The sequence below is a fragment of the Barrientosiimonas humi genome (genome assembly GCF_006716095.1).
GTDB classification, from domain to species: Bacteria; Actinomycetota; Actinomycetes; order Actinomycetales; family Dermatophilaceae; genus Barrientosiimonas; species Barrientosiimonas humi.
The window spans coordinates 169,982-227,310 of the sequence record NZ_VFOK01000002.1; the positions used below are offsets into that span (position 1 = coordinate 169,982).

The following is a 57,329-nucleotide window of genomic DNA, read 5'->3' on the forward strand; positions in this document are numbered from 1 at the left end:
GGCATCGCCTCGATCATCCAGTCGGTCGGTTTCTGGAAGGTCGGCGTGCGGCTGCCGCTGCTGCAGGGCGTGACCTTCACCGCCGTCTCGCCGATGATCGCGATCGGCCTCGCGGCCGGCGGGGGCACCGACGGTCTGCTCGTGATCTACGGCGCGGTCATCGTCGCCGGCCTCGCGACGTTCTTCGCCGCGCCCTACTTCAGCAAGCTGATCCGCTTCTTCCCGCCGGTGGTCACCGGCTCGGTCATCACCATCATCGGCATCGCGCTGCTGCCGGTCGCCGCGGGCGACGCGGTCGGCGGAGCCGGTGACTCGGCCGACCCCTCGAGCGGCAAGAACATGGCGTACGCCCTCGGCACCTTGTTCCTGATCGTCCTGATCCAGCGGGTGTTCAAGGGCTTCATGGCCACCGTCGCGGTGCTCATCGGACTGGTCAGCGGCACCGCGATCGCCTGGCTGCTCGGCGACGCGAAGTTCGACGCGATCGCCACCTCCGACTGGCTGGGCGTCACGACCCCGTTCTACTTCGGCTGGCCGAAGTTCTCCTTCGCGGCGATCGTCTCGATGCTCGTCGTCATGCTCATCACCGCGGTCGAGACCACCGGCGACGTGTTCGCCACCGGCGAGATCGTCAAGAAGCGGGTGGGCCGCGAGGACGTCGCCCGCGCGCTGCGGGCCGACGGGCTGTCGACCACCATCGGCGGCGTCCTGAACTCCTTCCCCTACACCTGTTTCGCCGAGAACGTCGGCCTCGTGCGGCTGACCCGCGTCAAGAGCCGCTGGGTGGTCGCCTCGGCGGGCGTCTTCATGATCGTGCTGGGTCTGATCCCCAAGGCGGGAGCGCTCGTCGCCGGCATCCCCTACCCGGTGCTGGGGGGCGCGGCGCTCGCGATGTTCGCCACGGTCGCCGTCGTCGGCTTCCAGACCCTGTCGCGCGTCGACTTCCACGACCACCGCAACGTCGTCATCGTCGCGACCGCGGTCGGCCTGGCCATCTACGTCACGGTGCAGCCGGGCGTGGCGCAGGCGGTGCCCGACTGGGCCGAGATCCTGTTCGGATCGGGCATCACGCTGGGCAGCCTGACCGCGATCGTCCTCAACTTCGTCTTCCACCACATCGGCAAGGACATCGGTCCGGCCGTCGCGGGCGAGCCGGGCAACCTGATCCGCCTCGACCAGGTCAACCAGATGGAGCGTGAGGAGTTCGTCGCGACCTTCGGCGGGCTGTTCCAGGGGCCCGACTGGGTGGTCGAGCGGGCGTACGACCAGCGCCCGTTCCGCGACACCGGTGACCTGCGGCACGCGTTCCAGGAGGCGCTGTTCGCCGCCGACCCCGCGGAGCAGAACGAGCTGATCGCGGCCTACCCCGACCTCGGCGGACGCCAGGTGCAGGAGGGTGCGAGCGGGCCCGACTCGGCGCAGGAGCAGAGCGTGCACGGCCTGACCTACCTGCCCGAGGAGGAACAGCTGGAGGTCGACCGGCTGACCGACGCCTACCGCGCGCGGTTCGACATGCCGCTGATCACCTGCGTGCGTGACGTGCAGGACGTCAAGGCGCTGGTCGCGCAGGGCTACGAGCGCCTCGACAACGCCCCGGTGCAGGAGCGCCAGACCGCCCTCATCGAGATCGCCAAGATCGCCGGCCACCGCTTCGACGTGCTGGTCGCCGACGCCAACCCGATCCACACCGCGCGGGCCCGGTGAACCCCGTGACCGCGACGCAGCAGGAGCGCATGATGGACAGCATGCAGGCCACCGTGAACGGCCAGGACGCGGACCTCTCCGGGGTCACGTCGCACACCAACGCCCTCGACTGGCTCCGGGGCCAGGGCCTCACCGGGTGCAAGGAGGGGTGCGCCGAGGGCGAGTGCGGCACCTGCGCCGTCATGGTCGCCCGGCCCGACGGCGACGGCGGCACCCTCTGGACCTCGATCAACGCCTGCCTCATCCCGGCGGCCACGCTCGACGGCCAGGAGGTCGTCACCTCCGAGGGCCTCGACCGCGACGGCCAGCTGCACCCGGTGCAGGTCGAGATGGCCCAGCGCGGCGGGTCCCAGTGCGGTTACTGCACACCGGGATTCGTCTGCAGCATGGCCGCGGAGTTCTACCGCCCCGGCCGGGCCGAGAGCGAAGACCACGGCACGGGCGACCACGAGCACGGGCCCAACGGGTTCGACCTGCACGCCCTGTCGGGCAACCTGTGCCGCTGCACCGGATACCGACCGATCCGCGACGCGGCGTACGCCCTCGGCAGCCCCGCCGACGACGACGCCCTGGCCGCGCGCGCCGGCTCGCCCGCGCCGGCCCCGGTCGCCACCCGGCTGGCCGGACCGGACGGCGAGTTCGTACGTCCGACAAGCCTTTCCGAGTGTCTCGACGTGCTCGCGGAGCGCGAGGACGCGCTGCTGGTCGCGGGGTCGACCGACTGGGGCGTCGACGCCAACCTCAAGGCGACGCGGGTGCCGCTGCTGGTCGCGGTCGACCGGCTCGAGGAGCTGCGCCGCGTCGAGGAGACCGACGAGGCGTGGACGCTCGGCGCCGCGCTGACCCTGAGCGAGATCGAGCGGGCGCTCGGCGGCCGAATCCCGTTGCTGGCGCAGATGTTTCCGCAGTTCGCCTCTCGGCTCATCCGCAACGGCGCGACGATCGGCGGCAACCTCGGCACCGGTTCGCCGATCGGCGACACCCCGCCGGCGCTGCTCGCCCTGGACGCCGCACTGGTGCTCGCCTCGCGCGAGGGGGAGCGCGAGGTGCCGCTGGCCGAGTACTTCACCGGATACCGCACCCACGTGCGCCGCAAGGACGAGCTGATCAAGGAGATCCGCATCCCCAAGCCGCTCGCCGGCACCACCGCGTTCCACAAGATCGCGAAGCGCCGGTTCGACGACATCTCTTCTGTCGCGGTCGGTTTCGCGCTCGACATCGACGGCGGTGTGGTGCGCCGGGCCCGCATCGGGCTGGGTGGCGTCGCGGCGACGCCGCTGCGGGCGCGGGACACCGAACGCGCCCTCGAGGGGCGGCCGTGGACCCGCGAGACCGTGGTCAACGCGGCCAAGGTGATGGCCGCCGAAGGAACCCCGATGGACGACCACCGGGCGTCGTCGCGCTACCGCGCGGCGATGCTCGGCACGGCGCTGCGCAAGCTCTATGCCGACGCCCCGTCCAGAGAAGAGGAATCAGCATGAGCTCCCTCTCCCAGCGACCCGACAACCCCGTCGTCGGCGTCGAGCTGCCGCACGAGGCCGCGTCCCTGCACGTGACCGGCGCGGCCCTCTACACCGACGACCTGGTCGACCGCACGCCCGGCGCGCTGCACGCGTGGCCGGTGCAGTCGACGCAGGCGCACGCCCGCATCACCCGGCTCGACGTCGAGCCGGCACGCTCGGCGCCCGGCGTGGTGCGGGTGCTGACCGCCGAGGACGTGCCCGGCGTCAACGACGCCGGCGTGAAGCACGACGAGCCGCTGTTCCCCAGCGAGGTCATGTTCTTCGGCCACGCGATCTGCTGGGTGCTGGCCGAGACCCTCGAGGCGGCCCGCCAGGCCGCGGCGCTGGTCGAGGTCGACTACGAGCCGCTGCCCGCGCTGATCGACGTCAAGGAGGCCATCGACGCCGAGAGCTTCCAGGGCGGCCGGCCCAAGATGGAGCGCGGCGACGTCGACGCCGGCATCGAGCGGGCCGGCCACGTCTTCAGCGGCGAGTTCCAGTTCTCCGGGCAGGAGCACTTCTACCTCGAGACGCACGCCGCGCTCGCGCTGGTCGACGAGAACGGCCAGATCTTCGTGCAGAGCAGCACCCAGCACCCCAGCGAGACGCAGGAGATCGTCGCGCACGTGCTGGGCCTCGCCAGCCACGAGGTGACCGTGCAGTGCCTGCGCATGGGCGGCGGCTTCGGCGGCAAGGAGATGCAGCCGCACGGGTTCGCGGCCATCGCGGCCCTCGGCTCGACGCTGACCGGTCGCCCGGTCCGGTTGCGGCTCAACCGAACTCTCGACATGACCATGTCGGGCAAGCGGCACGGCTTCCACGCCGAGTGGCGGGTCGGCTTCGACGACGAGGGCCGCCTGCAGGCGCTCGACGCGACGCTCACCGCCGACGGCGGCTGGAGCCTCGACCTGTCCGAGCCGGTGCTCGCCCGGGCGCTGTGTCACATCGACAACGCCTACTGGATCCCCGACGTGCGGGTGAACGGACGCATCGCCCAGACCCACAAGACCAGCCAGACCGCGTTCCGCGGGTTCGGCGGGCCGCAGGGCATGCTCGTCATCGAGGACATCCTCGGCCGCTGCGCGCCGATGCTCGGCATCGACGCCGAGACCCTGCGCCGGCGCAACTTCTACGCCGAGGGCCAGCCCACGCCGTACGGCCAGCCGGTGCAGCAGGCCGACCGGCTGCGCCGCACCTGGGACCAGGTGAAGGAGACCGGCGAGTGGACCGCGCGAGTCGCCGAGATCGAGGCGTTCAACGCCGAGCACGACGACGTCAAGCGCGGGCTGGCCATCACGCCGGTGAAGTTCGGGATCTCGTTCAACCTCACCGCCTTCAACCAGGCCGGGGCGCTGGTGCACGTCTACAAGGACGGCTCGGTGCTCATCAACCACGGCGGCACCGAGATGGGCCAGGGGCTGCACACCAAGATGCTGCAGGTCGCGGCCACCTCGCTCGGGGTGCCGCTGCAGACCGTGCGGCTCGCCCCCACCCGCACCGACAAGGTGCCCAACACCTCTGCCACTGCTGCGAGCTCGGGCGCCGACCTCAACGGCGGTGCGGTGAAGAACGCCTGCGAGCAGATCCGCGAGCGGCTCGCCCAGGTCGCCGCCCAGGAGCTCGGCGTGAGCGCCGCCGACATGCGCTTCGACGACGGGCGGGTCTTCGCGATCGGTCAGGAGGACAAGGCCGTCGAGTGGGCCGAGATCGTGCGCCGCGCCTACTTCCAGCGGGTGCAGCTGTGGGCCGCGGGGTTCTACCGCACCGAGGGGCTGCACTGGGACAGCACCGTCATGCAGGGCTCGCCGTTCAAGTACTTCGCGTACGGCTGCGCCGCCACCGAGGTCGAGGTCGACGGGTTCACCGGCGCCTACCGCACCCGCCGCGTCGACATCGTCCACGACGTCGGCGACAGCCTCTCGCCGCTGGTCGACATCGGGCAGGTGGAGGGCGGATTCGTCCAGGGCGCAGGGTGGCTCACGCTCGAGGACCTGCGCTGGGACGAGAGCGACCGACCCACCAGGGGGCGGCTGCTCACCCAGGCCGCGTCGACGTACAAGCTGCCGAGCTTCTCGGAGATGCCCGAGGTCTTCAACGTCGCGCTGCTCGAGCACGCGCACGAGGAAGGCGCCGTCTACGGGTCCAAGGCCGTCGGCGAGCCGCCGCTGATGCTGGCGTTCTCGGTGCGCGAGGCGCTGCGCCAGGCGTGCGCGGCGTTCGGGCCGGCCGGCACCAGCGTCGACCTCGCCTCGCCCGCGACGCCCGAGGCGGTCTTCTGGGCGCTCAGCGAGGCGCGCGAGGGCGGCCACCAGGCGCACCTGCAGCTCGACGACGGCGCGGTCTCCGACGTGCCCGAGCAGCGCCCGGCCGGCGCCACCGGCGCCCAGCCCGAGTCCGAGGCGGTGCTGGAGTCGTCCGGCACCCCGGCGCAGGTGTGACCGTGGACTGGCACCAGGCGATCGGCCGGTTGCGCGAGCAGCGCGAACCGGCGGTGCTCGTGACGCTGTCGGAGGTGCGCGGCCACGCGCCGCGGCACGCCGGCGCGAAGATGGTGGTCTCGCTCGACCGGGTCTGGGACACCATCGGCGGCGGCAACCTCGAGGCCACGGCGGTCGAGCGGGCGCGCGCGATGCTGCGCGACGGCGCCACCGCACCCACCTCGATCTCGTTGCGGCTCAACGACAAGGCGCCCGCGGAGCACGGGCAGCAGTGCTGCGGCGGGGAGGTGACGATCCTGCTCGACCCGCTGCCGGTCGTGCCGGCCGTCGCGATCTTCGGGATGGGCCACGTGGGGTGGGAGCTCGCTCGCGTGCTCGACCGCCACCAGCTCGACCTGCACCTCATCGACTCCCGCGCGGGACAGCTGACCGACGCCCAGCTCACCGTGCTCGACGGGCCGGCTCACGTGCACGCCCACCACGCCCCGGTGCCCGAGCTGGTGCTCGGCCAGGTGCCCGCCGGCACCCACGTGCTGATCATGACCCACGACCACGGCGAGGACGCTGCGCTCTGCGACTCCGCGCTGCGCCACCCGCACCTGGGGTCGGTCGGCCTGATCGGCTCCAGCGCCAAGTGGCAGCGCTTCCGCAAGCGGCTGCTCGCCGAGGGGCACACCGCGGCCGACCTCGAGCGGATCACCACGCCCATCGGGCTGCCCGGTCTCGCCGGCAATGAGCCCGCGGTCATCGCGGTGTCGGTCGCGGCGGCCGTGCTGCAGCAGGTGCAGGCCGAGCAGGCCCGCGAGGTGGAGGTCCGATGACCGTCTACCGAGGGTTCGTCGCCGACACGCCCGACGACCCGTTCACCGGTGCCCCGCTGCGCGCCGAGACCGACGCCGCGCTGCTCGTGCGCGACGGGGTGATCGTCGAACGCGGCTCTGCCGCAACGGTTCTCGCCGACAACGCCGACGAAGACGTCGTCGACCTCGAGGGCGGCGTGCTCATCCCGGGGATGGTCGACACCCACGTCCACCTGCCCCAGGTGCGCGCCATCGGCGGCCTCGGCATGCCGCTGCTCGACTGGCTCGAGCACCGCGCGCTCCCCGAGGAGGCGCGGCTCGCCGACGACGCCTACGCCAAGGGCGTCGCGACCGACTTCCTCGACGGGCTCGCGCGCGCCGGCACCACCAGCGCGCTGGTCTTCGGGGCGCACTTCTCCGGCGCGGTCGACGAGCTGTTCGCCCAGGCCGACGCGAGCGGGCTGCGCATCACCTCGGGCCTCGTGGTGTCCGACCGGATGCTGCGCGACGACCTGCACACGACGCCCGAGCGGGCGTACGCCGAGTCGGTCGAGCTGGCCCGCCGCTGGCACGGCCACGGCCGGCTGCGCTACGCCGTAACGCCACGCTTCGCCCTCTCGACCACGCGCGAGATGCTCGACGCCTGCGAGCAGGTGGTGCGCGACGTCGACGGGGTCTGGTTCACCTCGCACCTCAACGAGAACCCCCGCGAGATCGAGACGGTCAACGAGCTGTTCGGCCCGGGCTACGACGACTACCTCGACTGCTACGACCAGCACGGTCTGCTGGGGGAGCGCTCGGTGCTCGCGCACGACGTGCACCCGACCGACCGCGAGCTGCAGCGGCTGGCCGCCACCGGCACCGTGATCAGCCACTGCCCGACGAGCAACGCCTCGCTCGGCAGCGGCCTGTTCCCGATGCGTCGCCACCTCGACGCCGGCGTACGTCTGGCGCTGGGTTCGGACGTGTGCGCCGGCACCGGATTCTCGCTGCTCAAGGAGGGCCTGCAGGCCTACTTCGCCCAGCAGCTGCTCGCCGGGGTGGGGGTGCCGCTGACCGCTGCGCACCTGCTCTGGCTCGCCACCCGCGCCGGCGCGCTCGGGCTGGGGCTCGGCGACGAGGTGGGCGACCTGTCGGTCGGCAAGGCCTTCGACGCGGTCTGGGTGCGGCCCGCCGAGGGGAGCACCCTCGCCGTCAACCTGCAGCACGCCGTCGACGAACCCGACGCGGTCGCAAGGCTTTTCGCGCTCGGCACCCCGGGCGACGTCGCGCAGGTCTGGGTGGCGGGTTCGCCACTGCTGTGACGTGACCGCCCGCTCGCGGGCCAAGATGTGGTCATGGCAGACGACGCGACGACGCCGCTGTGGCGGGCTGCCCAGGCCTTCCGCGCCGCGACGCTGCTCTATGTCGTGGCGATCCAGGCCACCTCGGTCGACCAGTACTCCCGGCCGGTGCTCAGCTGGGTGCTCGTCGCGCTGCTGATCGTCTGGTCGGGCATTGCGGTGGTGGGGTTCACCCTCACCTCGCGCCGCCGGCAGCTGGTCGTCGCCGACCAGGCGCTGGCCGTCGGGTTCATGCTCAGCTCGTGGCTGGTCGCCGGGCCGGAGGTCTGGCGCACCCACCAGAGCCTGCCGACCACGCTGTGGGTGAGCAACGCCGTGCTGTCGATGGCGATCTGGCGCGGCCCCTGGTGGGGGCTCGGCAGCGGCGTGCTGATGGGTCTGGTGTCGACGCTGGTCACCCGCGAGATCTCCAACCTGTGGGTCGACGCCGCCCTGCCGGTGCTCGCGGCGGTGGGCATCGCGCTGGGCCTGGCCTCCTCGGCCGCCCGCCGCTCCCGCGCCGAGCTGGAGCGGGCCGTGCGCATCCAGGCCGCCACGGCCGAGCGCGAGCGGCTGGCGCGCGAGGTGCACGACAGCGTGCTGCAGGTGCTCGCGCTGATGCGCCGCCGCGGCGCGGGGGCCACCGGCGAGCTGCGCGAGCTGGCCGACCTCGCGGGTGAGCAGGAGCGGGCGCTGCGCACGCTGCTCGCCGACCGCCCGGTCGCGACCGCCGACACCGGGCTGCTCGACCTGCGCCGCGAGCTGCAGCGAGTGGTGCCCGCCGGCGTCGAGGTGTCCGCCCCGGCCGAGGCGGTGCGCGTGCCGCACGGCACCGGCGAGGCGCTGGTGGCCGCCGCGCACACCGCGCTGACCAACGCCGAGTAGCACGCGGGCGAGGACGCCCGCGTCTTCGTGCTGCTGGAGGACCTCGGCGACGACGTCGTGGTCACCGTGCGCGACGACGGCCTCGGCATCACCGACGAGCGGCTCCGTGACGCCGAGCGCGAAGGCAGGATGGGCGTACGCCGGTCGATCGTCGGTCGGCTCGCCGACATCGGCGGGGAGGCCCGGCTGGAGACCGCCCCCGGCGAAGGAACCGAGTGGGAGCTGCGCGCACCGCGCGACCCCGAGGTGAGGAGTGCACCATGACCGACCCCGTCGTCACCGTGATGGTCGTCGACGACCACCCGATGTGGCGCGACGGCGTGAGCCGCGACCTCGCCGAGGCCGGGTTCGACGTCGTGGCGACCGCCGACGGGGTGCGCACCGCGGCCGACCGCGCCGCCGCCACCCAGCCGCAGGTCGTGCTCATGGACATGCAGCTGACCGACGGCAACGGAGCCGAGGCGACGGCGGCGGTGCTCGAGGCTGCCGGCGCGGCCAACGTGCTCGTGCTGTCGGCCTCGTCCGAGCGCGACGACGTGCTCGAGGCGGTTAAGGCGGGCGCGAGCGGCTATCTCGTGAAGTCCGCCTCGGCCGACGAGCTGATCGCCGCCGTGCGCGCCACGGCGGACGGCCAGGCCGTCTTCACCCCGGGTCTGGCCGGGCTCGTGCTCGGCGAATATCGCCGCATGTCAACGGTTCCCGCCGACGACGGCCCGCCGCTGCCGACGCTCACCGAGCGGGAGACCGAGGTGCTGCGGCTGGTCGCCAAGGGGCTCACCGCCCGGCAGATCGGCACCCGCCTCGGGCTCAGCCACCGCACGGTCGAGAACCACGTGCAGTCGACGCTGCGCAAGCTGCAGCTGGCCAACCGGGTCGAGCTCGCCCGCTATGCCATCGAGCAGGGTCTGGACTGATCCACCCGGGCCGGGCCAGGGGTACGCCCCCCTCGCCACCGCGCTGAAGTCCCCACCCGGGACGCGTGGTTCTACTCATGCCCGGCGCGCCCCGCGCCGGAAGTCTCGTGGGCATGAGCACTCCGATCTCTGACCCGAACGTCTTCGACCCCTTCGCGACCCCGCCTGCCGGCGGTCGCCCGCCCACCGGCGGCCCGTCCGCGGGCGGCCCGCCCCACGGTGGCCCGCCCCACGGCGGCCCACCTGCCGGTGGCCCGCCTCCGGCCCCGCCCGAGCCTCGCGTCCCGTGGTGGCAGCGCGACGGCGTCGTCAGTCGCCTCCTCGTCGGCACCGGCGTCGCCGTGACGCTCGTCGGCGTCGTGCTGCTGCTGGTCATCGCCGCGCAGAACGGCTTGCTCGGGCCGCAGGTGCGGGTCGCCGGCGGCGCGTTGCTGTCGGCGGCGCTCGTCGCGGCGGGCGTGCGCGTGATGGACCGGCCGGGCGGCCGCCTCGGCGGCACCGCCCTCATGGGCACCGGCGCGGCCGGGCTCTACCTCGTCATCCTCGCGATGACCACGTTCTACGACTGGCTCCCGACCGTCGCTGGTCTCGCGCTCGCCCTGGGTGTCGTCGTCGGTGGCGCCGTCGCCGCGATGCACTGGCGGGTGCAGATGCTCGCCGTCGTGGTCAACCTCGGCTGCGCGATGCTCGCGCCGGCGCTGACCGGTGGGGCCAACGCCACCCTGGTCGCCTTCCTCGTCGTGTTCGCCCTCGTCGGGGCGGTCCCCGAGCTGCGCCACCAGTGGTCCTGGCTCGCCCCGGTGCGCACGGTGCCCGCGGTCTTCGCCGCGATGGCGGCGATCCCGTCGGGTCGGCTCGCGGCGGCCGAGCTGGTCGCGTCTTCGGTGATCCTGCTGGTCGGTCTCGGCACCGGGCTGGTCGCGGCCCGCACCCGGCCGCACGACGTGCTGGCCCTCGGGACCATGGCGATCGCGTACGTCCCCGCCCTGCTCACCGGCGCGCGTCTCGACCTGCCGCTCGCCGCGGTCTGGTGCGTGGCGATCGCGGTCGGGTCCGTGGCCGCGGGCGTGCTGGCCCGGCCGCTGGCCCGCCCCGCGCAGTCGACCCTGCTGGGGCTGGCCGCGCTGAGCCTGCTCGAGGCGACCTCGCTGCTCACCATCGAGCTCGACTCCGCGCTGCCGGTGCTGCTGCTCGCGATCGTGCTGCTCGCGGCCGACCTGACCCGCCCCGACCTGGTGGCCCAGGTGGGCGGCCAGACGGTCCTGCTCGTGGGCGTGCTGCTGCTCGGCGTGACCGCGCCGGTCGACGTGCTGGCGCTGGAGTCGCGCGCGGTGAGCGACCTGGGCGCAGCGGTCGTGCTGTCCGGTCTGGTCGCCCTCGTCGCGGCGGTGCTCGGTGGGCTGTCGGCCTGGCGGTCGCGCGAGCTCGCGGAGCTGCGCGGCACCATCGTCGGCTTCGACGTCGTGGCCGGTCTCTACGCCGCGTCGGCCGCGTTCATCGCGCTCGGCCTGCAGATCCTGCCCGGCACCGACGGTTTCGCGCTCGGTCACTTCCTCGCCACCGCCGCGTGGACGGCCACCGGCTTCGGCGCCCTGCAGGTGGGGCTGCACCGCCCGGCGTACGCCCGCGTCGCCCTCACCGCCGGCCTCGCCCTCGTCGCCGCGGCGCTCAGCAAGCTGTTCCTCTTCGACCTGGCCGCGCTGAGCGGTCTGGCCCGGGCCGGTGCCTTCCTCGTCGTCGGGGTGGCGCTGCTGGTGGCTGGCACCCGCTACGCGCGCAGCTTCGCCGACCGCGACCAGTCGCACGAGGGGTCGCCCGGGACCGCCTGACCCCGCGAAGGGAGTGCTCACTCGCGGATCAGGCTGCGCGGACCACGCGCACGGGAAGGCCGTCGGGCTCAGGGGGCCCGGCGGCCTTGTCGTGCGCGAAGCCCTTCCTGCCCTACCTACCCCCGCGTAACATGTCGGCAACCCAGTGCGAGGAGACCTCATGACCACGCTGCACCACACGCGACAGGGGAGCGGCGAGCCCGTCGTGCTGATCCACGGGATCGGCCACCACGGACCCGCCTGGGGCGAGGTGACCGACCTGCTGGCACAGACGAACGACGTCGTCGTCGTCGACCTGCCGGGGCACGGCCGCTCGCCCGCGCCGACCAAGCCCCAGTCGTACGCCGTCGACAGCGTGCTCGACCAGCTCGAGGGGCTGTTCGCCGACCTCGGCCTCGGGCGGCCGCACGTCGTCGGCAACTCCCTCGGCGGCTACTTCGCGCTCGGTCTCGCCGGGCGCGGCTCGGTGGCGACGGCGACGGCACTGTCGCCCGCGTCGTTCTGGACCGCGCTGGAGCTGTACGGCATCACCGGGCCGCAGCTGCTGACGATGAAGTTCTCGACCTACAGCCCGGAGCCGGTGCTCAAGCTGTTCGCCGACCGCGAGCCGCTGCGCAAGCTCTCGATGGCCTCGCTCTACGCCCACCCCGAGCGGCTCACGCCGGAGCGGGCGCTCGCCGACAGCCTGAACCTGCGGCGCTCGAAGGGGTTCTGGCCGTTCTTCGTGCGCGCCGCGACGCGGCCGCTGAAGCGCGAGACGCCGAAGGTGCCGGTGACGATCGGCTGGGGCGACAAGGACCGGCTGCTCATCCCCAAGCAGGCCCGCCGCGCCGCCGAGAAGCTGCCGACCGCCCGCATCGAGACGCTGTCCGGCTGCGGCCACGTGCCGATGCTCGACGACCCGCAGGCGGTGGTCGACCTGGTGCGCTCGACGATCACGGCGGTCGAGCGCACGCCGGCTGCGGTCACCGCGTGACGAACAGGTAGACCCGCACCGGCGGGCCGTGGCTGCGCGAGACCACGAAGCTGGTCTCGCGGGTGCCGGGGGCCACCGCGATGGTGGGGTCCTCGCTGAGCACCACGTGCACGGCGTCCGGGGGCGCGTTGCGGGTGCGCCTGGCTTGGTCGTCCTCGGGGTTGGGCCACCAGGTGTCGAAGTAGACGGCGCGGTTGCCCGCCACCAGGTCCGCCGTGACCGCCGGGGCGAGGCCGCCGAAGGCGGTCGTGCCGATGCCGCGGACGACGACGGCGCGGTCGGCGGGGTGGTCGGCGAGCACCGCCCGCACCTGCTGCACGGCGGTGCGGCCCGCCACCACGTCGCGGTTGTCCTCGCCCGACGGGCCGCGCTCGAACAGGCTGGTGGGGATCAGCGCGGCCGCGACCAGACCGAGGACCACCGCAGCAACGGCGACGCGCCCGGCATGACGAGTCCTGTTGCCCAGCAACCGGATTCCTGCCCACCCCGCGACTGCGACGGCCATCAGGGCGGCGGGCAGATAGATGTCGAGGTACATCAGCTGCAGCGGCGCATAGCTGCGTGCGCCGAGCAGGAGCACCGCCACGGCCGGCACCAGAGCCACCAGCGCAGCCGCGGTGAGGGCGTCGCGCTCGCGGCGCGGGCGGCGTACGAGCCGGGGCAGGTGCCGCAGGCACAGCGCGCACCCGACGAGGGCGGTGACCGTGAGCGCCAGCTGCAGCGGCGACGCCGAGACCGGAAGGCCCTGCCGGCCGGGGACCGCCATGCGCGCGAGGTTGTCCAGGGCCAGCCCCCAGCCGACGGTGCCGGTGGCCGGCGGCTCGCGCAGCGTGGCCAGCTGGCTGAGGTTGTTCGGGCGATAGGTCAAGGTGTCGACGAGCGGGGGCAGCCAGCAGACGACGGCGAGGCCAGCGGCGACCCAGCCGGGGCGCTTCCACACCGGCCGGGTGGGCGCCCGGTGATAGCCGGGCACCGGCCAGACCGACCCGCGCGCCAGGCGCCAGCGCACCAGGCCGACGACCGCGAGCACCGCCGTCAGCAGGCCCATCACCGGCAGGCCGACGATGTGCGCCTGAGCGGCATAGCTGGCGACGACGACGTAGACCGGCAGGGCCGCGAGCTGCCCGAGCAGCAGCCGCCAGGCCAGCATGAGCGCGGCCAGCGTGCCGAGGATCGGCGCCCACAGGTTCCACGGGTGCACGAGCAGGTCGCCGAAGTACCGCTCCGTGGCCACGACCAGGACCGCCGCCACGGCGAGGCCCGGAAGCCGCCCGGCGGCCCACGCCGAGTGCAGCACGACGCCGATCAGCACGACGTTCAGCAGCAGCACCCCCAGCAGCAGGCCCCACGGCTGCCAGCCGCTGAGGGCGTACGCCGGGGCGAGGAGGTAGAACTGCAGCGGCCCTGGGTGGTGCGCGTAGGTCTGGGGGTCGAGCAGGCTGCTGGTCGAGCGCATCCCGAGCAGCGGCGGGTGGGTGCTGAAGACGTCGTGCGTCTTGACCGCGAGCACCGCGTCGTCGCCCTGCGGGACCCACCCGTCGAGGACCAGCCGGGCGGTCCACCAGACCAGCGGCAGCGACACCAGCGCGGTCGCGAGCAGCCAGGCCCGGTCGGTGAGCCCCTGGCCGCGGTCGAGGTCGCGGCTCACCGACAACCGTCCGGCGCGAGCGCTGATCGCCCTCACGGCACCCCCCTCGTGCAGACCGTGCGCCCACCTCCCCGTGGGCATCTGCAATGTAGGGCCGGCTCGTGCGACATGCAGCCCGATCGGTCAGAGTCGTGACCTGGTGACCGCCTCGTCCGCCGGGTCGCCGGCCAGGGCGGCCCACAGGATGCGTTGCACGTCCTCCGGCGTGACGTCGCGGGGGTTGACGTACTCACCCCCGGCCACGTCGGGGCCGACGCGGTCGAGGTCGGCGGCGGTGACGCCGAGGTCGGTCAGCGAGCGGGGCGTGCCCCACGACCAGCCGGCCGCCTGGAGAGCCTCGGCGGCCGACTCGGCCGGGCCGCCGAGCGTCTGGGCGACGGCCTCCGCGGCCAGCGGGGCGGCCTGGAGGTTGTACGCCAGCACGTAGGGGATCAGGACGGCGTGCAGCTCGGCGTGCGGCAGGTCGAGCGCACCACCGAGCCGGTGGCACAGGGCGTGGTGCAGGCCCATCCGGGTGTCCGCGAGCGTGGCGCCGCACAGCCACGCGCCGAACAGCGCCGCGCTGCGCGCCTCGAGGTCGTCCGGGTCGTCCACGACGACCGGCAGGGCCGACAGCAGCGCCCGGATCCCGCCCTGCGCGTGCAGGTCGGTCAGCCGCGTCCCGTCGGGCGCGTAGCTGCCCTCGACGGCGTGGGCGATCGCGTTGAACCCGCTGCTCACCGACGTGCGCACCGGCAGCGACAGGGTCAGGGTGGGGTCGTAGACCACCGACACCGGGCGTACGCGCTCGTCCCGGCCGGTGCGCTTGACCCCGTCCTGGGTGAGCCCCCACACCGGCGTCATCTCCGACCCGGCGTACGTCGTCGGCACCGCCACGATCTTCGTATCCCTCTGCAGCGCAACGGCTTTGGCCAACGCGGTGCTGGAGCTGCCGCCCACCGCGACGACGATGCCGGCGCCGACGCGGTCGACCTCGCGCACGCCCTGCTCGACCGAATCGGGCGGTGCGTGCATCGCCGCGCCGGCGAGCACGGTGGCGCGTCCCGCGGGCAGCAGGTCGGCCGCGCGCTCGGCGAGACCGCGCTGACCGGGCGTGCTCACCACGAGCACCGGACCGTCACCGACCCGGTCGACCTCCTCGGCGAGCAGGTCGAGGCTGCCGGGTCCGAACCGCACCCGGCGCACCTCGTCGACGACCTCCATGCGGTCGGGGCGGTCAGGACGCACGGGCGTGCTCCGGGGTCAGCACCAGCTCGATGCGGGCGTGCGGGAACGGCGTCGACAGGCCGTTCCGGGCCGCCTGCTCGGCGTCGTCGTCGGGCACGAACTCCTCGACCAGGTCGGGGGTGGCCGCGAAGACCGCGTCGGAGTCGAGATAGACGCTGCCCGCGACGAACAGGTGCGTCGTCAGCAGGGCGAAGCCCGGCGCGACGACCTGGAAGTGGATGTGGGCCGGTCGGTTGGGGTGGCGCCCGGTCGCGGCGAGCAGCTCGCCCACCGGCCCGTCGGTCGGGATGGGGTAGTCGCTCGGCACGACGGTGACGAACCGGAACGACCCGTCGTCCCCGGTCGTGAAAAGCCCTCTGCCCTGGCCGATCTCGTCGCTCTCGCGCTGCACGTCGTAGTTGCCGTCGGTGTCCGACTGCCACGCGTCGACCAGCGCGCCTGCCACGGGTTCGCCGGTGACCGACAGCACCCGACCGGTGACGAGCGCGCGCTCGCCGGGCACGCCCGCGCTGATGTCGTCGCCCTGCTCGCGCGGCGGCGACTCCACGAGGTGGAACGGCCCGAGCACCGTCTGCGGGGTGCCGCCCGGGGCGGCGTCGGCCTCGAGCTGCTCGACGAGCATCGACAGGCCCAGCACGTCCGACAGCAGCACGAACTCCTGGCGCAGGTCGTCGCAGGCCTGGCCGGTGCGGGTGAGGAAGTCGATCATCTGCTCCCACTCCGCGTGCGTCAGGCGCACCTCGCGGGCGTAGTCGTGCAGGTGCTGCACCAGCGGGACCAGCAGCTCGCGCAGCCGGGGGTCGGTGCGCTCAGGGTCGAAGCTGTCCTGCACGCGGGCGGTCAGGTCGGAGTCGTCGGTCACGGGTGGAGCCTCCTGCACTGCGGGGTCGGTGCGCCGGCGTCGGGCCAGCACGCCGAACGTACGACCGGCGCGGGTGCCACGCTCGCCGCGCAGCGCGGCGACGCTCCGGATCGCGCGGTCGATGTGACCTCCGGCACAACGCGCGGCGCGATGCGGCCCGCGCCCGCGCATCGCGGATAGCGGGGGCGGCACCGGCGCCGTACGTTGCCGCGATCTTCGGGCCGAACCTGGCCCGGACCGATCCCACCGCAGGAGCAGCAATGGCCGATCTGACCACGACGACGAGCACGCCGTTCTGGCTCGCCGAGATGAGCAGCAGCGAGCTGGAGGAGCAGCTGACCGCCGACCCCTACGGCCTCTACGCCCGGCTGCGGCGCGACCACCCGATCGTGCGCGTCCCGCAGATGGGGGACGTGTGGTTCGTGACGAGGTACGACGACGTCAAGCAGGTGGGCTCCGACCGCTCCTTCCACGGGGCGTCGGACCTGGCGCACATGACGCTGTTCGAGGAGGGCAACGTGCTGTCGGCCGAGGGGGAGCCGCACCGTGAGCAGCGCGCGTTCATCGACCCGCAGCTGCGCAAGCGCAAGGTGGCGACCTACATCGACGACCTGGTGCGGCCGTACGCCCGGAAGCTGCTGGAGGACCTGCGCCCGGCCGGTCGCGCCGACATCGTCACGGAGTACCTCGAGCCGGTCAGCGTGCGCAGCCTCGGCGACCTGCTCGGGCTGGAGTCGGTCGACAGCCCGACCCTGCAGCGCTGGTTCCACGGGCTGAGCCAGGCGCTGGTCAACAAGTCGATCGACGAGAACGGTGAGCTGGTCAACAAGGCTGCGTTCGAGCACGCCGAGGGGGTCAAGGAGGAGATCCGGGCGACGGTCGGGCCGATCATCGACCGGGTCACCGCGACGCCCGACGAGTCGAGCATGTCGCACTGGGTGCACGACGCGACGAACGGCAACCCGCGCACGGCCGACCAGCTGTGGCCGACGCTGTACGTCGTCCTCCTCGGCGCGATGCAGGAGCCCGGGCACGGGGCGGCCAACACCCTGCTCGGCCTGTTCCAGAACCCCGACCAGCTCGAGCAGGTGCGCGGCGACCGGAGCCTGCTGCCGCAGGCCATCGAGGAGGGGCTGCGCTGGATCGCGCCGATCGGCATCTTCACCCGGCGCGCGACCGAGCCCACGGTGGTGGCCGGCGAGCCGATCGCCGTCGGCGACATCGTGTTCTGCTCGATGGGCTCGGCCAACCGCGACGAGTCGCGCTGGACCGACCCCGACCGGTTCGACATCGCCCGCCCCCCGCAGCCGCACCTGGCGTTCAGCGCCGGCGCGCACACCTGCGCCGGCAGCCACTTCGGCAAGGCCGTCGAGGAGATCGCCCTGGACGAGCTGTTCGACGCCTTCCCCGACCTGCGCCAGGACGAGGAGCAGGCCGAGTCGGTGCAGGGCTGGTTCTTCCGCGCCGTGCGCGGCCTGCCGGTGCGGTGGTGACGACGATGACCCAGCTGCTGAGCGAGAAGACCGAGATGACGACCCAGACGACCGACGCCCCCGAGCAGACCCTGCAGCTGGAGATCGTGGCGGTCGACAGGCTCACCGACGACGTGGTGCAGCTGCGGCTGCGGGCCGCCGACGGGTCGCCGCTGCCGGCCTGGTCGCCGGGTGCCCACCTCGACCTCGTGCTCGAGGGGGTCGGGCCGCGGCAGTACTCCCTGTGCTCCGACCCGAGCGAGCCGGGGGAGTGGCGGGTCGCGGTGCTGCGCGAGCCCGACGGGAGAGGCGGGTCGGCGTACGTCCACGACCGGCTCGTCCCCGGACAGTCGGTGACCGTGCAGGGCCCCCGCAACCACTTCCGGCTCGTCGAGGCGCCGCACTACACGTTCGTCGCGGGCGGCATCGGCATCACGCCGCTGCTGCCGATGATCCGCCACGCCGAGCGTGCCGGGGTGCCGTGGCGCCTGCACTACGGCGGGCGCACCCGGGCGACGATGGCGTACGTCGACGAGCTGGTCGAGCGCTACGGCGACCGAATCTCGTTGTGCCCCCAGGAGACTCACGGTCTGCTCGATCTCGCCGGCATCCTCGCCGACGCGCCGGAGGGGTCCCGGGTCTACTGCTGCGGGCCGGAGCCGCTGCTGGCCGCGCTGGAGGGGGCGTGCGCCGAGCGCGAGCTGCCCACGCCGCACGTCGAGCGGTTCGCACCGAAGGACCTCGGCGAGACGCACGACGTCGACTTCGAGGTCGAGCTGGAGAGCACGGGCGAGGTCGTCGCCGTCCCGGCCGGCTGCTCGGTGCTGGAGGCGCTGCGCCAGCACGGGCTGGACGTGCCGTCGTCGTGCCAGGAGGGCACGTGCGGCACCTGCGAGACAGGAGTGCTCGCCGGCACCGTGGACCACCGGGACAGCCTGCTCACGGAGCAGGAGCAGGAGGCGATGGACACGATGTTCATCTGCGTCTCGCGCAGCGCCGGCGAACGCCTGACGCTCGAGCTGTGAGTCCTTAGCATGGCGCCCATCGAGCCGCTGCCCCTCTCGCGCCACCTCCTGAGCCGGACCACCGACCTGGAGGAGTTCGGGGAGCGGCTCAACGCGGTCTACTACCCCGCGCGGCTGCGGGTGCGCGGCCGGCACGGCGGGCCGGCGGTGCTGCACGCGGTGCACGGTCCCGACCTGACCGCGGGCTACGTGCAGCCCGGGCGCGACGTGCAGGTGATCCCGGTGCGGGAGTCGACCACGGCCTTCCACATCAACTTCGCCCACCGCGGGCGGCTGCTCGCGACCACCGGCGACCTGGTCGTGCCCGTGGAGGGCACGGTCGCGTCGGTGCACAACCCGGGCAGCGAGCACGCGCTGCACCACTGGGAGCCGATGACCGGGGTCGTGGGCGTGAAGCTGTCGCAGCGCGTCGTCGAGGAGGAGCTGGAGAAGCTGCTGGGGGTGCCGCTCGAGGCGCCGCTGCGGTTCGAGCCGGTGCTCGACCTGGACAGCGCGGCCGGCCGCGGCTGGCTGGCGCTGGTGCGGCTCATCCTCACCGAGCTGGACGACCCGGCGGTGCTGCGCGACGAGCGCATCCGCGACCACTACGTGCGGACCCTCGCCGTCACGACGCTGACCGTGCAGCCGCAGAACTACAGCGAGGCGCTGCGGACGGGCGGCAGCCCCGCGATGCCGCGCACGCTGCGCCGGGCGGTCGACCACATCGAGCAGCACTTCGCGTCGCCGCTCACCGTGGGCGACGTCGCGGCGGCGGGCGGCACCAGCGTGCGGCGGTTGCAGGAGGTCTTTCGTGAGCGCTTCGAGGTCACGCCCATGACCTATCTGCGCAACGTGCGCCTCGACCACGCCCGCGAGCTGCTGCGCGGCGGCCAGACCGAGGTCACCGAGGCCGCGCGGGCCAGCGGCCTGTCGCACCTGGGCCGGTTCGCCGCGGCCTATCAGGAGCGGTTCGGCGAGCTGCCGTCGCAGACCCGCCGCGGCTGACCGCGGCCCGGGTGGACACCCACCCGGAGAACGACGAAGCCCCGGGCGGAACCCGGGGCTTCGTGCTGGCGGTGGCGGAGGGATTTGAACCCTCGGTGGACTTGCGCCCACAAACGCTTTCGAGGCGTTCTCCTTAGGCCGCTCGGACACGCCACCGCCGAAGAGAGTACCTGAGGTGGGGCTGTGCGCCGAATCGGCTGCTCGGGGTGTCGCCGCGGTGGGGCGTCAGGCGGGGCGCGGGTCGGCGCGCACGAGCGTCTCGGCGGTGATCTCGCCGATCGACGTCACGCCCGAGAGCGCCATCGTGAGGTCGAGCTCGGCGCGGAACCCCTCCAGCACCTGCCGTACGCCTTCCGCACCTCCCAGCGCCAGGCCGTACACCCACGGCCGGCCGATGCACACCGCGTCGGCCCCGAGCGCCAAGGCCTTGAAAGCGTCTGCGGCGCAACGGATCCCGCTGTCGAACAGCACGGTGGTGCGGCCGCCGACGCGCTCGACGACAGCCGGCAGGGCGTCGAGCGACCCGACCGCGCCGTCGACCTGGCGACCGCCGTGGTTGGACACGATCACCCCGGCCGCGCCGGCCCCGACCGCGAGCTCGGCGTCGTCGGGGTGCTGGATCCCCTTGACCAGCACCGGGAGCGACGTGCGTGACGTCAGCCACTGCAGGTTCTCCCAGGTGAGGTCCTGCCGCGAGAACAGGTCGAGGAAGGTCTCGACGGCGACCCGCGGCTCCAGCGAGCGCAGGTTGTCGACGGTGCGTCCGGGGTAGGTCCGCGACAGTGTGGCCAGCGAGCGCACGGCACCCGGCCGGGGCCGCGGCAGCGGCTCGCCCGGTTCGGCCGGTGGGTTCGCGACCCGCTCGGCCACCCGCTCGCGGAAGACCGGGTCGGCGGTGTACTGCGCGATCCCCATGCCGCGCGCGAACGGCAGGTAGCCGAGGTCGAGGTCCTGCGTGCGCCAGCCGAGCAGCGTGGTGTCGAGCGTCACGACGATCGCCGAGCACCCGGCTCGCTCGGCCCGCCGCACGAAGCTCTCGACCAGCGCGTCGTCGCTGGACCAGTACAGCTGGAACCACCGCTCGTGGTCGCCCAGCTCCGCCGCGATCTGCTCGGTGCTGGCCGACCTGCGTCGAGACGATCATCGGCACCCCGGCGTCGCGGGCCCCGCGCGCGACGGCGAGGTCGTGCTCGCCGTGCACCATCTCGGCCACGCCGATGGGGCAGGTGAGGAAGGGTGACGGCAGCCGGCGCCCGAACAGCTCCACCGACTGGTCGCGCTCCCGGGTGTCGCGCATCATCCGCGGCACGATGCGCCACCGGTCGAACGCAGCCCGGTTCGCGCGCATGGTGTCGCCGTTGCCCGCGCCGCCGTCGACGTACGCCCTCGCGGTGGTGCTCATCGCCCGAACCGCCTTCTCCCGCAAGCGATCCGGGCTGAACGGGACGCCCGGTCGGTGCCCGAGGACCCCGCGCCGGTAGATGCGCGACTGCGCGTTGCGGCCGATGGATTCGCTCATGCCGGCCATCCAACCGGACCGGCGGCGGGGATGGGTGGGGCTAGCGAATCCGCTTGGCGATCAACGGATCCGGCTCGCCCAGGTCGGGGTGCAGGATCCGCGCGAGGGCCTCGACGCCGTCGGCGAGGCGCGGCCCGGGGCGGGCGAACGAGGCGTTGGCGTCGACCGCCCAGACCGGCACGTCGGGCGGCAGGTCGTCACCGGACAGCAGCTCGTCGGTGAGAGCGCTGGCCCGCGGCAGGTCGAACCCGCACGGGGCGACGACGATCGCCTCGGGCTCCGCCGCGGCCACGCTGCGCCAGCTGGTCGGGCGCGACCGGGCGCCCGCCTCGCCGAGCACGCTGCGCCCGCCCGCGACCGCGACCATCTCGGGCACCCAGTGGCCGGGGGCGTACGGCGGCTCGGTCCACTCCAGCACCATGCAGCCCGGCCGGCGCCGGCCCGCCACCGACTCGGCGACGGCGGCGGTGCGGGTGCGCAGCGCGGCGGTGAGCCGCTCGCCCTCGGAGCGCCGCCCCGCGGCGGCGGCGATGGTCGTCACCGACTCCCACACCTCGTCGAGGCGGTGCGGGTCGGCGGTCAGCACGTCGGCGGTGCAGCCGAGGAAGTCGAGCGCGTCGTGCACCTCCTCGACGTCGACCGCGCACACCGCGCACAGGTCCTGGGTGACCACCAGGTCGGCGGCGAGGCCGCGCAGCGCGGACCGGTCGAGGCGGTAGATGTCCTCACCGGCTCCGATGAGCCGGCGCACGGCCGCGTCGATCTCGGCCGGCGTGAGCCCCTCGGGCAGCGCGGAGGTGGACACGATGCGCGCGGCCTCGCGGGCGTGCGGCGGGCTGTCGCACTCGAAGGTCACGCCGACGACCTGCTCCCCGGCGCCGACGGCGTGCAGGATCTCGGTGGCCGAGGGGAGCAGGGAGACGATGCGCATCAGCAGCTCGCGCTGGGGGTCGGGGTCGCCGAGCGGCTCGGCACGGTCGGGAACTGCTCGCCGATCGCGACGTCGACGCTGGTGCCGGTGCGCCCGTCCTGGGTCATCGTCGCGCCGGGCAGCAGCGGCTTGAGGAACCGCTCGGCGTACGCCTGGCCGGCCGTGCCGTACCGGATCTCGCCGACGCCGGACAGCTTCTTCTTGTACGGGTCGTTGCCGACGGCGCCGACCGTGAAGTCGCGCGACTTCAGCGCGTCGGAGAAGTTGTCGGCCTCGCCCGAGCGGGTCGAGGAGTTGTAGACGTTGACGGTGAACCGCGACTCCGGCGGGGTCGTCGTCGGCGACGGGGTGCAGGTGGGGCTCGCCTCGGTGCTGCCGCCGCCGGCCATGCCGGTCCAGTAGGCGAGGGCGTACGCGAAGCCGCCCAGCACCAGCAGCGCCGCGACGATCAGCACCGTCACCGAGCGCCGCCGGCGACGCCGCCGCGCCCGCTCCAGCCCCGACATCGGGGGACGTCCGTGGCTCACAGCGCCAGCACCCGTGCGTGGATGACCGGCCGCTGCTCCAGGGCCGCGCGCAGCGCGCGGTGCAGACCGTCCTCGAGGTAGAGGTCGCCCTGCCACTCCACGACGTGGGCGAACAGGTCGCCGAAGAAGGTGGAGTCCTCGTCGAGCACCCGGTCCAGGTCGAGGGTGCGCTTGGTCGTGATCAGCTCGTCCAGGCGGACCATCCGCGGCGCGACGGGGCTCCAGTCGCGCGGGGTCGTTCGACCGTGGTCGGGGTACGGGCGCCCCTCGCCGACAGCCTTGAAGATCACGGCGGCCACTGTAGTTGGCGCTCCCGTGCGCACGCCCCGTGCCGCGCGCAGTGGCGGCTATCGTCGCCCTGTGACCGACGCGAGCAGCCAACTCGAGCAGATCAAGACCGGCTACACGTTCGAGGGCGGTGCGCTGACCCTCGGAGCGGCGGTCGTCGACGGGACGGCCGACGCCAGCGCGCAGGTACGCCTGCCGCTGGCCTCGATGAACCGGCACGGCCTGGTGGCCGGCGCCACCGGCACCGGCAAGACCAAGACGCTCCAGCTCATGGCCGAGCAGCTCGCCGGGCAGGGCGTGCCGGTCTTCCTCGCCGACATCAAGGGCGACCTCTCGGGCCTGGCCACGGCCGGGGAGGGCAACGACAAGGTCTCGGCCCGCGCGAAGGAGGTCGGGCAGGACTGGGCGCCGACGGCGTACCCCGTGGAGTTCTTGTCGCTCGGCGGCCAGGGCAAGGGCGTCCCGATCCGGGCGACCATCACCTCCTTCGGCCCCACGCTGCTGAGCAAGGTGCTCGGCCTCAACGCCACCCAGGAGTCCAGCCTCGGCCTGGTGTTCCACTACGCCGACAAGAACGGCCTGGCGCTGCTGGACCTGAAGGACCTGCGCGCCGTCGTGCAGTTCCTCACCTCCGACGAGGGCAAGGCCGACCTGAAGGCCCTCGGCGGCCTGTCCAGCGCGACCGCCGGCGTGATCCTGCGCCAGCTCATCGCGTTCGCCGACCAGGGCGCCGACGCGTTCTTCGGCGAGCCGGAGTTCGACACCGCCGACCTGCTGCGCACCGGGCCCGACGGCAAGGGCGTGATCTCCTGCCTGGAGCTGCCGGCGGTCAAGGACAAGCCGCAGCTGTTCTCCACCTTCCTCATGTGGCTGCTCGCCGACCTGTTCGACGACCTGCCCGAGGTCGGCGACCCCGAGAAGCCCAAGCTGGTGTTCTTCTTCGACGAGGCGCACCTGCTGTTCAAGGACGCCTCCAAGCCGTTCCTGGACTCCATCGAGCAGACCGTGCGGCTCATCCGCTCCAAGGGCGTCGGCGTCTTCTTCGTCACCCAGACGCCCAAGGACGTGCCCGAGGGGGTGCTGGCCCAGCTCGGCAACCGGGTGCAGCACGCGCTGCGCGCGTTCACCCCCGACGACGCCAAGGCGCTCAAGGCGACCGTGCGCACCTACCCCACGACGGCGTACGACCTCGAGAAGCTGCTCACCGAGCTCGGCACCGGCGAGGCCGTGGTCACCGTCCTGTCCGAGGAGGGTGCGCCCACCCCGGTCGCGTGGACGCGGATGATCGCGCCGCAGTCGCTCATGGCGCCCTCGCCCGAGGCGACGGTCGACGCGGCGATCGCCGCCTCGCCGCTCGCGCCGAAGTACGCGCAGCCGCTGGACCGTGAGTCGGCGTACGAGAAGCTCGCCGGCAAGCTCGGTGGCGCAGCGGGGCAGGGGGCGCAGGCCGGGCAGCAGGCGGCGCCGGCGGACGGTGCGCCGGCGGGGCAGGGCGCGCCGGCCCCGGCCGGGCAGCCGCCCGCCGAGCCGGCCAAGGCGGACGACCCGGGCCTGGTCGAGCAGGTGGTGAAGTCCAGCGCGTTCCGCTCGGCGCTGCGCTCGGCCGGCACCGTCATCGGCCGCGAGATCACCCGCAGCATCTTCGGCACCGCGAAGCGCCGCCGCTGAACCGGCTCTGCCACTGAGTGGTCACACGTTGCGGGTGCTCGCCCCCGGACACCAGCGACACGTGACCACTCAGCGCGAGCGGGCGCGCGATTTAGAGCCGCGCCCCTCCCTCGGGTAGCCTGTCCGCCGCCTGGAGGATTCGCATAGTGGCCTAGTGCGCACGATTGGAAATCGTGTTGGGGATGAAACCCCTCGCGGGTTCAAATCCCGCATCCTCCGCCAGCACGCGATGGGACCGGGAGCTTGCGACCGGTCCCTTTCGCGTTCGGCGCAGGTGCGGGATGCCGGGAGGAGCGGCTCGCCCGAGCGAGGGACGAGCGCGGGAGACCGCGACGGTTCCCGCATCCTCCGCCAGACGATCCGCCCCCGGGAGCTTGCGACCGGGGGCGTTGTCGTCTCGCGTTCCCGAGGGAGCCCGACGCCCGCGTCCACGCACGGAAACCTGTGTTGTCGCGCACAGGTCGGCGTGGCAACCTGCAGGCCCGAGCACTCGTCACACAATCGTGACTGGCGGCTCATCACGATGTTGCCGATCGGGGTCACACTGGAGACCGGTTCGACGCGACAGACAGGGTTGAGGGACATGCAGGGCGGTCTGCGCAAGATCACGCCGCTGGTGGGAGCGGTGCTCGCGGCGTCGTTGCTCGCCGGGTGCGGCGGCAGCGCCGAGGGCCGGCAGCCGACCCCGACCAAGACCTGCCCGGCCGAGGTGCCGGCGCCCACCGCCAAGATCGCGCCGAGCACGATCTATCTCAACGTCGTCAACGCCAGCTCCAAGGGCGGCCTGGCCGCGCAGACCTCGAAGCTCCTCGGCTGGCGCGGCTTCAAGGTGCTCGAGGTCTCCAACCAGTCGGTGATGGACGACCGCCCGGCGCCCAAGGCCGCCGAGATCCGCTACGGCAAGAGCGGCCGGCAGATCGCCCTCACCGTCGCCACCCAGGTGCAGAACCCGGTGCTGGTCGAGGACGACCGCACCGACCCCACGGTCGACCTGGTGCTCGGCGACTCGTTCGCGCTGGTGCCGGTCCCGCCGCCGCCGCCCTCGCAGGTGAAGGTCAACGTCTACAACACGACCTACCGCTCGGGGCTGTCCGGCGAGGTGTCCAAGCAGCTCGAGGCGCGCGGCTTCACGGTGCTGAGCAACGGCAACGACCCGAGCAAGAGCTTCCTGCCCGACGACGTGGCGCTCATCCGGCACGGCGAGCGCGGCGAGCCCAACGCGCGGCGGGTGGCGCTGCAGTTCAAGGGCGCCCGCCTGGTGCAGGACGGCCGCGAGGGCACCGACGTCGACGTCGCCCTCGGCAACAAGTACTCCCAGCTGGTGCCCGAGGCCCAGGCCACCCCGCCGCCGACCCCGAAGCCGAGTCGTCCGCCCGGCTGCTGAGGACGTACAGTAGGCGCCGGCCCCTCACGTGGCGGTACCTCTCCGAACTCCCCCAGGGCAGGAATGCAGCAAGGGTAGGTGAGCTCTTCCGGGTGCGTGGGGGGTCCTTGCGTGCCTGTGGACCGGCACGGGACGGGTGTCACCGGGCCCGGTTATCGTCCTTGCGTGAGCACCGCCCTCTATCGCCGCTACCGCCCCGAGACGTTCCAGGACGTCATCGGCCAGGAGCACGTCACCGAGCCGCTGATGCAGGCGCTGCGGTCGGGCCGCATCGGCCACGCCTACCTGTTCAGCGGCCCGCGCGGGTGCGGCAAGACGACCAGCGCGCGCATCCTGGCGCGCTGCCTCAACTGCGCGAAGGGGCCGACGCCGACCCCGTGCGGCGAGTGCGAGTCGTGCGTGGCGCTGGCGCGCGGCGGGTCGGGGTCGGTCGACGTCATCGAGATCGACGCGGCCAGCCACGGCGGTGTCGACGACGCGCGTGACCTGCGCGAGCGGGCGTCCTACGGCCCGGCGCAGAGCCGCTACAAGATCTACATCATCGACGAGGCCCACATGGTCACGCCGCAGGGCTTCAACGCCCTGCTCAAGATCGTCGAGGAGCCGCCCGAGCACGTGAAGTTCGTCTTCGCGACGACCGAGCCCGAGAAGGTCATCGGCACGATCCGCTCGCGCACCCACCACTACCCGTTCCGGCTGCTGCCGCCCGGTCTGCTCGGCGACTACCTGCAGACCCTCTGCGACGCGGAGGGCGTGCCGGTCGAGCCGGGCGTGCTGTCGTTCGTCACGCGCGCCGGCGGCGGCTCCGCGCGTGACTCGCTGTCGGTGCTCGACCAGCTCATCGCCGGGTCGGGCGAGGAGGGGCTGACGTACGCCGGCGCGGCCGCGCTGCTCGGCTTCACCGACGGTGAGCTGCTCGACGCGATCATCGACGCCTTCGTCGCCCACGACGCCGCGGCGGTGTTCCGGCAGATCGACAAGGTCGTCGAGTCGGGTCACGACCCGCGCCGGTTCGTCGAGGACCTGCTGGAGCGGCTGCGCGACCTGATCGTCGTCTCGGCGGTGGCCGACGGCGCGGCCCAGGTGCTGCGGCACGTGCCCGAGGACCAGCTGGAGCGCATGCGGCAGCAGGCCGCGGCGTTCGGCCCCGGCACGCTGTCCCGCGCGGCCGACATCGCCAACGCCGGCCTCACCGAGATGACCGGCGCGACCGCGCCCCGCCTGCAGCTGGAGCTCATCGCGGCCCGCATCCTGCTCCCCGCCGCCTCCGGCGAGCAGGGGTACGCCGCCCGCCTCGACCGGCTCGAGCGCCGCCTGGACCTGGGTGGTGGCGAGCATGCTGGTCGGGTTGGCGGCGATCACGTTGGTCGAGCCGGCGGGGATCACGCTGGTCGAGTAGGCGGCGAGGAACGAGCCGTTGGCGATCACGCTGGTCGAGTAGGCGGCGAGGAACGAGCCGTTGGCGATCACGCTGGTCGAGTAGGCGGCGAGGAACGAGCCGCCGTATCGAGACCACCGGCGCCGGCACAGACCGAGCCCGGCGAGGACGTACGTCGGGAGTCGGGTGCGCAGGCACCCTCGCCCGAGCCGGGTGGCTGGCCGGACGACGGGCCGGTCGAGCCCGCCTCGTCCGAGCGACCCGCACGGCCGGATCACGAGGCGGCCTCAGACCGTCCGGGCGAGCCGGCTCAGGGGCAGGGGCGCCCCGCCTCCGACGAGCAGGGGCCGAGCGGGACCTCCCGCGACGCCTCCCGGTCGCCGGAGCCGAGCGCACCGACCGGGTCGGGCGGCCCGGGCGGTCAGGGCGACTCGGGTGGCCGGGACGACTCGGCCTCGGGAGAGCCGGCCCCGGCCGCCGCGCCGCAGCGGACCCCGGGCTCGATCGACACCGACGCGATCCGCCGCGCCTGGCCCGACGTGCTCGACCGGATCTTCAAGATCAAGCGGGTCACCTGGACGCTGCTGAGCCAGCACGCCCAGGTGCTCGACTACGACGGCCAGCGGCTGCTGCTCGGCACCAGCACCCAGGGCCTCACCGACGCCTTCCGGCGCGGGCAGCACCCGGAGGTGGTGCGGCAGGCGCTGATCGAGGGCATCGGGGTCGACTGCCGCATCGAGGTGACCGTGCACGACGGTCCGCCGCCGCAGGGGCGCCCGGCCCCGGGTGACGGCGGACCGGCCGGCTCCAGCGGCGGCTTCGGTGGCGGCCCCGAGCAGCCGTGGGGCGGTGGCGACCAGGGTGGTGGCAGCCCGGGCGCCGGGCCGCACGGTGGCGGCGGCGCCCCAGGCGGTCCCGACCAGGGCGGCAGCGGACCGTCGGCCGGCGGCTCCGCGCCCTCCGGGGCGCAGGGTCGCTCCGGCCCGGGCGGTGGTCCGGCCGGCCCGAACGATGGTCCCGGCGCTGGCGGCCGGGGCGGCGGTCCCGGTGGGGCCGGCGGTGGCCCGGGTGGTCCGCAGCCGCCGCGCCAGGCGCCCGCCCCCGGTGGTTGGGACGCCGACTCCCGCGACAGCTGGAGCTCTCCGTCAGCCGCGCCGCCCGCGTGGACGACCGACGAGGGCGACGGCGCAGGCGACGCCCCGGCACCCGGTGCACCGGGCGGCCCCGAGCAGGGCCGCTCCGCCGGCGAGCCGTCGGCTCCTGCACCGGCATCGCCGACCACCGGCCCGTCGATGGCCGAGACGGCGCGTCGGGAGGACGTGCAGCCTGCGCCCTCGCCGCCGGGAGCCTCGCCCGAGACGACCCGCACCCGGCCCCCGCAGCCCGACGACGACGCGGGGCCCGACGGCCCCGGCCCGGCGTCCGGCGCCCCGGCACCCGCGCCGGATGCACAGCCCACGCCAGGTGCTCAGCCCGACGCCGCCTCGCAGCCCTCGCCGCGCCGCCGGGCCGAGGCGGCCGCCAAGGCCCAGGCCGCCGCGGCGGCCGACCCGCGCCGGCCCGGCGCCGACGACAGCGCCGCCACCTACGACGACGAGAGCGTCGAGGACGCGGGTGCGGTGGGCGTACCCGTCATCCAGAGCGTCCTCGGCGGAACGGTCATTGCCGAGGAAGAGGACTGAGCGCCGCACTATCGTGAGTCCGTGCTCTACCTGACCTCCCGCAAGGTGCTCGCCCCGTCCTTGCGCGCGGTCTGGCGGCCCACCGTCGAGGGCACCCGCAACGTGCCGCGCACCGGCGGTGTGATCCTCGCGAGCAACCACCTGTCGTTCGTCGACAGCATCGTCATCCCCGCGTGCGCGCCGCGGCAGGTGTTCTTCCTGGCCAAGGCCGACTACTTCACCGGCACCGGGCTCAAGGGCGCCGCGATGCGTGCCTGGATGACCTCGATGGGCATGATCCCCGTCGAGCGCGACGACACCCGCGCCGCGCAGCGCTCGCTCGAGATCGCCCTGGAGGTGCTCAGCGAGGGCAAGGCGTTCGGCATCTACCCCGAGGGCACCCGCTCGCGCGACGGTCGGCTCTACCGCGGCCGCACGGGCGTCGCCTACCTCGCGCTCGAGGCCGGCGTGCCGGTGGTCCCCGTCGGGCTGCAGGGCACCCAGGACATCCAGCCGGTCGGCTCCAACCGCTTCCAGCGCGCCCACGCCACGGTCCGGTTCGGCGAACCGATGCACTTCACCGAGGCGTACGCCGGCGTCCCCGCCGGGCGGGCCCGGCGCGAGGTCACCGACCAGGTCATGGCGGCCATCCACGAGCTGACCGGGCAGCCGCTCGCCGACGGCTACAACGAGCACCCTCCCGCGCAGTGACCGCCCGCGCCGCGACGGCGAGCGTCGGCCCGAGGACGTAGGCTCGGGGCCGTGTACGAAGGCGTGGTCCAGGACCTCATCGACGAGCTGACCCGGCTGCCCGGCATCGGGCCGCGCGGTGCCCAGCGCATCGCCTTCCACCTGCTGCAGGCCGACCGCGACGACGTGCAGCGGCTCACCGAGGTGCTCACCGTCGTGCGCGAGAAGGTGCGCTTCTGCGAGCTGTGCTTCAACGTGGCCGAGGGCGAGCGCTGCCGCATCTGCCTCGACCCGCAGCGGGGCGACACCCAGCTGTGCGTGGTCGAGGACCCCAAGGACGTCAACGCGATCGAGCGCACCCACGAGTTCAAGGGCCGCTACCACGTGCTCGGCGGCGCGATCAGCCCGATCGACGGCGTGGGCCCCGACGACCTGCGCATCACCGAGCTGGTGTCGCGGCTGTCCGACGGGCGCATCACCGAGCTGATCATCGCGACCAACCCGAACCTGACGGGAGAGGCGACGGCGTCGTACCTCAACCGCCTGGTCGGGCCGATGGGGCTCACCGTGAGCCGGCTCGCCTCGGGCCTGCCGGTGGGCGGTGACCTGGAGTACGCCGACGAGGTGACCCTCGGGCGGGCGTTCGAAGGAAGGCGGATGATGCATGCCTGAGCAGCAGCCCGACGACCTCGGGGCGCTGGCCGCCGAGACCGCGGCCGACGTGCGCAGCTTCACCGCCGCGGTGCGTGAGCTCGCCGCGGGTGCAGCCCCCGACACGGCGATCCCGCTGCTCCTGCTGCTGGTCGCCCAGCTGCAGGTGACCGGCGCGCGGCTCGGCGCGATCCAGGACGTCGTGCCCGACGAGCGCTTCGAGCCCGACCCCGGCCCGGAGTCCGACCAGGACGCGCTGCGGGTGTCGCTGGCCAACCTGCTCGAGGGCATCGACGACTACTCCGACGTCGTCGACCCGCTCACCTCGCTGGAGCTGTCGCGCGCGGCGCTGTCCGACGACCTCGCCACGATCGTCGCGAGCCTCGAGCACGGCCTCGCCCACCACGACCGCGGCCGCCCGGTCGAGGCGATGTGGTGGTGGCAGTTCGGCTACCTGTCCGACTGGGGCACCCGGTCCTCGGCCGCGCTGCGCGTGCTGCAGACGATCCTCGGCCACCTGCGCCTCGACGCCGACGAGGACACCGTCGCCGAGGCGGAGTTCGACGCCCTGCACCCCTGACCCGCCGGGACGGCCGAGCGTCGCGTCAGGCGAACTCCGGCATGATCTGCTCGGCCACCATCCGCAGCTGCGTGTCGACGTCGGCGACGCCGTCGATGTCGCGGCCCATGAAGGTCTTCACCAGGGTGGCGTCGGTGACGGCCAGGATCGCGTGGTTCACGCCCGCCGACTCGATGACCTTCAGCTTCTCGACGCACTCCTTCGGGCTGCCGGCGACCGACAGGGTCTCGCCGATCTCGGGGGTTGTCGCGTCGATCGAGCCGGCCAGGTCGCCGGCGCCGAGGCGCTCGACGATCGGCTTCATCGCGGCCGGGTCGATGCCGTTGCGCTGCAGCTGCTCGTCGGGCATCGAGGAGGCGTAGAGCCCGACCATCGAGCGCGCGGCGTCCTTGGCGATCGCGGAGTCGTCGCCGGTCGCGAACACCACCCACGCGCCGATGTCGAGGTCCTGCACGTTCTTGCCGGCCCGCTCGGCCCCGATGGTCATGTGCTCGACCATGTAGTCGTAGGCCTCCTTGGTGTAGGACAGCGCGTGGTGGCAGCCGTCGGAGAACTCGGCGGCGGCCTCGAACGACTTCGGCCCGCGCATCGCGCCCATCTTCACCGGCACCCGCTCGGCCACCGGCCGGGCGAAGGTGAACAGCCCCTCGTAGTCGTAGAACTCCCCGTCGTACGTGATCGCGCCCTCGTCGAGGAGCGTCCGGATCACGTGCACGGCCTCCTTCACCCGGGTCAGCGGCTTCTGCTTGGACCAGTCCATGCCGTACTGCGCGAGCAGGCCGAAGTTGCCCGAGGACAGCACGACCTCGGCGCGCCCGCCGGTGAGCTCGTCGAGCGTGGCGGTGGCCTGCGCGATGAGGCTCGGCTCGCGCAGCACCACCGACGACACCGACGGCCCCATGCGGATGTTCTCGGTCTGCGCCGCGGCCGCCGCGAACAGCAGCCACAGGTCCTTGTGCCAGGTCTCGTCGGCGGCGTAGACGGCGTGGAAGCCGAGCTCGTCGGCGAGCTTGATCGAGGCGAGGGAGTCGGTGAGCGGGTAGTCGGGCAGCATCACGTAGCTGAACTTCATCGGTCAGTCCTTCGTGGGTGGGGTGGGTGGTGCCGTGCCCGCGGCGACGCGGGCGCTCGCGGTGGGGATGGCGTCGCCCGCGGGGGCGTCGCTGCGCAGGTCGGGCCGGCCGAGGAACAGGTAGAGCAGGCCGAGCCCGACGACGACGGCGGCGCCGAGCGCCACCACGTAGTTGTCGTACCAGGCGACGTCGGGCGTGCGCGGCCAGGCGATGTTGAGCATCGCGAGCACGCCGTACGCCAGTGCCAGCGCGTTGATCGGCAGCCCCCAGGCGCCGAGCCGGAACGGTCCGGACGGCTGCCAGCCGCGCAGCCGGGCGCGCAGCGCGGCCAGCACGACCATCTGGAAACCGAGGTAGATGCCCAGGGTCGCGAACGAGATGATCTTGGTCAGCGCGTCGGTCGACAGCGCCGACGTCAGCACGATCACCGCGGGCACCAGCGTCGCGACGACCATGGCGTAGGGCGGCACGTGCTGGCGCGGGAGGAACCGGCGAAGCACCGACGAGCCGACGATCATGCCGTCGCGGGCGTAGGAGTACATCAGCCGGCTGGCGGCGGCCATCAGGCTGAGCACGCAGGACAGGAACGACAGCAGCACGACGGCGAGCACGACGCGGGTGCCGGTGACGCCGAACGCCTGGTTGAGGATCGTGGTGACCGGGTCGGGGTCGTCCCCGCCGATGACGGCGGCGTAGTCCTCGACCGCGAGGATCAGCGACAGGCAGACGAACATCGCCGCGGCGCCACCGACGTAGATCGCCATTCGCATCGCCTTGGGGATGCGGCGGGTGGGGTCGGGCACCTCCTCGGCCACGTCGCCGCACGCCTCGAACCCGTAGTACTGGAAGATCCCGATGAGGCCGGCGGCGAGGAACGCCGACAGGTAGGAACCCTCCGAGCCGGCGCCGAAGCTGTCGAACAGCACGCCGAGGCCGTGGTGCCGCTCGCTGAGCAGCAGCCAGCCGCCCACCACCAGCGCCCCGAGCAGCTCGGCGGAGAAGCCGATGATCGCGGCGTACCCCAGCCACCGGGTGCCCATCATGTTGATGGCGAAGGCGAGCGCGAGCAGGATCAGCGCGCAGGTGATGGTGGTGCCGGTGCCGGGCGTGAAGTCGAGCAGCTGCCCGAGGTAGGGCCCGGCGCCGTAGGCGACGCCGGCGATCGTGGCGAGCAGCGCGAACATGTAGACCCACCCGGTCAGCCACGCCCAGCGCCTGCCCCACAGCCGCCTCGCCCACGGGTAGACGCCGCCGGCGACGGGGTACTGCGAGACGATCTCGCCGAAGATCAGCGCGACGAGGAACTGCCCGACGCCGACGATGACCAGCGACCAGAACATCGGCGGCCCGCCGGTGGCGAGCGACACCGCGAACAGCGTGTAGATGCCGACGACGGGGGACAGGTAGGTGAAGCCCAGGGCGAAGTTGGCCCACGGCGACATCTCGCGCCGGAACTCCGAGGTGTAACCGAGCCGCGCGAGCGCGGCGTCGTCGCTCTCCTGCTCGGACGCCGAGGGGTCGGCGGTGCGGTCGGTCACGACGGGCGTACGCCGTCGTCGGGCTGGTCGGTCGAGCTCGCCTCGACCTCGTCGAGCAGCTCGGACCCGGTGACGACCCGGTCGGCGAAGTGCCGGTGCATCCAGGCCAGGTGGTCGTGCCGGGCGTTCATGATGCGCAGCGAGTCCCAGTTGGGGAACTCCTGCTGCAGCACCCAGCGCTCCATCAGCCGCGGGTCGACCTCGAACAGGTCCTCGTAGGTCGTCACGGCCACGTCGCTGACCGCGCGGGCGGGCGGCGGGGTCACCTGCTCGGCGCGCACGTAGCGCCCCGGGGTGGGGACCGGGCCGGCGGGGGTCTCCTCGGTCATCGCGCTCTCCTCTCGATGAGGCGATCAGGTGTCGCGCAGCTGCTGCAGCGCGGCCTCGGCGTCGCCGGCGTAGGCGAGGTCGAGGTGGTACTTCCCCGGGTTCATCACGTTGTGCGGGTCGAGCATCTGCTTCAGGTCGAGCATCACCTCGAAGCCACGGCCGAGCTCGCTCGGCACCAGGTCGACCTCCCCTTCGCGGCAGGAGCCGTGGCAGGCGCTGATCGAGCCGCCGTGCTCGAGCGCGGCGCGCGCGATGTCGCGCTTGGCCTGCACCCACAGGGCCCACGCCTCGTCGTCGAGGCGCTGCTCCCAGATGCCCACGTCGATCTCGGTGAGGTAGTCGACGCCGGTGTCGGCGGAGGTGTAGGCGAACATCCCCCAGTCGTCGAACACGTCGGTCTTGCGCCGCAGGTCGGCGATGATCGCGTGCCAGGCCTGCGACACGGCGGGCAGCTGGGTGTAGTTGACCGCGGCGTCCTCGCAGTGCCACGACATCGGGACGACCTGGCCGGCCTTGGTCCGCCCGTGCAGCGGGGTGGCGTAGCGGTCGTGCCGGGCGGCCCAGTCGCCCTCGGAGATCTCGTCGCCGAGGTAGCGCGCGCCGTGCTCCTTCGCGATCCGGAACAGCCGCCGACCGGCCGGGCGCACCTCGTCCTCGTAGCCGTACATCACCGCGCAGACGAGCGCGCGCACGTCGGACGGTTGCGGGATGTACGCCTCGTCGTCCCGCCGCAGGTAGGCCACCTTGTACTCGTCGAACAGCACGGCGCCGGCGAAGGTGGCGACCCCGGCGCGGGCGAGCGCGCCGACACAGCGGTAGGCGTCGTCGTAGTTGTCGAACGCCCAGAACGGCGACAGCTCCGCCTCGGGCTTGGGGTAGAGCTTCAGCGTGGCCCGGGTGGCGATGCCGAGGGTGCCCTGGTGGCCCATGAACAGGTGCTTGAGCTGGTAGCCGCTGGAGGACTTGGAGATCTTGCGACCGATGCCGTCGCCGACGTGGATCACGTCACCGGTCGGCAGCACGTGGTCGAAGGAGAGCACCAGGTCGCGGGTGTGGCCGTAGCGCGACCCGACCAGCGACCAGCCGGAGGTGCCGATGCGCCCGCCGACGAGCGAGCAGGGGTAGGACGCGGGGTCGTCGGGATAGATGAGGCCGTGCCTGCCGAGCTGCTCGTTGAGCTTGAGCATGTTGATGCCGGTGCCGACGGTGACGGTGCGGTTGTCCAGGTCGAGCTCGTGCACCTGGTTGAGGCGCTTGACGTCGACCACGATCCCGCCGTGCAGCGGGACGGCTCCGTCGGTGAGCCCGGTGCCCCCGTCGCGCGGGACCACGGGCACGCGCAGCTCGTTGGCGATGCGCACCACGGCCGCCACCTCGTCGGTGGACTCGGGCAGCACCGCCAGGTCGGGCAGCCGCTCGCGCCAGCGGTGCACGGGGAACGGGGCGGGCACCCGAGCGCGGTTGAGCCGGTCGGTCTTGGAGGTGAGCACCTGGTCCTCGCGCAGCACCGTGCGCAGCCGGTCGGCGACGGTGTCGACCTGGTCGGTGCTGAGCCGCTCGGGCGTGAGGGTCATCGGTCGGCCCCCCGGCTGCCGCCGACGGTGATGCCGAGCGACTCGGCGAGCAGCTCGTGGATGTCGACCACGTCGATCGCCTCGGCCTCGCCCGCGGCGGTGAGCGGCCGCTCCGACCACGGGCAGGCGCTGACCAGCGTGTCGACCGGCGCGTCGAGCGCCTTGGCCTTCTCGATGCGCGAGGCGCTGATCGCCGCGGTGAGCTCGGGCTTCTCGATCGGCAGCCCGCCGCCCCCGCCGGAGCAGTACGACCACTGGGTCACCCGGTCGACGTCCTCGAACGACAGCCCCGGGATCGAGCGCAGGATCTCGCGGGGCTCGGCCCAGATGCCCTTGCGCTTGTTGAGCCGGCACGGGTCGTGGTACGTGATCGTGCGCTCCACAGGGACGCTCGGCGTGAGCCGGCCCTCGCGGATCAGCTCGGCGAACAGCTCGACGACGAGCACCACCTCGATGTCGTAGTCGTCGCCGAAGTACTTCGGGTAGTCCTCGGTGAAGCTGATGTAGTCGTGCGGGTCGAGCACGAGCACGCGCGTGGTGCCGGTGGAGCGCCAGTTGTCGAGGTTGTGCTGGGCGAACCGCTTGGCCTGGTCGACGTAACCCATCTCGGCGGCCGGGCCGCCGCAGCACCACTGCTCGCCCATCAGCCCGAACTCGACCCCGGCCTGCTGCAGGATCTGCGCGACCGCCCGCGGGACCGACGTGCGGTAGAACGCCGCCTCGCAGTCGACGAACAGGATCGTGTCGCCGCCGATCGGGATGTCGAGGCCGTCGGCCCAGTCGCGCACCTTGTCCTGGCTGACCCCCTCGGCCCCGAGCACCGGCTCGTGGGTGCGCTCGTCGGTGCGGGCGTTCCAGCTGCGCCACTCGGGCTGGTGCACCCCCTCGTCGACGGCGAGCGCGCGCACGGCCTTGACCACGTCGACCGTGCGGGTGCGGAAGCGATAGAAGTCGCCGGTGAAAAGCGTGTTGGGACAACGCAGCTCGCACGCGCCGCACTGCGTGCAGTTGACGTAGTCGGACGCGACGTCGGCGACCTCGAGCTCGCCCTTCTCCATCGCCACGACGTTGGCGTGGAAGGCGGTCGGGGTCCACGACTCGTTGCGCGTCACCTGCATGACCGGGCAGACCTCGCGGCAGAACTTGTGGCCCGAGGAGAAGCAGTTGTACGACGCGTTGTGCCACTCCTCGACGAACTCGCGGGTGCGCGGGTCGGGCAGGTCGACCGGTTCGGGACCGGCCACGGTGTCGGGCATCTCGGCCAGCGCCGGGTCCTGGTCGCGCATGCCGGGCGTGAACGGCGCATCGAGCGCGTCGCCGCCGGGGCGGGGCTGGATCTGGGTCATCGGCACTCCCTTGTGCGTGTGATGCAGATCACGAACCCTTGAAAACATATGGGACCATAGGTCTAGGGGCAAGCGGTTCGTCCAGATCGGCCGGCGCGGTGGCCGGTGGGCGGGGCTAGCCTCGCCAGGCGACGGAAGGAGACCGGGTGCGCGTCCCGATCGGCGATGCCCGCAAGGCGGTGTTCGGCCCGCTCGACGACGGGGCCGGACGCAGCGCCGCGGTCGTGCGACGCCTCGGCAGCGCGATCGCGCTCGGCATCGTCGAGGACGGCGAGCGGCTGCCGTCGGAGGCGCGGCTGGCCGAGTCGCTGGGTGTCGCGACGGTCACCCTGCGCGAGGCCCTGGCCGAGCTGCGCTCGCGCGGGCTCGTCGACACCCGGCGCGGGCGGGGCGGCGGCAACTTCGTGCGGGCCGACGAGACCGCCCTGGCCGAGCTGGCCCGGGGCCGCCTCGAGGAGCTCGGCACGGCCGACCTGCGCGAGCTCGGCGACGTGCGGGCCGCGGTGTCGGGCACCGCGGCCCGGCTGGGGGCGGCGCGCGCGAGCGACGCCCAGCTCGACCGGCTCGAGGAGCTCATCGACCGGGTCGGGCAGGCCGAGACCGCCACCGCCCAGCTGCGCGCCGAGGGGCGCTTCCACATCGCGCTGGCCTCGGCCGCCCAGTCGGTGCGCCTCGCCATGCAGGAGATCGAGCTGCAGACCGAGCTCGGCCAGGTCGCCTGGGGCGTCAGCCGCTCCCCGGGCCAGCTGCGCACCGACCTGCGGGCGCACCGGGCGACGGTCGCGGCCATGCGCGAGCGGGACGGGGAGCGGGCACGCGCCCTGGTGGAGCGTCAGATCGGCGTGCTGACGCGGCGGCTCGTCGACGCCCACGTCGCGCTCACCCGGGCCGGGCGGTCGGGCGACGCCGGCGAGCAGGTCGGGTGAGCCCGTGACGCGCGCACCCGGCACCGACGTACGCCGTCGCGGACGCGTCGACGCGGCCGCCGTCATCCGCGCGGCCGTCGCCGACGTCTTCGGCACCATCGGCGAGCTGGGCCGCCGCCTGCGCGACACCCACGCCGCGGCCCGGGAGCGCGGCGAGCCGTGGCGGGCGAGCGACGTGGCCGCGCTGCGCGAACCGGTGGTCGAGCTGCTGGCGGCTCCCGGCGCCGTGCCGGTCGGGATGGGCGCGATCCTGGCCCCCGACGTGCTGGCCGACGCGCCGCTGCAGCTGGAGTGGTGGCAGGTGCCGGCCGGGGCCGCGCGCCCGGCCCGGCTCGAGGTCGACCTCAACCCCTCGAGCCTGGGGTTCTACGACTACCTCGCCGCCGAGTGGTTCGACGTGCCGCTGCGCACCGGGCGGCGGCACGTGGTGGGCCCCTACGTCGACGTGCACGGCACCGACCTCTACGTGCTCACCCTCACCGAGCCGGTGCACGTCGACGGCGAGTTCGTCGGTGTGGTGGGCGCCGACGTGCCGAGCGCGCGGCTGGAGGGGATGCTGCTCCCGCGGCTCGGCGACCCCTCGGACCAGGTGCTGGTGCTCGACGACGACGGGCGCGTCGTGCTCTCGACCAGCGGTCGCTGGCTGGTCGGTTCGCTCGTGCAGCGCGCGCCGGCGCGGTGGGCGCGCCAGCGCCTGCTCGACCTGCCGTGGACGGTGCTGACGCCGGGCGGTCTCGATACGCCGCTCGGCTAGCGCCTCGCGGCTACTCGACCAGCGCGGGCGTACGGCGGGTTCGGCATGTGGGCGAGGCGTCTTGGCCGGTGGACGCTTCGTAGACTGGAGGCTCCGCCAGCCGCAGCAGCGAGAGTGAACCGTGAGTCTGATCGTCCAGAAGTACGGCGGGTCGTCCCTGTCCGACGCCGACAGCATCAAGCGTGTCGCCCGCCGGATCGTCGACACCCGCAAGGCCGGCAACTCGGTGTGCGTCGTGGTCTCGGCGATGGGCGACACGACCGACGAGCTGCTCGATCTCGCCAGCGAGGTCAGCCCCGCGCCGCCCGAGCGCGAGATGGACATGCTGCTCACCGCCGGCGAGCGGATGTCGATGGCGCTGGTGAGCATGGCCATCGCCAACCTGGGCGACTCCGCGCGCAGCTTCACCGGCTCGCAGGCCGGGGTGATCACCGACGACACGCACGGCAAGGCGCGGATCATCGACGTCACGCCGGGCCGCATCCAGGGCGCGCTCGACGCCGGCCACATCGTGATCGTGGCGGGGTTCCAGGGCGTCAGCCAGGGCACCAAGGAGATCACCACGCTCGGCCGCGGCGGCTCCGACACCACGGCGGTCGCGCTCGCGGCCGCGCTCGGTGCCGACGTGTGCGAGATCTACACCGACGTCGACGGCATCTTCACCGCCGACCCGCGCATCGTGCCGACCGCGCGCAAGGTCGACCGCATCTCCAACGAGGAGATGCAGGAGATGGCCGCCTCCGGCGCGAAGGTGCTGATGCTGCGCTGCGTCGAGTACGCCCGCCGCTTCGACCTGCCGATCCACGTGCGGTCCTCGTTCAGCCAGCACCAGGGCACCTGGGTGGTGCCGCCCTCCGATTCCGAAGGAGACCAGATGGAAGCGCCGATCATCGCCGGGGTCGCCCACGACCGCAGCGAGGCCAAGATCACGGTGGTCGGCGTCGCCGACTCGCCCGGCAAGGCGGCCCAGGTCTTCAACGCCGTCGCCGCGGCCCAGATCAACATCGACATGATCGTCCAGAACGTCTCGGCGGCGCAGACCGGCAAGACCGACATCTCCTTCACCTGCCCCAAGGACGACGCGCAGCGCGCCGTGCAGACGCTGCAGGCCGCCAAGCCCGAGATCGGGTTCGACTCGCTGCAGTTCGACGACCAGATCGGCAAGCTGTCGCTGGTCGGCTCGGGCATGCGCAGCCACCCCGGCGTCAGCGCCACCCTGTTCCAGGCGCTCGCCGACGCCGGCATCAACATCGAGATGATCTCGACCTCGGAGATCCGGGTCTCGGTCGTCACCCGCGACGACCAGCTCGACGAGGCCGTGCGCGCGGTGCACTCCGCGTTCGGGCTCGACTCCGCCGAGGGCGAGGCCGTGGTCTACGGAGGGACCGGACGATGAGCACCACCACCAGCACCGTCAACGTCGGCGTCGTGGGCGCCACCGGCCAGGTCGGCGCCGTCGTGCTGCGCCTGCTCGACGAGCGCGACTTCCCGGTCGGCGACCTGCGCCTGTTCGCCTCGGCCCGCTCGGCCGGCAAGACCGTCACCTGGCGCGACCGCGAGATCACGGTCGAGGACGCCGACACGGCCGACCCGAGCGGCCTGGACATCGCGATCTTCTCGGCGGGCGGGGCCACCTCGAAGCGGCTGGCGCCGGTCTTCGCCGAGGCCGGCGTGACCGTGATCGACAACTCCTCGGCCTGGCGTCGCGACCCCGAGGTGCCGCTCGTGGTGTCGGAGGTCAACCCCGGCGCCCTGGCCGACCGGCCCAAGGGCATCGTCGCCAACCCCAACTGCACCACCATGGCCGCGATGCCGGTGCTCAAGCCGCTGGCCGACGCCGCGGGCCTCGAGCGGCTCACCGTCGCGACCTACCAGGCCGTCTCCGGCTCCGGCCTCGCCGGCGTCGACGAGCTCGCCGGCCAGGTGCGCAAGGGCGCCGACTCGATGGAGGCGCTGGCCCACGACGGCAGCGCGGTCGACCTGGGCGAGCCGGCGAAGTACGTCGCGCCGATCGCCTTCAACGTGCTGCCGATGGCCGGGTCGGTCGTCGACGACGGCTCGGGCGAGACCGACGAGGAGCAGAAGCTGCGCAACGAGTCGCGCAAGATCCTCGGGCTGCCCGACCTGCCGGTCGCCGGCACCTGCGTGCGGGTGCCGGTCTTCACCGGCCACTCGCTGGCGATCCACGCCGAGTTCGCGCAGCCGATCACGCCCGAGCAGGCGCGCGAGGTGCTCGCCTCGGCGCCCGGGGTCGAGCTGGCCGACGTGCCCACCCCGCTGCGCGCGGCCGGGTCCGACCCGTCGTACGTCGGGCGCATCCGGGTCGACCAGTCCGTCCCCGACGGCAAGGGCCTGGTGCTGTTCGTGAGCGGCGACAACCTGCGCAAGGGTGCCGCGCTCAACACCGTGCAGATCGCCGAGGCGCTGGCTGCGGTGAGCTGAGTCATGGGGCGCACGCTCGTCGTCGTCGGGGCCACGGGAGCCGTGGGTCGGGCCGTGCTGCAGACCCTGGGCACGCGCAGCGTGGTCTGGGACGAGCTGCGTCTCGCAGCCTCGAACCGCCATGCGGGAGAAGCGGTCTCGGCGTACGGCCAGCAGCTGCTGGTGCAGCAGGTCTCGCCGCAGCTGTTCGCCGGCGCCGACGTCGCGATCGTCGCGCTGCCCGAGGAGGCCGCCCGGGTCGCCGCCGCGATGGCGGGCGACGCGGGGGTGCCGGTGGTCGACTGCTCGCCGGTGTTCCGAGCCGAGCCGGACGTGCCGCTGGTCATCCCCGAGATCAACCCGGCCCAGGTCAACAACCGCCCGCGGGGCATCGTCGCGAGCCCCAGCGCGTCGTCCACGGCGATGCTGACCGCGCTCGGGCCGCTGCACCAGGGGTGGGGTCTGGAGTCGGTCGTCGTCACCGCCATGCAGGCCGTCTCCGGCCGCGGTGACGCCGGCGTCGAGCGGCTCGTCGCCGAGGCCGAGTCGCTGGTGGGCCAGCGCTCGATCGGGCTGTCGCCCGGTGACGTACGCCGGTTGCTGGACCTGCCCGACCACTCGCCCTTCCCCGCGCCCGTCGCGGCCAACGTGGTGCCGGTGACCAGCGACCTCGACGCCGAGGGCTGGTCGATGCAGGAGGCGCGCATGCGCCGCGAGGCCCGCAAGGTGCTCGGGCTGCCCGACCTCAAGGTCGCCGCGACCACGGTGTGGGTGCCGGTGATGACCGCGCACTCGCTGTCGGTTCACGCGACGTTCGGCTCCAAGATCACCGCCGACCGGGCCCGTCAGGCGCTCGTCGAGGGGTCGAACTCCGTCGTCGTGCTCGACGACCCGGAGAACGAGGACTGGCCGAACCCGGTCGACGTCGCGGGCTCGGAGCCGACGTTCGTCGGCCGCATCCGCAGCTCGCCGGACTTCCCGCGCTCGCTCGAGGTGTTCGTCTGCACCGACAACCTGCGCAAGGGCGCGGCGCTGAACATGGTGCAGATCGCCGAGGCCATCGTCGGTGAGGACCCGTTCGCCGCGCTGTGAGCGCGGAGAACGGGGGCGCGCCTCGGCTGGTCATGGTCGCTCGTCGACGGCTTTACTCTGGGGCGTGTGGTGCGCCACCCGCCGGCGCGGCTCAGCGCACTGGCGCACGAGGTGCCCCAGAGTAAAGCGCCCCACGGCGACACCTCGGCAGGGCGCCTCGCTGGCCTTCGGGCACGGAAAGTCCGCCATCGACGGCGCCGCGTTCCTAGGCTGGTCGGGTGAGCACGGAACCGACCGCCCCCGCCCCCACGGACGCCGAGCAGACGCCCACGGGCCTGGTCTCGACGACGCCCCTGACGCCGCTGTCCTACCTCGAACGCTCCGGCCGGGTGTGGGCCGACAAGCTGGCGGTGATCGACGGGGAGGCGCGGTGGACGTACGCCGAGCTGGCCGCCGACGTGCAGCGGATGGCGAAGGCGCTGGGCCGGGCCGGGGTCGAGCCCGGCGACCGGGTCGCGTTCGTGCTGCCGAACGTGTCGGAGATGCTCATGGCGCACTTCGCGGTGCCGCTCGCCCAGGGCGTGCTCGTCGCGGTCAACACCCGCCTCGCGCCGCCCGAGGTGCGGCACATCCTCGAGCACTCCGGCGCGCGGGTCGTCGTGGCCTGGCCGGGCACGGCCGACCTCGTCGAGAGCGCGACCGAGGGCCTGGAGGGCCTGACCCGGGTGATGCTGCGCGAGCCGCGGGCAGGGTGGACGAGCCTGGACGAGCTGGCCGACGACGACGCGCCCGACCTGTCGTGGCGGGTCGAGGACGAGCTCGCCCCGATCTCGCTCAACTACACCTCCGGCACGACCGGCCGGCCCAAGGGCGTGCTCTACAGCCACCGCGGCGCCCACCTCAACGCGCTCAGCGAGCTGCTGCACTCGCGGCACTCGCCGCAGTCGGTCTATCTGTGGACGCTGCCGATGTTCCACTGCAACGGCTGGTGCACCCCGTGGGCGATCACCGCGATCGGGGGCACCCACGTGTGCCTGCCCGAGGTGCGCGGCGACGCGATCTGGGAGGCGATCCGCGAGCGCGGCGTCACCCACCTCAACGCGGCGCCCACCGTCGTCACCACGATGCTCAACACGCCCGGTGCGGGCGGGCTGGAGCGGCCGGTCGTCATCACCACCGCGGGCGCGCCGCCGAGCCCGACGACGCTCGGGCAGATGGCCGACATGGGCTTCGAGGTCGTGCACGTCTACGGCCTGACCGAGACCTACGGGCCGTACACCGTGTGCGAGGTGCAGCCCGGCTGGGCCGAGCTCGAGCCGGGCGAGCGGGCCCGGCTGCTGGCCCGCCAGGGCGTCGGCATGATCACCGCCGAGCGCGCCCGGGTGGTCGACGCCGAGATGAACGACGTGCCCGCCGACGGCGAGACGCTCGGCGAGATCGTCATGCGCGGCGACAACGTGATGCTCGGCTACTACCGCGACGAGGAGGCCACCGCCACGGCGTTCGCCGGCGGCTGGTTCCACTCCGGCGACGTGGCCGTGATGCACCCCGACGGCTACGTCGAGATCCGCGACCGAGCCAAGGACGTCGTGATCTCCGGCGGCGAGAACATCTCCACCGTCGAGGTCGAGCAGGCCCTGATGAGCCACCCGTCGGTGCTCGAGGTCGCGGTCGTCGGCGTGCCCGACGAGAAGTGGGGCGAGCGGCCCAAGGCGTTCGTCACCACCAAGGGCGGCGCGGGCGTCGACGAGGCCGAGCTCATCGAGCACGTGCGCGGCCAGATCGCGCACTACAAGGCGCCCCGCGAGGTCGAGGTCGTCGAGGAGCTGCCGAAGACCTCGACCGGCAAGATCCAGAAGTTCAGGCTGCGCGACGCCGAGTGGGCCGGCCGCGACAGCAGGGTGCAGGGCTGAGCCCGTGCGTCCTCGCGGGGCGAGGACGCACGGGCTCGGGTGCGAAGGACGTACGGCGCTCGGCTCAGCCGGCGGTCTCGACCTCCAGGTCGCCGTCGGCGTAGCGCTGCCGCAGCACCTTCTTGTCGAACTTGCCCACGCTGGTCTTGGGGACCTCGTCGATGACCGCCCACCGCTCGGGGATCTGCCACTTGGCGATCTTGTCGGCGAGGAAGTCACGCAGCTCCTCCATCGTGACCTGCTCGCCCTCCTTGACGACCACGGTCGCGAGCGGCCGCTCGCCCCACTTGTCGTCGGGCACCCCGACGACCGAGGCCTCGGCGATGGCGGGGTGGGACATGATCTGGTTCTCCAGGTCGACCGAGCTGATCCACTCGCCGCCGGACTTGATGACGTCCTTGGAGCGGTCGGTCAGGATGATGTAGCCGTCGTCGGTCATCGCGCCGACGTCACCGGTGCGCAGCCAGCCGTCGTCGAACTTGGCGGCCATGTCGTCCAGCTCGCCCTGCGGCTCGGAGCCGTTGGAGTAGTAGCTCGCGGTGATCCACGGGCCGCGCACCTCGACCTCGCCGACGGCCTCGCCGTCGCGCGGCTGCTCCTCGCCGTCGGGGCCGATGAGCCGGGCCTCGACGCCGGCGATGATCCGGCCCTGCGAGGCGCGGTATCGCCAGTACTCCTCGGACCCGACCTCGGCCTGCGGCGGCGCGAAGGCCAGGCTCGCGACCGGGGAGGTCTCGGTCATGCCCCAGCCGTGGATGATCTCGATGTCGTAGCGCTCCTGGAACGCCTTCATCAGCGACGGCGGCGCGGCCGAGCCGCCGACCATCAGCATCCGGCAGGTGGACATGTCGCCGCCGTTGGCGTCGAGGTGCTGCAGCAGGCCGTTCCAGATCGTCGGCACGCCCGAGCCGCTGGTGACGCCGAGCTGCTCGATCATCTGGGCGAGCGGCTCGGGCTGCAGGAACCGGTCGGGCATGACCAGCGAGTTGCCCGACACCATCGCGACGTAGGGGAAGCCCCAGGCGTTGGCGTGGAACAGCGGCACGACGACCAGCGTCTGGTCGGCCGGGGTCAGCTGCAGGGTGAGCGCGCACCCGGTGGCGTGGGTGTAGTTGCTGCGGTGGGAGTAGGCGACACCCTTGGGGTTGCCGGTCGTGCCGGAGGTGTAGCACATGGACGAGGCGTCGTTCTCGTCCAGGTCGCGCGGCCACTCGAACTCGGTCGGCTCGCCGGCGATGAGGTCGGCGAAGTCGTGCACCTGCTCGACGTGCTCGGGCGCACCCAGCGCCTCGCGCACCTCGTCGGACACCTCGCCGTTGACGATGACGTGCCGGATGCCCGGCAGGTGCTCGACGAGCTTGGCGAACGGCTCGGCCAGGGTGTTGTCGACGATGGCGATCTCGCTGCCGCCGTGCCGGGCGGTGTAGATCAGCTGCTCGGGGAAGAGGCGGATGTTCAGCGCGTGCAGCACCGCACCCATCGAGGGCACCGCGAGGTAGGTGACCAGGTGCTCGGCGTTGTTCCACATGAAGGTGGCGACGCGCTGGTCGCCGTCGATGCCCAGCTTGCGCAGGGCGTGGGCGAGCTGCGCGGCCTGCTGGCCGATCTCGCCGTACGTCGTCGTCCGGCCGCCGTCGGGCGTCCAGGTCGTGACCGTGCTCTTGGCGTGAACCGTCGTGCCGTAGCGCAGCAGGTCCGAGATGAGGAGGGGCGGCGACTGCATGGTGCTCTTCATGTGAGCAGGGTCTCATTACTCGGCCGTACGCGACCGGGATTCGGGACGGGTGCGTCGCAGGTTCCCGCGGTTCGGGCACTGCCCGGCGCTGATGGGGCGCACCATGGGAGGAGCACGTGCAGGGGAGGGGAGGGCCCATGACACGGGATGTGCTGGCGACGGCGCTGGTCGTCGTCGCGGTCGCGCTGAGCGTGGTGCTGGTGCTGGTCCAGCGTCGGCGGGAGCGCGGCTCCGAACGGTTCGTGGGAGTGGCGCCCGGGGTGCTGCTGCCCGGCCCGCAGCGCGAGCAGCTGGACCGCGAGCGTGGCCCGGGGGCCGACGAGGACGTGCGCACGGCGCCGGTGCGCGAGCACCCGCCGGAGCGCACCCGGCCGGGCGACGTCGGTCTGCTGCTGTCGGGGTCGGTGCGCTATCGCGACCTGGCCGCGACCGTGGTCGACCTGGTCGTCCGGGGTCTGCTCGTGGTCGAGCCGTCGGGTCGCTCCGGGCGCCCGGTGCTGCGCCCCGGCGCACCCGGTCCGGAGGCCGACGGCACCCGCTCGCACACCGCGCCCGAGCGCGCCCTCGTGCAGGCGGTGGCCCGACGGCAGGCCGGCGTGCCCGTCACGCAGCTGCGCGCCGAGCTCGGACCGGAGCTGCAGGGCCTCGCCAAGGGCGTCGTGCAGCGCGCCTGGTGGCGCAAGCTGTACGTCCGTGGCAGCCGTGCGCCGTGGTGGGTGCTGCTCCCCGGGCCGGTGCTCGCGCTGGCCGCGGCGTGGCTGAACACCTGGGCGCTGCTCATCGCGGTCGTCCTGGCGCTGGTGCTGCCGCGCCTTGGCTCCACCGGCCCGCACCGCTCGGCCGAGGGCACGGCGCTCGCGGTGCAGACGGTGGGTTATCGGCAGTTCCTTGCCGGAGACGCTCGCGGTGGCGACTCGGATCCCGTTGCGGCGCAGACGATCCCGTGGCTCGTCACGTTCGGGCTGGAGGGCGAGAGCGCTGCGGTGCGGCAGGCGTACGGCGGGGTGGTGGCGCAGATCTGCGCGGCGCTCGACGACGCCCGGCCGCCGGCCGGCGGCAAGCCGGCCGAGCCCACCACCGCGGCGCTGGACCCCGCGCCGATGAACGTGAGCCTGCTGGCCGGGGCGGTGTCGGTCGCGGCGCTCACCGGTCTCGACCGGCCCGTGGCCGACGTGCCGAACGTCGACGACGCGTTCGGGGCCACGGGCGGCACGCTCGCCGACTCGCTCAGCGGCATCTCGACCGACGCCGGGGCGTCCGGCGGGTGGGGCGACGGTGCTGGGAGCGGCAGCGACGGCGGAGGCAGCGGTGGGGGAGACTCCGGTCCGTGAACCGAGGTTTCCTGACCGCCGAGCTGCTGGTGCCGCTCGCGCTGCTGACCACGGCGGTGCTGGTGCTGCTGCAGCGGTTCCTCACCCGCCCGGCGCCGTCGGTCGACACCGGCGTCGAGGTGCGGCCGCAGCCGCCGGAGGACGTGCGACCGGTCGACGTCGGGGTGCTGCTGACCGGCCGGGTGCAGGACCGTGACGTCGCCGCCGTCGTCGTGGACCTGCTGGTGCGCGGCGCGCTGCGGGTCGAGGACCGCGCCGACGGGCCGGTGCTGCTCGCGGGCGACACGCAGGCTCCGGGGCTGACGGTCGGCGAGCACGTGCTGGCGCTCGACGTGCAGCAGCGTCCTGCCGGCGTGCCGATGGCCGACGTCGAGACCGAGCTCGCGACGTACGTGCAGCGGCTCGGTGCCGAGGTGGTCGACCGGGCGCGGGTGCGGGGGTGGTTCGCGCCGGCGAGCCCGTGCCCGCCGTGGGTGTGGCTGCCCGGGCAGGTGCTCGCCGCCGGGGTGCTGTTCTCCGGGTCGTTCCTGCTCGCGGTGATCACCGGGTGGGGCGTCGTCGCCGGCGCCCGCCGGTTCGGGGCCAGCCCGTTCCGCCGGACGGGGCGGGGCGAGCAGGCGGCCGCGCAGCTGAACGCCTTCCGCCGCTTCCTCGAGACCGAGCGCCGGACCAACCCCGGCGGCACCGCGCGGCACCTGCCGTGGCTGGTCGCCCTCGGGCTCGAGGACGACTGGGGCTCCTGGACGTTCGGCACGAGCGGGCTGCCCGACGTGCAGAGCGTGCTGAGCCGCTGAGGCGGTGGGGCTCAGCGCGCGGGTGGTGCGGACGGCTCCTCAGCGCGTGGCGGGGGTGGCCGGGCCGGTCGGCACCGCGGTGACCAGCCGGTTCTGCTCGTAGTGGCGGGTCACCGGGTCGAACCGGCCGCTGCAGGTGATCAGCAGCAGCCGCGCGGGCACCCGCTGGTCGAACGCCGCGCTGCCCGGCAGCCTGGTCTTGGGGAGGTCGCGCACGTCGCTGATGCGGAACTGCTGCTGAGATCCGTTGCCGGACAACGTGACTCGGTCACCGACGCGCGCGGTCAGCAGGCGCGCGAACAGCTCGCGCCCGCCCTCGACCGTGTCGACGTGGCCGACCAGCACGACCGTCCCGTACGCCGCGCCCGCCCGCGCACCGCCCGACCACCAGCCGACCTGGCCGGTGCCGGGCACGCGCAGCGCACCCTGCGCGTCGGTCGCGACCGGGCGCACGGGCGTGCCGGCGGCGTCACCGGCGAGCCGGATCTCGTTGGGGTCGAACGTGATTCGTTGGCTAGCGGCGGTGCGCGCGGCGCGGGCGGGATCCCCGGTGCCGCTCGCGCTCGGCCGCGGTGATCCCGCTCGGGAGGCCGGTGCGGCCTCCGGCAGGCTCAGGGCGCCGCTCGGGACGGCCGGGCTCAGCGTGGCGACGGCGCTCGCCGGGGCCGGCGAGGGCGTACGGCGGGAGGGCGGGGGTTCGCCGCCGCAGCCGGCGAGGACGGCGGCCAGCGACCAGCCCAGCGCCAGGGCGAGGGGAGTCCGGCCGCGCGGCACGGCTCAGCTGTGCGCGGCGCTGCGGCCGGTGCGCACGCGTCGCGCGCCCACGAGCAGCAGCAGCCCGGCGCCCAGCGCGAGCGGTGCGGCTCCCGTGCCGTCGCGCCGGCTCTGGGCCGAGGTCGGGACGGTGGCCGAGAGCCCGGCCGAGCCGGCGTCGACCCGGCGCGGCGGGGTGCCGCCCGTGCCGCGCAGCGGCAGCTCGTGCACGACGGCGTCCATGGTGCCGGCCGAGGCGACGCCGATGGCGAACACCCGCGTCAGGGTGCCCGCCTTGACCGGCAGGTCGACCGGGCCGAGCACCGAGGGGCCGGAGGTGGCCGTCGGCACGATCTCGACCGGATAGGTCGCGGCCGGGACGGTCAGCGACAGCTCCTCGCCGTTGGCGACGTTGGCGAACAGCACCTTGTCGCGCACCCGGATGTCGGCGGGCCCGACGGCCGCGGTGTGGGCGACGGTGAGCCGCGCGCTGTCCGCGGGCACGGGGGACAGGTCGTTGACGTACGTCGTCAGCGCTGGCCGCGCACCCGCGTCGGCCGTGCGGTGCACGACGGCGTCGGTGCTGGAGCCGGCGGCGACGTCGATCGTGGCGGTGACGTCGGAGGCGGTGCCGGGCGCGTCGGCGACGACCGTGTGCTTGCCGGGGGTGAGGCGCAGCGGGCCGACCACCGACTTCGCGGCCGCCGAGGCGCTCACGACGCGGCCGTCGACGCGCAGGGTCATCGTGCTGCCCGCGACGCCCTGGACGAGGTAGACGGTCGCCGGCGCGGTGGCAGCCGGCGCAGGGGCGGCCTGCGCGGTGCCGGCGAGCGAGCCGCCGAGGGCGAGCGTGACGGCCGCGGCGGCCAGCGCCGACGAGCGGGGGAGTGTGCGCATGGTCGTTGCCTCTCCTGGTGCCGGCGACATCGGCCGGAACTGTGGCGCACGCTACAAGAACACTGTTCACTGTTCGCAGCGTTTGCTTGAAATCTGGAGGACGAGGGGCATGGACGAGGCGGTGCTGCGGCGGTGGGTCGGCCTCGTCGTGGCCCTGCTGTGCTTCGTCGCCGCCGTGGCGGCCGTGCGCTCCGGGTCGGCGGCCGAGGGCGTTGCTGCGACCGAATCTGCAACGACGGCAGGGCCGTTCGCCGCATCGACCCCGCCCCCTGCGGCCCCCGACCCGGCCGTCGAGAGTCCGGTGCCGACGGTCGCCGGCAGCCGGTCGGCGCCGCAGCCGTCGTCGGGCTCGTCCGCTCCGTCCTCCTCCGCCAGCCCGGCCGGCGCCCGGACCGCCGGGGTCGGGCTGACCCGCACCGGTACGGTCCTGCGCGCCAGCCCGACGTCCAGCGGTGACCTCGAGGTGGTCGAGCGGGTGCGCTTCGCCGCACCCGTGACCAGCGTGCGGCTCGAGCTGCGCGCCAGCCCGGCGCCCGCGCTCGCCGGCGTGCGCCCGCAGGTGCGCGACCTGCAGATCCAGGCCGGGGCCACCCCCGTCGTCGCGCCGGCGGAGGGTCCGGCCGAAGCCCCCGTCGTCGTACGACTTCCGGCCACCGACGAGCTGACCCTGCGCTACCGGCTCGGCTCGACCGCGGTGCGCAGCAACCCCGCCCCCGTCGGACGGGTGCTGCTCGCGGTGGCACCGATCGTCGCGCCGTCGGCGACGTCCGGACCGGTCGTGCTCGACGTCTTCGGCTCCGGGGTGCGCAACCTGGTCTGCCCGGCCCTGCCGCAGCGGGAGCAGACCTGCGGTGCGCGGCGCGGCGCCGCGTGGACGGCCGGTCCGGTGCCCGCCCGCGACGCGACGTTCGTCGCCCAGGTCGACCTGCCCGACCCCGGTGCCCCGTGATCGCGCTGGTGACGCTCGCCGAGGCGGAGCCCGGCCTGCAGACCGTGCTGCTCGGGACGGCCCGGGTCGCGAGCTACCTCGGGCTCGTGCTGCTGGTGGGCACCAGCTTCTTCATGACGTGGCTGTGGCCGGAGGGCCGCACGGTGCGCACGTTCAGCCGGCTGCTCGTGGCCGGCGCCGTGCTCACCGTCACCGCCTCGCTGGCCGTGCCGCTGCTCGCGCACGGGCTGGCCTGGGGCAGCTTCGGCGGGCGCGAGGGCGCGTGCGCGCTGGCGCGGATCGGGCTGGTCGCGCTGGCCGGGGCGTTCGGCAGCGACGTGGTGCGCTCGGCCCGCTCCTGGCGCGTCCCGATCTCGCTGTGGCAGCTGGCGCTGGTGCAGACGTACGTCCTCGCGTCCAACGCGGTCGGCGGTCCCTGGGAGATCGTGAAGGTCGTGGCGACCACCGGCCACCTCGTCGCGACGGCGGCCTGGCTGGGCGGGCTGGTGACGCTGGCGTCGGTGCTGGTCCCGAGCACCGACCTGAAGCCGCTGCACTCGGTGCTGCCGCGCTTCTCCCTGGTCGCGATCGCGAGCGTCGCGACCCTGTTCGTCAGCGGCACCCTGCACGCGCTCGCGATCGCCGGCGGGGTGCGCCCGCTGCTGCGCACCGACTACGGCGTCGCGCTCGGCCTCAAGGTGCTCGTCGTCGTGCTCATGCTGCTGCTCGGCGACCGGGGCCGGCGCTACGCCGAGCAGGTGGGCCGGCGCAAGCTCGCCGAGATCGACGACAGCGCCCCGCCGGAGAGCGTGCAGGCGTTCGCGGTGGCGATCGGTGCCGAGCTCGCGCTCGGGCTCGGTGTGCTCGCGGCCACGGCGGCCCTGGTGCACGTCGCGCCGACCTAGCCGCCGGATAACCTCCTCCAATGCGAACGATCAGTGCGCGTGCCGTGTCGGCGCTCGCCGCCCTGCTGGTCGCGGCCGCGTCGCTGCTCGGGCTCGCGGTGCCGGCGTCCGCCGCGCAGGGCGAGCCGGCGGCCGCACCCGGCGCGCTGCCGCAGGTGCTGCGGGTCGGCACCGAGGGCGTCTACCCACCCTTCAGCTACGCCGGCCCCGACGGCCTCACCGGGTTCGACGTCGAGTACATGCGCGCCCTCGGCAACAAGCTCGGCGTGCAGGTGCAGTTCGTCCAGGTGCCGTGGGACGGCATGTTCGCCGCGCTCAGCGCCGGCCGCATCGACGTGGTGGCCAACCAGGTGACCCGCAACCCCGAGCGAGCGGCGCTGTACGACCTGAGCCAGCCGTACGTCGAGAGCACGGGCGTCGTGGTGGTCGCCGACGACAACACGACGATCAAGGGCCTGGGCGACATCCGCGGCAAGCGCGCCGGCGAGAACCTCACGAGCAACTGGGCGGACGTCGCGCGCAGCAACGGCGCGCAGGTGGTCGGCGTCGACAGCATGGACCTCGCGATCCAGAACCTGCGCCAGGGCAGCGTCGACGTGGTGGTCAACGACAAGCTCGCGGTGCGCAACTTCCTTGCGAGCCAGACGAATCCGGGCGTGAAGATCGTCGCCGAGACCAACGACCGGTCGCAGTCGGTGCTGGCCGCGCGCAAGAACTCCGGATATCTCCCGCAGCTCGACCAGGGCATCGCGGCGCTGCGCGCGGACGGCACCCAGCAGCGGCTCTACGACAAGTACTTCACCCCCGAGAGCACGACCCCGAGCGACTGGCAGCTGATCAAGGACAACGCGTGGCCCATGCTGCGCGCGACGCTGCTCGTGACGATCCCGCTCACGGCCGTCGCGTTCGTCGTGGGCCTGGTGCTGGCGATGGGCGTCGCGATGGCACGCATGTCGACCAACCGGCTCGCCTCGGCGCCGGCCCGGCTGTTCATCTCGCTGATGCGCGGCATCCCGGTGCTGGTGCTGCTGTTCCTGATCTACTACGGCCTCCCGCAGTTCGGCATCGAGCTGCGGCCGTTCGTCGCGGCGGCGATCGGCCTGAGCCTGTACGTCGCCGGCTACGCCGCCGAGACGATCCGCGGCGCGATCCAGGCGGTCCCGCGCGGGCAGTGGGAGGCCGCGCAGACGATCGGCATGAACCATTCCACCGCCCTGCGCCGGATCGTCGTGCCGCAGGCGGCGCGCACGGCGGTGCCGCCGCTGTCGAACACGCTCATCGGGCTGCTCAAGGACACCTCGCTCGCCGCGCCGATCCTGGTCGTCGAGCTGTTCCGTCAGGCGCAGGTCGCCGCGGCGCCCACCTTCCGCTTCGCCACGCTGTACGGCCTCGCCGCCCTCTACTACTGGCTCGCCTGCGTGGCGCTGACCTTCCTCCAGTCCCGCGTGGAGTCGCGAGTGAGCAGGTTCGTCGCATGAGCCCGATCGTCAGCGCGCAGCACCTGCGCAAGAGCTTCGGCGACCACGAGGTCATCAAGGACATCTCGTTCGAGGTGGCCGAGGGCAGCGTGACGGCCATCCTGGGGCCGTCCGGCTCGGGCAAGACCACGCTCCTGCGTTCGCTCAACGGGCTCGAGCTGCCCGACTCCGGCGTCGTCGAGATCGCTGACGCGAGAGTCGATTTCGCCGAGGTCACCCCCAACAAGCGGGGCCGCCTCCCGCGGGAGCAGCGGGCGGCGCTGGCGCGGCTGGGGGCGCAGAGCGGCTTCGTCTTCCAGGCCCACCACCTGTTCCCGCACAAGACCGCGGTGCAGAACGTCACCGAGGGGCCGATCGTCGTGCAGGGGATCGACCCGGCCGCGGCCGACGCCGCCGGTCGCGAGCTGCTCGACAAGGTCGGGCTCGCGGCGCACGCCGACAAGTTCCCCTTCCAGCTGTCCGGCGGTCAGCAGCAGCGGGTGGGCATCGCCCGGGCGCTCGCGCTGCAGCCGCGGGTGGTGCTGTTCGACGAGCCGACCTCGGCGCTCGACCCCGAGCTGGTGGGCGAGGTGCTGCGGGTGATCCGTGACCTCGCGACCGAGGGGTGGTCGATGGTGATCGTCACCCACGAGGTGCGCTTCGCCCAGCAGGTCGCCGACCACGTGCTGTTCATCGACGGCGGTCTGGTCGTGGAGGAGGGGCCGCCGTCGGAGGTCATCGCCGACCCCCGCAACCCGCGCACCCGGGAGTTCCTGCGGCGGATCCTCGACCCGATCTGAGGCTGCGGCGATGCGGCTGCGGCGGGGTGCGGCTGCGGTGAGGTGCCGGGCCGAGCCCGGCGATGGCGTACGGGCTAGGCTCGCTCGCGATTCCGGCAGGGGGAACGCGGCATCCGCATGCTGCGTCGGAGTGACCAGCGCGACCGGTCCTGTGCCGGGGTCGCACCGTCACCAGCTCCGAAGGGATCCCGATGAACCTCGCACGCCGCATGGGCGCCACCGCCCTCCTGCTCACCCTGCCCCTCGGCCTCACGGCCTGTGGCGGCGGCAAGCCGTCGAAGGAGGAGGTGCAGGCGGGTTACGCCAAGCTGCTGGAGTCCAACGGTGGCGGGCAGATCCCGCAGGCGCAGATCGACAGCATCGCCAAGTGCGTCACCGACAAGGCCTACGACAACGTCTCCGGCGACACCCTCGACAAGATCGCCAAGGGCGAGAACGCCCGCGCGGACAACGACGACGTCAGCAAGCTCACCGGCTACGCCGGCCAGTGCAGCTCCGACGCCTTCAAGACGTCGGCGCCGTGACGTCCTGACCCGGCCGCCGAGACCCACCGCCCGCCCCGCGCGCGGTGGGTCTCGCGCGTTCGGCTGTCGTGGTAGAAGGGCGCATGGACACGTCAACCGCAGACCAGCAGAAGCGCTACTCCCTCATGCAGGTCGGCGTCAGTGCCGTCATCGGTCTGATCGCGCTCGGCGCAGCCCTCGTCTCCCGTGACTCGCAGCTGCTGTTCTGGGTCATGGTGATCCTGGTCGTCGTGAGCCTCGTCGAGGTCGTCTGGCACGGCTGGAAGTACCTGCAGCTGCGTCGCGAGAGCGCGTGAGGTGCGACCCCGACGTTGCTGACACACCCGTGCGTTGTTGACACGAACCCCTGCTGCAGCAGCCGGTTCTGTCAGTTCCGTACGTCTGTGTCAGGAACGTCGACGCGGCGCTGGCGTCGCAGGGTTGAGGCCACGCCGCCCGGGCTGCATCGGTGACTCGGATCGGTGACGAACCGTGCGCCCTGCCGCACGTTTCCTCACCGATGCAGGTCACCGATCCAGCCAGCGAGGGCGTACGTCGGCGCAGCCGCCCCTCCGCCCTCGGCCCGGCGTCTCCTCCCAGCATCCCGTCCACGACGAAGCCGGGCCCGGTGTCTCGACTCCGTCGATCCACCGGGCCCGGCTGATGTCGGGGTGACAGGATTTGAACCTGCGACCTCTTCGTCCCGAACGAAGCGCGCTACCAAGCTGCGCCACACCCCGTGGTCGGTCTGCGAGCGACCGACGCGAGAGGAAACGATACCGGCCGCTCCGGCGCCCGCGAAATCGGGTTCCCCGCGGCCGCGGCGAGGGGGGTGTCAGCGCGGCACGAGGGTCAGCAGCGAGGCCTCGGGGCGGCAGGCGAAGCGCACCGGGGCGTACTTGCTGTGGCCCAGTCCGGCCGACACGTTGAGCCACGCGGCGGCGGCGGGCGCGTGCCGCGACGCGATGCCGTTCGCGCCCGGCCACCACCGCGAGACGCCCTTGGCGCGCCGGGTGTCCAGGTCGCAGTTGGTGGCCAGCGCGCCGTAGAACGGCACGTCGACCTGGCCGCCGTGCGTGTGCCCGGCGAGGATCAGCCCCGCACCGTCGGCGGCCATCGGGTCCAGCACGTGGGTGTACGGCGCGTGCAGCACTCCCATCGTCAGCGCCACGTCGGTGGCGGCCGGGGCGGTGACGTCGGCGTAGCGGTCCAGGCCGATGTGCGGGTCGTCGACGCCGACCAGCTCCAGCTCGACCCCGCCGACCGACATCCGGGTGCGCACGTTGTCCAGGTCGGTCCACCCTTGGGAGAGCCCCGCGACCAGCTCGGCCGTCGGCAGCTCGGGGGCGCCCAGGTCGCGGCCCTTCGGGTGGCCGACCGTGAGGTACTTCAGCGGGTTCTTCGGCTTCGGCCCGTAGTAGTCGTTGCTGCCCAGCACGAACACCCCCGGGCGCTCCAGCAGCGGCTCCAGCGCGCGCAGCACGGCCGGCACCGCCGCCAGGTCGGAGCAGTTGTCGCCGGTGTTGACGACCAGGTCGGGCTCGAGCGCCGCGAGGTCGCGCACCCACTGGATGCGTCGCTCCTGCCGCGGCACCAGGTGCAGGTCCGAGAGGTGCAGCACCCGGATCGAGCGCGACCCGGGGGCCAGCACCGGCAGCGTCGTGCGGCGCAGGGCGTACCAATGACGCTCGACCAGCGACGCCCACGCGAGCGCCCCGGCGCCGGCGCCGACGGTGGCGAGCGCGGTGTTGCGCAGGACAGGCATGGGGCCGATCTTTTCAGGTACGCCTGCGCCCGGCCCGGGTGGGAGGATGTCCGCCATGAGCGACCTGAAGGCCCGGCTGCGCAGCGACCTGACCGACGCGATCCGTGCGCGCGACACGCTGCGCACCAACACCCTGCGGATGACCCTCTCGGCGATCGGCAACGCCGAGGTCGCCGGCAGCGAGGCCCGCGAGCTGAGCGACGACGACGTGCTCAAGGTGATCGGCAAGGAGGCCAAGAAGCGCCGCGAGGCGGCCGAGGCGTACGACGGCGCCGGCCGCGACGAGCTCGCCGCCACCGAGCGCTCCGAGCTGGCGGTGCTGGAGGACTACCTCCCCAAGCAGCTCGACGACGCCCAGATCGACGCCATCGTCGCCGAGGCCGTCCGGGAGACCGGCGCCACCGGCATGGCCCAGATGGGGCAGGTCATGAAGGTCGTGCAGCCCAAGGTCGCCGGTCAGGCCGAGGGCGGCCGGGTGGCCGCCGCCGTCAAGCGCGCCCTCGCGGGCTGACCCGCCCCTCACCGACCGGCCGGGCCGGCCCAGGGCGAGCCCGGCGTACGCCTGGGGCCGGCCTAGCCGAAGTCCTCCGGGCCGGCGGACAGGCGCGGCTTGCCCGGCTTGGGCTTGTCCTTCCCCTTGCCCTTGCCCGGCTCGGGCTCGGCCGTCGCGCTCGGGCTGGGCCGGGGCGCCGTGCTCGGCGCCGGCGCCGGCTTCGAGCTGGTGCTCGGCTTCGGGCTCGGGCTGGACGTGCTCTTGCTCGCGCTCGGCTTCGGGCTGGGCCGCGGGCTCGGCTTGGCCGCCACGACCGCCGCGCGCGGCGGCTCGGGCTGCGCGGGCGTGGTGTCGCGCACCGGCGAGGAGCCGGTCTGCAGGCGCACCGTCGAACCCTTCGCGACCTGGCTGCCCGACCCGGGCGAGGTGCCGGTGATCGTGCCGGTCGTCGGGCCGGAGGGCACCAGGCCGGCGTCGGACAGCTTGGCCCGCGCCTCCTCGGCGGTCATCCCGACGACCGAGGGCACCGTGACCTGCTCGCCGTTGCTCATCGACGACGGCGGCTTGTCGAACGCGACCTTCGGCACGCCCTTCAGCGCCTGGTCCATGATCGACTTCCACATCGGCGCCGCGAGGGTTCCGCCGTAGATGAAGCCGCTGTAGAACTTGTCGCCCAGGCGCAGGTCGCGCAGCGGCTTCTGGTCGTTGGCGCGGCCGACGAACACGGCCGTGGTCAGCTGCGGGGTGGACCCGACGAACCAGGTCGCGATGGCGTTGTTGACCGTTCCGGTCTTGCCGATCGCGGCTCGTCCGTTGGCCAGCTTGGCGTTCTTGGCGCTGCCCTTCTCGTGCTGCAGCGACGCGGTGAGGATCTGCGCGGTGCCGGCGGCGACGTCGGGCGAGATGACCTGCTTGCACTCGGCGGTCGAGATCGGCAGCGTCTTGCCGTTGGCCTCCTTGATCGAGACCACCGGGCGCGGCTCGCAGTACTTCCCGCCGGCGGCGACCGTGGCGTAGGCGTTGGCCAGGTCCAGCGGGGTGCTGCTGTCACTGCCGAGCACGATGTTGGAGGGCGAGGGGCGGATCGGGTCGCCGTCGGGCTGGGTCAGCCCCATCGAGGTCATCGTCTTGCGCACGTTGCACGCGCCCAGCTCACCGACGAGCTCGGCGAACGCGGTGTTGATCGACTGCCCGGT

At 73.3% G+C, this 57,329-nt stretch carries 49 protein-coding genes, 3 tRNA genes, 1 other RNA gene and 2 pseudogenes (2 of these 55 running past the window's edge); 36 read left to right on the plus strand and 19 right to left on the minus strand.

The genetic code is table 11. From position 1 onward, the window contains the following. The 10 genes and pseudogenes from uraD to FB554_RS16595 all read left to right on the plus strand — a co-directional run. A protein-coding gene (gene uraD / locus FB554_RS16555) for a 2-oxo-4-hydroxy-4-carboxy-5-ureidoimidazoline decarboxylase (protein WP_142007776.1) crosses the window boundary here: on the plus strand, positions 1–1,704 show its 3' portion. Its footprint begins 198 nt before the window's first position; 1,704 of the gene's 1,902 nt are visible here — the last part of the coding sequence; its start codon lies beyond the left edge, outside the window; the stop codon is at positions 1,702–1,704. Between the two features lie 32 nt (positions 1,705–1,736). After that, positions 1,737–3,185, plus strand: a complete 1,449-nt coding sequence (locus FB554_RS16560) for a xanthine dehydrogenase small subunit (protein ID WP_142007859.1) — start codon at positions 1,737–1,739, stop codon at positions 3,183–3,185. Further along, entirely contained in the window at positions 3,182–5,644 is a 2,463-nt protein-coding gene (gene xdhB, locus FB554_RS16565; RefSeq protein WP_142007777.1) for a xanthine dehydrogenase molybdopterin binding subunit, read from the plus strand. Before FB554_RS16560 ends, xdhB begins: the two co-directional genes overlap by 4 nt. Positions 5,645–5,646: 2 nt before the next feature. Beyond that, positions 5,647–6,465: a xanthine dehydrogenase accessory protein XdhC gene (xdhC, locus tag FB554_RS16570; protein ID WP_142007778.1), complete on the plus strand. Its 819-nt coding sequence runs from the start codon at positions 5,647–5,649 to the stop codon at positions 6,463–6,465. Beyond that, positions 6,462–7,748: a guanine deaminase gene (gene guaD / locus FB554_RS16575; RefSeq protein ID WP_142007779.1), complete on the plus strand. Its 1,287-nt coding sequence runs from the start codon at positions 6,462–6,464 to the stop codon at positions 7,746–7,748. The genes xdhC and guaD overlap by 4 nt, the downstream gene beginning before the upstream one ends. A 33-nt stretch (positions 7,749–7,781) precedes the next feature. Further along, positions 7,782–8,651 carry a DUF5931 domain-containing protein gene (locus tag FB554_RS16580; protein WP_211344697.1) on the plus strand — a complete coding sequence of 290 codons (870 nt, stop codon included), beginning with the start codon at positions 7,782–7,784 and terminating at the stop codon, positions 8,649–8,651. A 15-nt stretch (positions 8,652–8,666) separates the two neighbouring features. Continuing rightward, a pseudogene (locus FB554_RS17460) lies at positions 8,667–8,915 on the plus strand (ATP-binding protein); the annotation flags it as partial. After that, complete coding sequence (locus tag FB554_RS16585; protein ID WP_142007780.1) at positions 8,912–9,565, plus strand: response regulator; 654 nt, start codon at positions 8,912–8,914, stop codon at positions 9,563–9,565. The pseudogene FB554_RS17460 and the gene FB554_RS16585, both read left to right, overlap by 4 nt. Before the next feature lie 113 nt (positions 9,566–9,678). Further along, positions 9,679–11,394 (plus strand): DUF2339 domain-containing protein, encoded by a 1,716-nt coding sequence (locus FB554_RS16590; protein WP_170206954.1) that lies wholly within the window; start codon positions 9,679–9,681, stop codon positions 11,392–11,394. 160 nt (positions 11,395–11,554) lie between these two features. Further along, the gene (locus FB554_RS16595; protein WP_142007782.1) at positions 11,555–12,370 is read left to right on the plus strand and encodes an alpha/beta fold hydrolase; all 816 of its coding nucleotides are present in this window, start codon (positions 11,555–11,557) and stop codon (positions 12,368–12,370) included. Here FB554_RS16595 and FB554_RS16600 read toward each other — a convergent pair. The 3 genes from FB554_RS16600 to FB554_RS16610 form a co-directional block, all read right to left on the minus strand. Further along, positions 12,360–14,054 (minus strand): hypothetical protein, encoded by a 1,695-nt coding sequence (locus tag FB554_RS16600; protein WP_170206955.1) that lies wholly within the window; start codon positions 14,052–14,054, stop codon positions 12,360–12,362. The two genes, FB554_RS16595 and FB554_RS16600, sit on opposite strands and share 11 nt — an antisense overlap. 87 nt (positions 14,055–14,141) lie before the next feature. Beyond that, complete coding sequence (locus FB554_RS16605) at positions 14,142–15,245, minus strand: maleylacetate reductase (protein WP_211344699.1); 1,104 nt, start codon at positions 15,243–15,245, stop codon at positions 14,142–14,144. Further along, the gene (locus FB554_RS16610) at positions 15,235–16,107 is read right to left on the minus strand and encodes a dioxygenase family protein (RefSeq protein WP_211344700.1); all 873 of its coding nucleotides are present in this window, start codon (positions 16,105–16,107) and stop codon (positions 15,235–15,237) included. The genes FB554_RS16605 and FB554_RS16610 overlap by 11 nt, the downstream gene beginning before the upstream one ends. 260 nt (positions 16,108–16,367) lie before the next feature. Between FB554_RS16610 and FB554_RS16615 the strand changes: the two genes are divergently transcribed. From FB554_RS16615 to FB554_RS16625, 3 genes are read left to right on the plus strand one after another with little or no spacing between them, the layout of a single operon-like run. Then, positions 16,368–17,600 (plus strand): cytochrome P450, encoded by a 1,233-nt coding sequence (locus tag FB554_RS16615; RefSeq protein WP_142007785.1) that lies wholly within the window; start codon positions 16,368–16,370, stop codon positions 17,598–17,600. Positions 17,601–17,605: 5 nt separating this feature from the next. After that, positions 17,606–18,604 (plus strand): PDR/VanB family oxidoreductase, encoded by a 999-nt coding sequence (locus FB554_RS16620; protein ID WP_236022184.1) that lies wholly within the window; start codon positions 17,606–17,608, stop codon positions 18,602–18,604. A gap of 9 nt (positions 18,605–18,613) precedes the next feature. Continuing rightward, a complete protein-coding gene (locus FB554_RS16625; protein ID WP_142007786.1) occupies positions 18,614–19,588 on the plus strand; it encodes a helix-turn-helix transcriptional regulator in 975 nt (324 codons plus the stop codon). A gap of 66 nt (positions 19,589–19,654) precedes the next feature. Here the strand turns inward: FB554_RS16625 and FB554_RS16630 are convergent. From FB554_RS16630 to FB554_RS16650, 5 genes and pseudogenes are all read right to left on the minus strand, one after another. After that, a tRNA-Ser gene (locus tag FB554_RS16630) sits at positions 19,655–19,744 on the minus strand. Between the two features lie 69 nt (positions 19,745–19,813). Then, positions 19,814–21,116, minus strand: a pseudogene (locus tag FB554_RS16635) (lactate 2-monooxygenase). A gap of 31 nt (positions 21,117–21,147) precedes the next feature. Then, complete coding sequence (locus FB554_RS16640) at positions 21,148–22,038, minus strand: ABC transporter substrate-binding protein (RefSeq protein ID WP_142007787.1); 891 nt, start codon at positions 22,036–22,038, stop codon at positions 21,148–21,150. After that, the gene (locus FB554_RS16645; RefSeq protein ID WP_142007788.1) at positions 22,038–22,544 is read right to left on the minus strand and encodes a LytR C-terminal domain-containing protein; all 507 of its coding nucleotides are present in this window, start codon (positions 22,542–22,544) and stop codon (positions 22,038–22,040) included. The genes FB554_RS16640 and FB554_RS16645 overlap by 1 nt, the downstream gene beginning before the upstream one ends. Before the next feature lie 17 nt (positions 22,545–22,561). Further along, positions 22,562–22,855 carry a type II toxin-antitoxin system VapB family antitoxin gene (locus FB554_RS16650; protein ID WP_142007789.1) on the minus strand — a complete coding sequence of 98 codons (294 nt, stop codon included), beginning with the start codon at positions 22,853–22,855 and terminating at the stop codon, positions 22,562–22,564. A gap of 70 nt (positions 22,856–22,925) precedes the next feature. Between FB554_RS16650 and FB554_RS16655 the strand changes: the two genes are divergently transcribed. The 8 genes from FB554_RS16655 to FB554_RS16690 all read left to right on the plus strand — a co-directional run bounded on the left by FB554_RS16655 (position 22,926) and on the right by FB554_RS16690 (position 30,865). After that, a complete protein-coding gene (locus tag FB554_RS16655; RefSeq protein ID WP_142007790.1) occupies positions 22,926–24,521 on the plus strand; it encodes a helicase HerA-like domain-containing protein in 1,596 nt (531 codons plus the stop codon). Between the two features lie 132 nt (positions 24,522–24,653). Continuing rightward, positions 24,654–24,743 (plus strand) — tRNA-Ser (locus FB554_RS16660). A 361-nt stretch (positions 24,744–25,104) separates the two neighbouring features. Then, positions 25,105–25,905, plus strand: coding sequence for a LytR C-terminal domain-containing protein (locus tag FB554_RS16665; RefSeq protein ID WP_142007791.1), 801 nt, complete (start codon positions 25,105–25,107; stop codon positions 25,903–25,905). A 15-nt stretch (positions 25,906–25,920) separates the two neighbouring features. After that, an RNA gene (gene ffs / locus FB554_RS16670) (signal recognition particle sRNA small type) lies at positions 25,921–26,017 on the plus strand. Between the two features lie 53 nt (positions 26,018–26,070). Then, entirely contained in the window at positions 26,071–28,965 is a 2,895-nt protein-coding gene (locus FB554_RS16675) for a DNA polymerase III subunit gamma and tau (RefSeq protein ID WP_142007792.1), read from the plus strand. Between the two features lie 21 nt (positions 28,966–28,986). Then, positions 28,987–29,655, plus strand: coding sequence for a lysophospholipid acyltransferase family protein (locus FB554_RS16680; protein ID WP_142007793.1), 669 nt, complete (start codon positions 28,987–28,989; stop codon positions 29,653–29,655). Between the two features lie 51 nt (positions 29,656–29,706). Continuing rightward, positions 29,707–30,306, plus strand: a complete 600-nt coding sequence (gene recR / locus FB554_RS16685; RefSeq protein ID WP_142007794.1) for a recombination mediator RecR — start codon at positions 29,707–29,709, stop codon at positions 30,304–30,306. Next, positions 30,299–30,865, plus strand: a complete 567-nt coding sequence (locus FB554_RS16690) for a DUF5063 domain-containing protein (RefSeq protein ID WP_142007795.1) — start codon at positions 30,299–30,301, stop codon at positions 30,863–30,865. The genes recR and FB554_RS16690 overlap by 8 nt, the downstream gene beginning before the upstream one ends. Before the next feature lie 25 nt (positions 30,866–30,890). On the opposite strand, the gene FB554_RS16695 is transcribed toward FB554_RS16690, so the two are convergent. Genes FB554_RS16695 through FB554_RS16715 form a run of 5 tightly spaced genes read right to left on the minus strand, consistent with a single transcriptional unit; the run spans position 30,891 to position 36,726 of the window. Next, the gene (locus tag FB554_RS16695; RefSeq protein WP_142007796.1) at positions 30,891–31,937 is read right to left on the minus strand and encodes an LLM class flavin-dependent oxidoreductase; all 1,047 of its coding nucleotides are present in this window, start codon (positions 31,935–31,937) and stop codon (positions 30,891–30,893) included. Positions 31,938–31,940: 3 nt separating this feature from the next. Then, a complete protein-coding gene (locus FB554_RS16700) occupies positions 31,941–33,476 on the minus strand; it encodes an APC family permease (RefSeq protein WP_236022185.1) in 1,536 nt (511 codons plus the stop codon). Continuing rightward, positions 33,473–33,805: a hypothetical protein gene (locus FB554_RS16705; protein WP_142007797.1), complete on the minus strand. Its 333-nt coding sequence runs from the start codon at positions 33,803–33,805 to the stop codon at positions 33,473–33,475. Before FB554_RS16705 ends, FB554_RS16700 begins: the two co-directional genes overlap by 4 nt. A gap of 24 nt (positions 33,806–33,829) precedes the next feature. Beyond that, positions 33,830–35,380 (minus strand): FAD-binding oxidoreductase, encoded by a 1,551-nt coding sequence (locus FB554_RS16710; protein WP_142007798.1) that lies wholly within the window; start codon positions 35,378–35,380, stop codon positions 33,830–33,832. After that, positions 35,377–36,726: a (Fe-S)-binding protein gene (locus FB554_RS16715; RefSeq protein WP_211344701.1), complete on the minus strand. Its 1,350-nt coding sequence runs from the start codon at positions 36,724–36,726 to the stop codon at positions 35,377–35,379. The genes FB554_RS16710 and FB554_RS16715 overlap by 4 nt, the downstream gene beginning before the upstream one ends. A 146-nt stretch (positions 36,727–36,872) precedes the next feature. On the opposite strand from FB554_RS16715, the gene FB554_RS16720 reads away from it, so the two are divergent. From FB554_RS16720 to FB554_RS16745, 6 genes are all read left to right on the plus strand, one after another. Further along, positions 36,873–37,652: a FadR/GntR family transcriptional regulator gene (locus FB554_RS16720; protein ID WP_142007799.1), complete on the plus strand. Its 780-nt coding sequence runs from the start codon at positions 36,873–36,875 to the stop codon at positions 37,650–37,652. Between the two features lie 4 nt (positions 37,653–37,656). Beyond that, positions 37,657–38,406, plus strand: coding sequence for a cache domain-containing protein (locus tag FB554_RS16725; protein ID WP_142007800.1), 750 nt, complete (start codon positions 37,657–37,659; stop codon positions 38,404–38,406). Positions 38,407–38,527: 121 nt separating this feature from the next. Then, positions 38,528–39,802 carry an aspartate kinase gene (locus FB554_RS16730; protein WP_142007801.1) on the plus strand — a complete coding sequence of 425 codons (1,275 nt, stop codon included), beginning with the start codon at positions 38,528–38,530 and terminating at the stop codon, positions 39,800–39,802. Next, on the plus strand, positions 39,799–40,848 hold the full coding sequence (locus FB554_RS16735; RefSeq protein ID WP_142007802.1) for an aspartate-semialdehyde dehydrogenase: 1,050 nt from the start codon (positions 39,799–39,801) through the stop codon (positions 40,846–40,848). Before FB554_RS16730 ends, FB554_RS16735 begins: the two co-directional genes overlap by 4 nt. A 3-nt stretch (positions 40,849–40,851) precedes the next feature. Beyond that, a complete protein-coding gene (locus FB554_RS16740; protein WP_142007803.1) occupies positions 40,852–41,919 on the plus strand; it encodes an aspartate-semialdehyde dehydrogenase in 1,068 nt (355 codons plus the stop codon). 218 nt (positions 41,920–42,137) lie between these two features. Further along, on the plus strand, positions 42,138–43,772 hold the full coding sequence (locus FB554_RS16745; protein ID WP_236022186.1) for an AMP-binding protein: 1,635 nt from the start codon (positions 42,138–42,140) through the stop codon (positions 43,770–43,772). A 64-nt stretch (positions 43,773–43,836) separates the two neighbouring features. On the opposite strand, the gene FB554_RS16750 is transcribed toward FB554_RS16745, so the two are convergent. After that, entirely contained in the window at positions 43,837–45,507 is a 1,671-nt protein-coding gene (locus FB554_RS16750) for a long-chain fatty acid--CoA ligase (RefSeq protein WP_142007804.1), read from the minus strand. 137 nt (positions 45,508–45,644) lie between these two features. Here FB554_RS16750 and FB554_RS16755 point away from each other — a divergent pair, with 137 nt between their 5' ends. After that, a complete protein-coding gene (locus FB554_RS16755; protein ID WP_142007805.1) occupies positions 45,645–46,838 on the plus strand; it encodes a DUF2207 domain-containing protein in 1,194 nt (397 codons plus the stop codon). Then, the gene (locus FB554_RS16760) at positions 46,835–47,632 is read left to right on the plus strand and encodes a DUF2207 family protein (protein ID WP_170206956.1); all 798 of its coding nucleotides are present in this window, start codon (positions 46,835–46,837) and stop codon (positions 47,630–47,632) included. The genes FB554_RS16755 and FB554_RS16760 overlap by 4 nt, the downstream gene beginning before the upstream one ends. Before the next feature lie 39 nt (positions 47,633–47,671). On the opposite strand, the gene FB554_RS16765 is transcribed toward FB554_RS16760, so the two are convergent. Further along, positions 47,672–48,406, minus strand: a complete 735-nt coding sequence (locus FB554_RS16765) for a class F sortase (protein WP_142007807.1) — start codon at positions 48,404–48,406, stop codon at positions 47,672–47,674. Between the two features lie 3 nt (positions 48,407–48,409). Next, positions 48,410–49,282 (minus strand): DUF4397 domain-containing protein, encoded by an 873-nt coding sequence (locus FB554_RS16770; protein WP_170206957.1) that lies wholly within the window; start codon positions 49,280–49,282, stop codon positions 48,410–48,412. Positions 49,283–49,391: 109 nt separating this feature from the next. Between FB554_RS16770 and FB554_RS16775 the strand changes: the two genes are divergently transcribed. From FB554_RS16775 to FB554_RS16800, 6 genes are all read left to right on the plus strand, one after another. Continuing rightward, complete coding sequence (locus FB554_RS16775) at positions 49,392–50,231, plus strand: hypothetical protein (RefSeq protein ID WP_142007809.1); 840 nt, start codon at positions 49,392–49,394, stop codon at positions 50,229–50,231. Then, the gene (locus tag FB554_RS16780) at positions 50,228–51,115 is read left to right on the plus strand and encodes a CopD family protein (RefSeq protein WP_142007810.1); all 888 of its coding nucleotides are present in this window, start codon (positions 50,228–50,230) and stop codon (positions 51,113–51,115) included. Before FB554_RS16775 ends, FB554_RS16780 begins: the two co-directional genes overlap by 4 nt. 20 nt (positions 51,116–51,135) lie before the next feature. Further along, complete coding sequence (locus FB554_RS17890; RefSeq protein ID WP_142007811.1) at positions 51,136–52,593, plus strand: ABC transporter substrate-binding protein/permease; 1,458 nt, start codon at positions 51,136–51,138, stop codon at positions 52,591–52,593. Beyond that, positions 52,590–53,372 (plus strand): amino acid ABC transporter ATP-binding protein, encoded by a 783-nt coding sequence (locus tag FB554_RS16790; protein WP_142007812.1) that lies wholly within the window; start codon positions 52,590–52,592, stop codon positions 53,370–53,372. Before FB554_RS17890 ends, FB554_RS16790 begins: the two co-directional genes overlap by 4 nt. A 191-nt stretch (positions 53,373–53,563) precedes the next feature. Next, positions 53,564–53,896, plus strand: coding sequence for a hypothetical protein (locus FB554_RS16795; RefSeq protein WP_142007813.1), 333 nt, complete (start codon positions 53,564–53,566; stop codon positions 53,894–53,896). A gap of 83 nt (positions 53,897–53,979) precedes the next feature. Further along, complete coding sequence (locus FB554_RS16800) at positions 53,980–54,192, plus strand: hypothetical protein (RefSeq protein WP_142007814.1); 213 nt, start codon at positions 53,980–53,982, stop codon at positions 54,190–54,192. A 349-nt stretch (positions 54,193–54,541) separates the two neighbouring features. On the opposite strand, the gene FB554_RS16805 is transcribed toward FB554_RS16800, so the two are convergent. Both FB554_RS16805 and FB554_RS16810 read right to left on the minus strand, forming a co-directional pair. Beyond that, positions 54,542–54,615, minus strand: a tRNA-Pro gene (locus FB554_RS16805). Between the two features lie 95 nt (positions 54,616–54,710). After that, positions 54,711–55,640, minus strand: coding sequence for a metallophosphoesterase (locus tag FB554_RS16810; protein WP_142007815.1), 930 nt, complete (start codon positions 55,638–55,640; stop codon positions 54,711–54,713). 55 nt (positions 55,641–55,695) lie between these two features. Between FB554_RS16810 and FB554_RS16815 the strand changes: the two genes are divergently transcribed. Then, positions 55,696–56,151 (plus strand): GatB/YqeY domain-containing protein, encoded by a 456-nt coding sequence (locus tag FB554_RS16815; RefSeq protein WP_142007816.1) that lies wholly within the window; start codon positions 55,696–55,698, stop codon positions 56,149–56,151. A 62-nt stretch (positions 56,152–56,213) separates the two neighbouring features. Here FB554_RS16815 and FB554_RS16820 read toward each other — a convergent pair whose 3' ends face one another. Further along, positions 56,214–57,329, minus strand: the 3' portion of a protein-coding gene (locus FB554_RS16820) for a penicillin-binding protein (protein ID WP_142007817.1). The gene runs 1,470 nt beyond the window's last position; 1,116 of the gene's 2,586 nt are visible here — the last part of the coding sequence; its start codon lies off the right edge, out of view; it ends in the stop codon at positions 56,214–56,216.

Bases quoted from the DNA above. Each gene is read 5' to 3' on its own strand.
- FB554_RS16560 (WP_142007859.1), top strand. From the start codon at position 1,737: ATGGACAGCATGCAGGCCACCGTGAACGGCCAGGACGCGGACCTCTCC.
- xdhB (WP_142007777.1), top strand. From the start codon at position 3,182: ATGAGCTCCCTCTCCCAGCGACCCGACAACCCCGTCGTCGGCGTCGAG.
- guaD (WP_142007779.1), top strand. From the start codon at position 6,462: ATGACCGTCTACCGAGGGTTCGTCGCCGACACGCCCGACGACCCGTTC.
- FB554_RS16580 (WP_211344697.1), top strand. From the start codon at position 7,782: ATGGCAGACGACGCGACGACGCCGCTGTGGCGGGCTGCCCAGGCCTTC.
- FB554_RS16585 (WP_142007780.1), top strand. From the start codon at position 8,912: ATGACCGACCCCGTCGTCACCGTGATGGTCGTCGACGACCACCCGATG.
- FB554_RS16590 (WP_170206954.1), top strand. From the start codon at position 9,679: ATGAGCACTCCGATCTCTGACCCGAACGTCTTCGACCCCTTCGCGACC.
- FB554_RS16595 (WP_142007782.1), top strand. From the start codon at position 11,555: ATGACCACGCTGCACCACACGCGACAGGGGAGCGGCGAGCCCGTCGTG.
- FB554_RS16615 (WP_142007785.1), top strand. From the start codon at position 16,368: ATGGCCGATCTGACCACGACGACGAGCACGCCGTTCTGGCTCGCCGAG.
- FB554_RS16620 (WP_236022184.1), top strand. From the start codon at position 17,606: ATGACCCAGCTGCTGAGCGAGAAGACCGAGATGACGACCCAGACGACC.
- FB554_RS16625 (WP_142007786.1), top strand. From the start codon at position 18,614: ATGGCGCCCATCGAGCCGCTGCCCCTCTCGCGCCACCTCCTGAGCCGG.
- FB554_RS16640 (WP_142007787.1), bottom strand. From the start codon at position 22,038: ATGCGCATCGTCTCCCTGCTCCCCTCGGCCACCGAGATCCTGCACGCC.
- FB554_RS16645 (WP_142007788.1), bottom strand. From the start codon at position 22,544: ATGTCGGGGCTGGAGCGGGCGCGGCGGCGTCGCCGGCGGCGCTCGGTG.
- FB554_RS16665 (WP_142007791.1), top strand. From the start codon at position 25,105: ATGCAGGGCGGTCTGCGCAAGATCACGCCGCTGGTGGGAGCGGTGCTC.
- FB554_RS16690 (WP_142007795.1), top strand. From the start codon at position 30,299: ATGCCTGAGCAGCAGCCCGACGACCTCGGGGCGCTGGCCGCCGAGACC.
- FB554_RS16695 (WP_142007796.1), bottom strand. From the start codon at position 31,937: ATGAAGTTCAGCTACGTGATGCTGCCCGACTACCCGCTCACCGACTCC.
- FB554_RS16705 (WP_142007797.1), bottom strand. From the start codon at position 33,805: ATGACCGAGGAGACCCCCGCCGGCCCGGTCCCCACCCCGGGGCGCTAC.
- FB554_RS16710 (WP_142007798.1), bottom strand. From the start codon at position 35,380: ATGACCCTCACGCCCGAGCGGCTCAGCACCGACCAGGTCGACACCGTC.
- FB554_RS16715 (WP_211344701.1), bottom strand. From the start codon at position 36,726: ATGACCCAGATCCAGCCCCGCCCCGGCGGCGACGCGCTCGATGCGCCG.
- FB554_RS16735 (WP_142007802.1), top strand. From the start codon at position 39,799: ATGAGCACCACCACCAGCACCGTCAACGTCGGCGTCGTGGGCGCCACC.
- FB554_RS16740 (WP_142007803.1), top strand. From the start codon at position 40,852: ATGGGGCGCACGCTCGTCGTCGTCGGGGCCACGGGAGCCGTGGGTCGG.
- FB554_RS16750 (WP_142007804.1), bottom strand. From the start codon at position 45,507: ATGAAGAGCACCATGCAGTCGCCGCCCCTCCTCATCTCGGACCTGCTG.
- FB554_RS16755 (WP_142007805.1), top strand. From the start codon at position 45,645: ATGACACGGGATGTGCTGGCGACGGCGCTGGTCGTCGTCGCGGTCGCG.
- FB554_RS16770 (WP_170206957.1), bottom strand. From the start codon at position 49,282: ATGCGCACACTCCCCCGCTCGTCGGCGCTGGCCGCCGCGGCCGTCACG.
- FB554_RS16775 (WP_142007809.1), top strand. From the start codon at position 49,392: ATGGACGAGGCGGTGCTGCGGCGGTGGGTCGGCCTCGTCGTGGCCCTG.
- FB554_RS17890 (WP_142007811.1), top strand. From the start codon at position 51,136: ATGCGAACGATCAGTGCGCGTGCCGTGTCGGCGCTCGCCGCCCTGCTG.
- FB554_RS16790 (WP_142007812.1), top strand. From the start codon at position 52,590: ATGAGCCCGATCGTCAGCGCGCAGCACCTGCGCAAGAGCTTCGGCGAC.
- FB554_RS16795 (WP_142007813.1), top strand. From the start codon at position 53,564: ATGAACCTCGCACGCCGCATGGGCGCCACCGCCCTCCTGCTCACCCTG.
- FB554_RS16800 (WP_142007814.1), top strand. From the start codon at position 53,980: ATGGACACGTCAACCGCAGACCAGCAGAAGCGCTACTCCCTCATGCAG.
- FB554_RS16810 (WP_142007815.1), bottom strand. From the start codon at position 55,640: ATGCCTGTCCTGCGCAACACCGCGCTCGCCACCGTCGGCGCCGGCGCC.
- FB554_RS16815 (WP_142007816.1), top strand. From the start codon at position 55,696: ATGAGCGACCTGAAGGCCCGGCTGCGCAGCGACCTGACCGACGCGATC.